The sequence below is a fragment of the Streptomyces sp. NBC_00859 genome (genome assembly GCF_045161865.1).
Lineage (GTDB): Bacteria > Actinomycetota > Actinomycetes > Streptomycetales > Streptomycetaceae > Streptomyces.
Map to the genome: position 1 here is coordinate 740,291 of NZ_CP108826.1, position 56,227 is coordinate 796,517.

51 protein-coding genes and 4 pseudogenes (2 of these 55 cut by a window edge) are annotated in these 56,227 nt (G+C 68.6%); 27 read left to right on the forward strand and 28 right to left on the reverse strand.

The genetic code is table 11. The features are described from left to right. From OG584_RS03020 to OG584_RS03035, 4 genes are all read right to left on the reverse strand, one after another. Positions 1 to 1,212, reverse strand: the 5' portion of a protein-coding gene (locus OG584_RS03020) for a DNA recombination protein RecN (RefSeq protein ID WP_405774685.1). The gene continues 795 nt to the left of window position 1, outside the view; 1,212 of the gene's 2,007 nt are visible here — the first part of the coding sequence; the start codon lies at positions 1,210 to 1,212; its stop codon lies beyond the left edge, outside the window. 5 nt (positions 1,213 to 1,217) lie between these two features. After that, positions 1,218 to 1,796 carry an ABC-three component system middle component 2 gene (locus OG584_RS03025; protein ID WP_405774687.1) on the reverse strand — a complete coding sequence of 193 codons (579 nt, stop codon included), beginning with the start codon at positions 1,794 to 1,796 and terminating at the stop codon, positions 1,218 to 1,220. Positions 1,797 to 1,836: 40 nt separating this feature from the next. Next, complete coding sequence (locus tag OG584_RS03030; protein ID WP_405774689.1) at positions 1,837 to 2,811, reverse strand: serine/threonine protein kinase; 975 nt, start codon at positions 2,809 to 2,811, stop codon at positions 1,837 to 1,839. 1,340 nt (positions 2,812 to 4,151) lie between these two features. After that, positions 4,152 to 5,213: a hypothetical protein gene (locus OG584_RS03035; RefSeq protein WP_405774691.1), complete on the reverse strand. Its 1,062-nt coding sequence runs from the start codon at positions 5,211 to 5,213 to the stop codon at positions 4,152 to 4,154. Between the two features lie 207 nt (positions 5,214 to 5,420). Between OG584_RS03035 and OG584_RS03040 the strand changes: the two genes are divergently transcribed. From OG584_RS03040 to OG584_RS03050, 3 genes are all read left to right on the forward strand, one after another. After that, positions 5,421 to 6,188, forward strand: coding sequence for a transposase (locus OG584_RS03040; protein WP_405773694.1), 768 nt, complete (start codon positions 5,421 to 5,423; stop codon positions 6,186 to 6,188). A 471-nt stretch (positions 6,189 to 6,659) separates the two neighbouring features. Continuing rightward, on the forward strand, positions 6,660 to 7,532 hold the full coding sequence (locus tag OG584_RS03045; protein ID WP_405774693.1) for a hypothetical protein: 873 nt from the start codon (positions 6,660 to 6,662) through the stop codon (positions 7,530 to 7,532). Between the two features lie 344 nt (positions 7,533 to 7,876). After that, on the forward strand, positions 7,877 to 8,923 hold the full coding sequence (locus tag OG584_RS03050; protein ID WP_405774695.1) for a hypothetical protein: 1,047 nt from the start codon (positions 7,877 to 7,879) through the stop codon (positions 8,921 to 8,923). 375 nt (positions 8,924 to 9,298) lie between these two features. Here OG584_RS03050 and OG584_RS03055 read toward each other — a convergent pair whose 3' ends face one another. Then, a complete protein-coding gene (locus tag OG584_RS03055) occupies positions 9,299 to 10,435 on the reverse strand; it encodes a tyrosine-type recombinase/integrase (protein ID WP_405774697.1) in 1,137 nt (378 codons plus the stop codon). Positions 10,436 to 11,050: 615 nt separating this feature from the next. On the opposite strand from OG584_RS03055, the pseudogene OG584_RS03060 reads away from it, so the two are divergent. Further along, positions 11,051 to 11,160: pseudogene (locus OG584_RS03060) on the forward strand (IS5/IS1182 family transposase); the annotation flags it as partial. A gap of 31 nt (positions 11,161 to 11,191) precedes the next feature. Here the strand turns inward: OG584_RS03060 and OG584_RS03065 are convergent. After that, positions 11,192 to 12,049 (reverse strand): alpha/beta fold hydrolase, encoded by an 858-nt coding sequence (locus OG584_RS03065; RefSeq protein WP_405774699.1) that lies wholly within the window; start codon positions 12,047 to 12,049, stop codon positions 11,192 to 11,194. A 104-nt stretch (positions 12,050 to 12,153) separates the two neighbouring features. Here OG584_RS03065 and OG584_RS03070 point away from each other — a divergent pair, with 104 nt between their 5' ends. Further along, on the forward strand, positions 12,154 to 12,564 hold the full coding sequence (locus OG584_RS03070) for a winged helix-turn-helix transcriptional regulator (protein ID WP_405774701.1): 411 nt from the start codon (positions 12,154 to 12,156) through the stop codon (positions 12,562 to 12,564). 193 nt (positions 12,565 to 12,757) lie between these two features. On the opposite strand, the pseudogene OG584_RS03075 reads toward OG584_RS03070, so the two are convergent. Then, positions 12,758 to 13,055, reverse strand: a pseudogene (locus tag OG584_RS03075) (helix-turn-helix domain-containing protein); the annotation flags it as partial. Positions 13,056 to 13,150: 95 nt separating this feature from the next. On the opposite strand from OG584_RS03075, the gene OG584_RS03080 reads away from it, so the two are divergent. Further along, complete coding sequence (locus OG584_RS03080) at positions 13,151 to 13,891, forward strand: class I SAM-dependent methyltransferase (protein ID WP_405774703.1); 741 nt, start codon at positions 13,151 to 13,153, stop codon at positions 13,889 to 13,891. Between the two features lie 67 nt (positions 13,892 to 13,958). Here the strand turns inward: OG584_RS03080 and OG584_RS03085 are convergent, their stop codons facing one another. Then, positions 13,959 to 14,888 carry an SDR family NAD(P)-dependent oxidoreductase gene (locus OG584_RS03085; protein WP_405774705.1) on the reverse strand — a complete coding sequence of 310 codons (930 nt, stop codon included), beginning with the start codon at positions 14,886 to 14,888 and terminating at the stop codon, positions 13,959 to 13,961. Between OG584_RS03085 and OG584_RS03090 the strand changes: the two genes are divergently transcribed. Together OG584_RS03090 and OG584_RS03095 are read left to right on the forward strand one after the other, a co-directional pair. Then, positions 14,887 to 15,012, forward strand: coding sequence for a hypothetical protein (locus OG584_RS03090; protein ID WP_405774707.1), 126 nt, complete (start codon positions 14,887 to 14,889; stop codon positions 15,010 to 15,012). The two genes, OG584_RS03085 and OG584_RS03090, sit on opposite strands and share 2 nt — an antisense overlap. A gap of 580 nt (positions 15,013 to 15,592) precedes the next feature. After that, positions 15,593 to 15,976 (forward strand): VOC family protein, encoded by a 384-nt coding sequence (locus OG584_RS03095; protein WP_405774708.1) that lies wholly within the window; start codon positions 15,593 to 15,595, stop codon positions 15,974 to 15,976. A gap of 100 nt (positions 15,977 to 16,076) precedes the next feature. On the opposite strand, the gene OG584_RS03100 is transcribed toward OG584_RS03095, so the two are convergent. Then, positions 16,077 to 16,643, reverse strand: coding sequence for a TetR family transcriptional regulator (locus OG584_RS03100; RefSeq protein ID WP_405774710.1), 567 nt, complete (start codon positions 16,641 to 16,643; stop codon positions 16,077 to 16,079). A gap of 276 nt (positions 16,644 to 16,919) precedes the next feature. On the opposite strand from OG584_RS03100, the gene OG584_RS03105 reads away from it, so the two are divergent. Continuing rightward, a complete protein-coding gene (locus OG584_RS03105) occupies positions 16,920 to 17,831 on the forward strand; it encodes an SDR family oxidoreductase (RefSeq protein ID WP_405774712.1) in 912 nt (303 codons plus the stop codon). Positions 17,832 to 18,120: 289 nt separating this feature from the next. Here OG584_RS03105 and OG584_RS03110 read toward each other — a convergent pair whose 3' ends face one another. Next, positions 18,121 to 18,351: a DUF6518 family protein gene (locus OG584_RS03110; protein ID WP_405774714.1), complete on the reverse strand. Its 231-nt coding sequence runs from the start codon at positions 18,349 to 18,351 to the stop codon at positions 18,121 to 18,123. A gap of 271 nt (positions 18,352 to 18,622) precedes the next feature. Between OG584_RS03110 and OG584_RS03115 the strand changes: the two genes are divergently transcribed. After that, on the forward strand, positions 18,623 to 20,125 hold the full coding sequence (locus OG584_RS03115; protein WP_405774716.1) for an APC family permease: 1,503 nt from the start codon (positions 18,623 to 18,625) through the stop codon (positions 20,123 to 20,125). A gap of 92 nt (positions 20,126 to 20,217) precedes the next feature. Here OG584_RS03115 and OG584_RS03120 read toward each other — a convergent pair. From OG584_RS03120 to OG584_RS03130, 3 genes and pseudogenes are all read right to left on the reverse strand, one after another. After that, positions 20,218 to 20,430: pseudogene (locus tag OG584_RS03120) on the reverse strand (aldo/keto reductase); the annotation flags it as partial. Positions 20,431 to 20,673: 243 nt separating this feature from the next. Next, complete coding sequence (locus OG584_RS03125; RefSeq protein ID WP_405774717.1) at positions 20,674 to 21,063, reverse strand: TraR/DksA family transcriptional regulator; 390 nt, start codon at positions 21,061 to 21,063, stop codon at positions 20,674 to 20,676. 91 nt (positions 21,064 to 21,154) lie between these two features. Next, positions 21,155 to 22,330: a saccharopine dehydrogenase family protein gene (locus OG584_RS03130; protein ID WP_405774719.1), complete on the reverse strand. Its 1,176-nt coding sequence runs from the start codon at positions 22,328 to 22,330 to the stop codon at positions 21,155 to 21,157. A 495-nt stretch (positions 22,331 to 22,825) separates the two neighbouring features. On the opposite strand from OG584_RS03130, the gene OG584_RS03135 reads away from it, so the two are divergent. The 4 genes and pseudogenes from OG584_RS03135 (at position 22,826) to OG584_RS03150 (ending at position 26,442) form a co-directional block, all read left to right on the forward strand. Continuing rightward, positions 22,826 to 23,446, forward strand: coding sequence for a TlpA family protein disulfide reductase (locus OG584_RS03135; RefSeq protein WP_405774721.1), 621 nt, complete (start codon positions 22,826 to 22,828; stop codon positions 23,444 to 23,446). 211 nt (positions 23,447 to 23,657) lie between these two features. Beyond that, positions 23,658 to 24,227: pseudogene (locus OG584_RS03140) on the forward strand (DUF998 domain-containing protein); the annotation flags it as partial. 18 nt (positions 24,228 to 24,245) lie between these two features. Then, the gene (locus tag OG584_RS03145; RefSeq protein WP_405783848.1) at positions 24,246 to 24,770 is read left to right on the forward strand and encodes a GNAT family N-acetyltransferase; all 525 of its coding nucleotides are present in this window, start codon (positions 24,246 to 24,248) and stop codon (positions 24,768 to 24,770) included. A gap of 229 nt (positions 24,771 to 24,999) precedes the next feature. Then, positions 25,000 to 26,442, forward strand: coding sequence for an acyl-CoA synthetase (locus OG584_RS03150; protein WP_405774723.1), 1,443 nt, complete (start codon positions 25,000 to 25,002; stop codon positions 26,440 to 26,442). A gap of 33 nt (positions 26,443 to 26,475) precedes the next feature. On the opposite strand, the gene OG584_RS03155 is transcribed toward OG584_RS03150, so the two are convergent. The 3 genes from OG584_RS03155 to OG584_RS03165 form a co-directional block, all read right to left on the reverse strand. Further along, a complete protein-coding gene (locus OG584_RS03155) occupies positions 26,476 to 27,546 on the reverse strand; it encodes a hypothetical protein (protein WP_405774725.1) in 1,071 nt (356 codons plus the stop codon). 268 nt (positions 27,547 to 27,814) lie between these two features. Beyond that, positions 27,815 to 28,006, reverse strand: coding sequence for a DUF6381 family protein (locus OG584_RS03160; RefSeq protein ID WP_405774727.1), 192 nt, complete (start codon positions 28,004 to 28,006; stop codon positions 27,815 to 27,817). Positions 28,007 to 28,105: 99 nt separating this feature from the next. Beyond that, on the reverse strand, positions 28,106 to 28,231 hold the full coding sequence (locus tag OG584_RS03165; protein ID WP_405774729.1) for a hypothetical protein: 126 nt from the start codon (positions 28,229 to 28,231) through the stop codon (positions 28,106 to 28,108). 29 nt (positions 28,232 to 28,260) lie between these two features. Between OG584_RS03165 and OG584_RS03170 the strand changes: the two genes are divergently transcribed. From OG584_RS03170 to coaD, 3 genes are all read left to right on the forward strand, one after another. After that, entirely contained in the window at positions 28,261 to 28,491 is a 231-nt protein-coding gene (locus OG584_RS03170) for a DUF6296 family protein (protein ID WP_405783850.1), read from the forward strand. A gap of 71 nt (positions 28,492 to 28,562) precedes the next feature. Then, complete coding sequence (locus OG584_RS03175) at positions 28,563 to 28,814, forward strand: type B 50S ribosomal protein L31 (protein WP_405774731.1); 252 nt, start codon at positions 28,563 to 28,565, stop codon at positions 28,812 to 28,814. A 425-nt stretch (positions 28,815 to 29,239) separates the two neighbouring features. After that, entirely contained in the window at positions 29,240 to 29,734 is a 495-nt protein-coding gene (coaD, locus tag OG584_RS03180; RefSeq protein ID WP_405774733.1) for a pantetheine-phosphate adenylyltransferase, read from the forward strand. A 303-nt stretch (positions 29,735 to 30,037) separates the two neighbouring features. On the opposite strand, the gene OG584_RS03185 is transcribed toward coaD, so the two are convergent. The 3 genes from OG584_RS03185 to OG584_RS03195 form a co-directional block, all read right to left on the reverse strand. After that, positions 30,038 to 30,616 (reverse strand): hypothetical protein, encoded by a 579-nt coding sequence (locus tag OG584_RS03185; protein ID WP_405774735.1) that lies wholly within the window; start codon positions 30,614 to 30,616, stop codon positions 30,038 to 30,040. Continuing rightward, positions 30,613 to 31,296: a hypothetical protein gene (locus tag OG584_RS03190; protein ID WP_405774736.1), complete on the reverse strand. Its 684-nt coding sequence runs from the start codon at positions 31,294 to 31,296 to the stop codon at positions 30,613 to 30,615. The genes OG584_RS03185 and OG584_RS03190 overlap by 4 nt, the downstream gene beginning before the upstream one ends. Before the next feature lie 112 nt (positions 31,297 to 31,408). Beyond that, positions 31,409 to 31,846 carry a hypothetical protein gene (locus OG584_RS03195; RefSeq protein ID WP_405774738.1) on the reverse strand — a complete coding sequence of 146 codons (438 nt, stop codon included), beginning with the start codon at positions 31,844 to 31,846 and terminating at the stop codon, positions 31,409 to 31,411. Positions 31,847 to 31,917: 71 nt separating this feature from the next. Here OG584_RS03195 and OG584_RS03200 point away from each other — a divergent pair, with 71 nt between their 5' ends. Continuing rightward, a complete protein-coding gene (locus tag OG584_RS03200) occupies positions 31,918 to 32,541 on the forward strand; it encodes a TetR/AcrR family transcriptional regulator (protein WP_405783852.1) in 624 nt (207 codons plus the stop codon). 100 nt (positions 32,542 to 32,641) lie between these two features. On the opposite strand, the gene OG584_RS03205 is transcribed toward OG584_RS03200, so the two are convergent. Then, positions 32,642 to 33,292, reverse strand: coding sequence for a DUF402 domain-containing protein (locus tag OG584_RS03205; RefSeq protein WP_405774740.1), 651 nt, complete (start codon positions 33,290 to 33,292; stop codon positions 32,642 to 32,644). A gap of 448 nt (positions 33,293 to 33,740) precedes the next feature. On the opposite strand from OG584_RS03205, the gene OG584_RS03210 reads away from it, so the two are divergent. Then, positions 33,741 to 35,291, forward strand: coding sequence for an FMN-binding glutamate synthase family protein (locus OG584_RS03210; protein ID WP_405774742.1), 1,551 nt, complete (start codon positions 33,741 to 33,743; stop codon positions 35,289 to 35,291). A gap of 118 nt (positions 35,292 to 35,409) precedes the next feature. Continuing rightward, a complete protein-coding gene (locus tag OG584_RS03215; protein WP_405774743.1) occupies positions 35,410 to 36,204 on the forward strand; it encodes an alpha/beta hydrolase family protein in 795 nt (264 codons plus the stop codon). A gap of 171 nt (positions 36,205 to 36,375) precedes the next feature. On the opposite strand, the gene OG584_RS03220 is transcribed toward OG584_RS03215, so the two are convergent. Continuing rightward, positions 36,376 to 37,548, reverse strand: coding sequence for an epoxide hydrolase (locus OG584_RS03220; protein ID WP_405774745.1), 1,173 nt, complete (start codon positions 37,546 to 37,548; stop codon positions 36,376 to 36,378). 103 nt (positions 37,549 to 37,651) lie between these two features. Here OG584_RS03220 and OG584_RS03225 point away from each other — a divergent pair, with 103 nt between their 5' ends. From OG584_RS03225 to OG584_RS03235, 3 genes are all read left to right on the forward strand, one after another. Then, on the forward strand, positions 37,652 to 38,227 hold the full coding sequence (locus tag OG584_RS03225) for a CGNR zinc finger domain-containing protein (RefSeq protein WP_405774747.1): 576 nt from the start codon (positions 37,652 to 37,654) through the stop codon (positions 38,225 to 38,227). A gap of 332 nt (positions 38,228 to 38,559) precedes the next feature. Beyond that, complete coding sequence (locus OG584_RS03230; RefSeq protein ID WP_405774749.1) at positions 38,560 to 40,053, forward strand: APC family permease; 1,494 nt, start codon at positions 38,560 to 38,562, stop codon at positions 40,051 to 40,053. Continuing rightward, on the forward strand, positions 40,053 to 41,648 hold the full coding sequence (locus OG584_RS03235) for a serine hydrolase domain-containing protein (protein WP_405774751.1): 1,596 nt from the start codon (positions 40,053 to 40,055) through the stop codon (positions 41,646 to 41,648). Before OG584_RS03230 ends, OG584_RS03235 begins: the two co-directional genes overlap by 1 nt. On the opposite strand, the gene OG584_RS03240 is transcribed toward OG584_RS03235, so the two are convergent. Next, positions 41,649 to 43,262, reverse strand: a complete 1,614-nt coding sequence (locus OG584_RS03240; RefSeq protein ID WP_405774752.1) for a helix-turn-helix domain-containing protein — start codon at positions 43,260 to 43,262, stop codon at positions 41,649 to 41,651. A 138-nt stretch (positions 43,263 to 43,400) separates the two neighbouring features. Between OG584_RS03240 and lysA the strand changes: the two genes are divergently transcribed. Together lysA and OG584_RS03250 are read left to right on the forward strand one after the other, a co-directional pair. Then, complete coding sequence (lysA, locus tag OG584_RS03245; RefSeq protein ID WP_405774754.1) at positions 43,401 to 44,687, forward strand: diaminopimelate decarboxylase; 1,287 nt, start codon at positions 43,401 to 43,403, stop codon at positions 44,685 to 44,687. A gap of 184 nt (positions 44,688 to 44,871) precedes the next feature. Then, positions 44,872 to 45,207, forward strand: a complete 336-nt coding sequence (locus OG584_RS03250; RefSeq protein WP_405783854.1) for a hypothetical protein — start codon at positions 44,872 to 44,874, stop codon at positions 45,205 to 45,207. Positions 45,208 to 45,363: 156 nt separating this feature from the next. On the opposite strand, the gene OG584_RS03255 is transcribed toward OG584_RS03250, so the two are convergent. Next, positions 45,364 to 45,843, reverse strand: a complete 480-nt coding sequence (locus OG584_RS03255; RefSeq protein ID WP_405774756.1) for a DUF6314 family protein — start codon at positions 45,841 to 45,843, stop codon at positions 45,364 to 45,366. 513 nt (positions 45,844 to 46,356) lie between these two features. Between OG584_RS03255 and OG584_RS03260 the strand changes: the two genes are divergently transcribed. Further along, positions 46,357 to 48,318 carry an acyl-CoA dehydrogenase gene (locus tag OG584_RS03260; RefSeq protein WP_405774758.1) on the forward strand — a complete coding sequence of 654 codons (1,962 nt, stop codon included), beginning with the start codon at positions 46,357 to 46,359 and terminating at the stop codon, positions 48,316 to 48,318. Positions 48,319 to 48,595: 277 nt separating this feature from the next. Here the strand turns inward: OG584_RS03260 and OG584_RS03265 are convergent, their stop codons facing one another. Further along, complete coding sequence (locus OG584_RS03265) at positions 48,596 to 50,299, reverse strand: glycosyl hydrolase family 18 protein (RefSeq protein WP_405774760.1); 1,704 nt, start codon at positions 50,297 to 50,299, stop codon at positions 48,596 to 48,598. A 595-nt stretch (positions 50,300 to 50,894) separates the two neighbouring features. Then, positions 50,895 to 51,446, reverse strand: a complete 552-nt coding sequence (locus OG584_RS03270) for a DoxX family protein (protein WP_405774762.1) — start codon at positions 51,444 to 51,446, stop codon at positions 50,895 to 50,897. 194 nt (positions 51,447 to 51,640) lie between these two features. Here OG584_RS03270 and OG584_RS03275 point away from each other — a divergent pair, with 194 nt between their 5' ends. After that, entirely contained in the window at positions 51,641 to 52,318 is a 678-nt protein-coding gene (locus tag OG584_RS03275) for an endonuclease V (protein ID WP_405774764.1), read from the forward strand. A gap of 26 nt (positions 52,319 to 52,344) precedes the next feature. On the opposite strand, the gene OG584_RS03280 is transcribed toward OG584_RS03275, so the two are convergent. The 3 genes in view from OG584_RS03280 to OG584_RS03290 are tightly spaced (at most 48 nt apart) and all read right to left on the reverse strand, a layout consistent with a single transcriptional unit that may run on beyond the window. Then, complete coding sequence (locus tag OG584_RS03280; RefSeq protein ID WP_405774766.1) at positions 52,345 to 54,366, reverse strand: dipeptide ABC transporter ATP-binding protein; 2,022 nt, start codon at positions 54,364 to 54,366, stop codon at positions 52,345 to 52,347. Between the two features lie 48 nt (positions 54,367 to 54,414). Continuing rightward, positions 54,415 to 55,314 carry an ABC transporter permease gene (locus tag OG584_RS03285; RefSeq protein ID WP_405774768.1) on the reverse strand — a complete coding sequence of 300 codons (900 nt, stop codon included), beginning with the start codon at positions 55,312 to 55,314 and terminating at the stop codon, positions 54,415 to 54,417. Further along, positions 55,311 to 56,227 carry the 3' portion of an ABC transporter permease gene (locus OG584_RS03290; protein ID WP_405774769.1) on the reverse strand. It continues 34 nt past the right edge of the window, so only the last 917 of its 951 coding nucleotides appear in the window; the start codon falls outside the window, past its right edge — the gene reads right to left on this strand; its stop codon occupies positions 55,311 to 55,313. The genes OG584_RS03285 and OG584_RS03290 overlap by 4 nt, the downstream gene beginning before the upstream one ends.

Here is a 56,227-nt window from a genome sequence, read left to right on the forward strand (position 1 = left end):
AACGTAGGCAGTGATCTCTTTCAAACGGGCCTTGGTGGCCCTGACCTCCGCCGCGACGTTCAACCGCCCTTCATCCGACGAGTGCTCGGCGGTGGCGGTGCCGAGCGTCAGGTGTCCGTCGCCGTGGGGCAGCTCATGGCTGCACAGACTGCACGAGCCGTTCTCCACCGACGGGGGAGCGGGCAGCCGATTCAGGCACACCGGGCAGGTAGTGACGCTGAGGGGGTCGAACAAGCGCTGCGCTTCGGCCAGCATATTGAGCTTGACCAGGTCGTCCGCGTACTGCGCCCGCAACGGCATCATGCGAGTGAGTTGCGTCTCGCAGTCACGTACCACGCTGGCGGCTCGCCGGGCGCGCTGGGCAGCTTGCTGGTGCTCGCGGCGCAGACGTCCGGCGAAGGTGGTGCCAGCTTGCGCTGCCTCGTCGAGGGCCCGTAGCTGCTCGGTCAGCTCACGCAGCTCGCCTTCGTATTGCTCAGCGAGCAGCGTGTCGACCGTGGGAACGTCCTGCTCGTCGACGAACGCGCGTGCTGCGGCAAGTTCGGAGCGTGCCTGGGTGAGTCGGGCGCCCAGTTCCTTGATGCGTTGCCCAAGCTCGACGGCGCGGTCGTCGTGAACGCCGAAGACGACGTCGACCACTTGCTTCAGCTTGTGCTTCTTCATGTACTCGTTCTCGAACAGGAAGTTCTTGGAGGCGATGCGCTCGTTGGGCAGGAACGCGAGGTTCATGAGGTCGCGGATGCTCAGAGGGTCGGTCCGGGACTCACGGCTAGAGGGGGCCTCCCGCAGCTGAACGCCTTCGAGCTTGCAGTGCCCCAGCAGCAGAGCGGAGAGGCTCTCGGGCGCTCCCGCCGGCTCGATGGTCCTGCTCTCAGGCTTGGAGAGCGGCAGGCTATCCAGTGTCCCCCGGCGTACGTAGGCAACCTTCGACGGCTCCCCCACGGGCCGCTCGATGACGTGCGGGTCGCCGGACAGCTCGACTTCCAGAAGGCAGGAACGGACCTTCCGCAGTACCTCAGGATGCCGTGGATGGCGCTTGGCACCAAGGCCGTAGGCGATGAACTCCAGCACCGCAGTCTTGCCCGAGCTGAATGCCCCGGCCACCACGGACAGGCCCCGCACCCGCTGGTCCTGCGTGAAATCGACGTCATAGTTCCGGCTGACGCCAGCAAGGCGCAGGCGCCGGATCCGGATGCCAGGCAGAGGCTGCATGGTAGTCACCCCTCCCAGGGCATGTCAGGTACCCGCGGTCCCGGGCCCAGGACGCTGAGAAGCGCGGCACCGGGCCCGCCCTCTCCCTCCGGCCGCAGCCACCGTGCGGTCTGTTCCCGCAGCGCCTTGTCGCTGAGCTTGCGAAGGCGACGCACAACGATGGACGCCGCAGTGGTGAACGACGCGGCGTAGGTGGCGGTGAAGCGAGCCCCAAGCTCCCGACCGCGGTTACTGATCGAATAGGCGAAGGCGCCGTTGCTGTTGTGGACCTCGCAGAACCCGTAAGCCACGAGCAGTCCGAGATCGTGCTGGATGCGCTCGCGTCGACTAGTGAAGCGCTGCGAGGAGGACGCGTACGAGAGCACCTGCGGGTCGAACCCGGCCAGCCTGAGCATATTGCCCTCCCTGTCGTCGGAATCGACGACGAGGAAGGGATTCGCCGACAGGAAGTCGTAGTAGCCGATGCGCTCTAGGCTCGCCCCCTTCGCGTCCTGTCCGGCCACAGCGTCGAGAAGAAGCAGCAGCTGCGCCAGCCGGAAGGTCACCTCGTCCTCCGGCATCATCACCGGCCGATGTGCTTCCACAGCGAACTCCTCGTAGGTCTGACAGGACAGGCGGCGGCGGTCAGCCGTCGACGTGCTCGGTGACGATCTGGCGCCAGTGTTTGACCCAACCCGCCTTGCGGTTATCCACGAGCCGGTGGACCAACCCCCAGCTGTGCACCAGCTCCAGGCGGAGCGACTTCGGTAGTTTGTCGTGCTCGTTGCGTACATCCCGCCAGACACGGGTGTGGAGAGCCCGAAGCGCGTCCTCGGCCGCACATTCGTTGAACTGCATCTCCCATAGACCGTGGAGCGTCGCATCGGCGGAACTGAGCGCCGCCACCTCCGCCGGAACGTCCTTGTGCGCGATCTCGCGAGCCACCAAGTCGGCATTGAAGAACTGCCTCTTGGCAGAGTCCAGCTCTACGTGGCCGGCCTCGGTCATCTGCCGAATGAACAATGCGGAGCCAAGGGAGGCTGCCTTGTCGTCCTCGACTTCGAGTACCAGCCGAAGCTGCTCCATGGGGGCGGGGGCGGCCTGAGCGTACGTCTCGTAGAAGCCGCGACGCACGTCGTCGCCCTCGGGGCTAAGCAGCTTTTTCCGGAGGGCGGTCTCGTCCCAGAGCTGGATGACGAGGTTGTGTTCCTTTTCCCTCGCCTTCGTCCACGTGTCCCACCATGCCGTCATAGGGCCGTCCATGCTGGAGGGGATGCACAGAATCCAACTGGCGATGGTGTGGCCGTTCTTGACGGCTGCCTTCAGCACGTTGTCGAGCGACTCTTCGACCTGCTGCACGTGCTTCTTGGTGGTGACCGGCATGAAGTACTTGGACTGCCACACTGTGATCGCTCCGCCGAGGTTTCCGGCGAAGGCGTCTATACCCCAGTCGCCCGGGTTGGCAGCGACGGACCGCACGTTTGGGGTCGTCGCAGCGGCAAGCTGAACGATCATCGTCTCGAAGTCGTCGCGGGCTCCGCCACGGCCTACCCCGCGGATTTCGTGCACGTCAAAGCTGATTGGCTGCACACCCGTCGGCACGGATATCGAGTCAGGCACAGACCACCCCCCTGCGCCGGTGGTTGCACACAGGACGTTCCCCGTGGGTCACACACCGTGTCGGTGCAGCCTATCCAACGGCCACTCGTCTGATCAAGAAGTGGAACGCGCATCTCGAATACGGTCCACCGCGCAGCACGGCAATCGCGCAAAACCTGCAGGCCACGGTCCAGGCGGTCGCCTTGGAGAGAGGGCTGCAGCCCTCTCTCGCTCGGACCGCCATCGGCGTCGCCCCGGCTGCCACTGTCCGATCAGGTCGACCTGCGGGCCGATGTCCAGGCTGGGCACCACTCGCCACATCTCACGCCATCACGACCGCCAACGACGACTTGACATGCCATCAGAACGTGCGTCAAACGTGCGTCGAATATGCGTCAAGATATCGCCCGTAACGCCCACAGCGCACATAATGCACATTCGACGAAACGGCAGGTCAGGCACCCTTTGCGGCAGGTTCAAGGATCGCGACGCACTCCACGTGATGGGCCATCGAGACCAGATCGAGCGGAGCCCAGCTGATCAATCGCCATTCTCTGCCCCAGAACCCCATAGAGACGGGGCAGGATGCTCGTCTTCCGTGACGGCCACGCTTTCGTGGCCGTCACGGAAGACGACAGTGAATGGTCGACACCGGGCTGAACTAACCCGGCAACGCCAACCACTTACACTCTGGAATCTCGTTTGCCCAGGTCAACGACGTGGTGGAGTTCACACACTGAAGCGGAACTCCTTCACCACCACCGCATCGCGGCGTCCCCACCGGGGTACGACTGCGGCCTCGGCGCAGCGTCCGATTCGCCCGAGGGCCTGGCAACATAGCCCGAGATCGCCGGTTAGCCAAACCGGCCTTCTTGCGCACCATGGATACCTCGTCGGCGCTTCGAGCAGCCAACTCGATTCCCCGTCGGCAAGAGCCCCTCAGGTCCGCATGGATCGCCCCGTTCGCCGCGTCCGGAACGCTTAAGCACCCCAGGAGTCACCGCGTGAGCCCAGTAACAGCAGATGCGTATGCCGGGAATGCCGCATACAGCCCCGCGCGGATCCGTGCCACCTGGGGTGGCACCAGCAGCGTGGCAGATGCCTCCAAAGCCTTCGGGTTCTCCCGCGCGAAAGGCTACGACCTCGTCCGCCAGGGACAGTTCCCGTGCCGCATACTCCAGGTGGGCCGTGGAACGCGCATCGTCACCGCCTCTCTGCTCCGCGTGCTCGAAAGCGGAGAGCCTGAGTACAACAGGGCCAACCCCTGATGCACTCCCGCCCACACTTATGAAGCCCCAGCCCGAGCACGGCGGACCTCCGCCCAGCGCCGGCTGGCCACCATCAGCCGGCCCATCGCCTGGTCACGCACCCTCCTTGCACCGTCCTTCGCCCATGCGCCGCAGGAACCCAACCTTGCCGTGCCGACCGTGGCACCCGGGGATACACACCACCGCAGCCCCTGGAGGACACCCGGTAACCCGGCTGATCTCCTCACTCGGGCTTCCCCCGTAGGTGAGAGCCTGGTTGTACTCAGCAATCTCGCAGCCCCCTTGCGCGGAGAGAAACTGCACATCGAGCCGTCCAGCGGCCCGGTCGGGGCCATCGAACCAGACCCGGCAGCTCCTCTCTCCGAACGCGCAGGCACAGGAACGCATGTCCTCCTTGAGAGCGATCCCGCATACCGGGTGAAGGAGATACCCAATGAGCGTGTCGTGGTCCGTCCAGTGCGATTCTGCGAAGGTCAGCCGGAATCCGTAGGTGTTCACGTGCTTGGTGAAACCGGCCATGTCCAGCCAGTCGGCGCCGGAACGGAAGATCAGCAGGCGGCGCAGCAGCGCACTGCCGAGCCCCGAGGCTTCCCTCCACGCGTCCTCGAACCAACCGTGTTCCATCACAAAGGCGTGTTCGCCGGGTGTCGGCCCTCGGTGCTGGAAGGGCACCGCTCCCCCGGACTGCAACTCCGCCTGACGCCGGCGCGCTTCGGCGTTGCGCCACGCGACTTCAGGGATGCCCTCCAGTCGAATACGGGCATCGCTCTCAAGGAGGCCGACGTCGATCCGGCCGTGTCCGGCGTCCTGGATGCGCAGACCGCGAATGCCCCGCAGATCATCCTTGCCACCGGTAGAGAACAGTCCCCATGCGATCAGGTCGGCGAGGCCGTCGGGATCGGCGTCAGCAGCGAACCGGATGACCGGCCGATTCTCGTAGGGGATGACGCGCATGATGCGCAATGGCCTGGTGGTGTAGGTGGTCGGGTGCTCCAGCAAGGCCCTCAACAGCTGCGCTTCCAGGAATGCCTGGTCGCCCTGGGCTGCGGGGATGAGCGGGCTGCCCGGCGGGAGCTGACTGAGGCGCTCCTTGGCGCCGGCCCAGGTTTCCCCAGTGTAGCGGCGGCAGAGGTCGATGGTCGGGTCGGAAAGCATGTCGAACTCCTTCGGGCGCTGCCGGATCTCAGCGCGAGGAAAGAGTTTGCTGCGGACACGACTCTGGCGAGTGGTGAAGCATGAGGCGAGGGCTTTCGACACGCTGCGCCATCGATCCGGAAGGGCGCACGACGAGGGGTCCCTCAACCCGGACCAGAGCCTAAGACCTGTCCCGTAACTGCTGGTCACAGGTGAGATGATCTTGCTGTGTCTGGTGTGATCACGGCGTCGGAGCCGTCCTGGATAGCCCCGTTCACCGGGCTGAGCCCGCGTATCTTCGGCAAGCTGGTGACCGCGCTGCGCCGCGAAGGTGCAGATCCGGTCCGCAAGGGCCGCCCGTGGTCTCTTCCGCTGGAGGACCGGGTGCTGCTGGTAGCGGCTTACTGGCGCACGAACTTGACGTTGCGCCAGATCGCCCCTCTCTTCGGTATCTCGAAGTCCGCGGCCGACCGCATCATCGACCACCTCGGCCCGTCCCTCGCGCTGCAGCCCCGCAAGCGGTTCCGCAAGGACACCGTGCTCATCGTGGACGGCACCCTGGTGCCCACCCGCGACCACACCATCGCCGAGCAGTCCAAGAACTACCGGTACTCCACGAACCACCAGGTCGTTATCGACGCCGACACTCGGCTCGTTGTGGTGGTCGGCCGGCCTCTGCCCGGCAACCGCAACGACTGCAAGGCGTGGGAGGAGTCCGGCGCGAAGGCCGCCGTCGGCAAGACGATGACAATCGCCGACGGCGGCTATCCGGGCACCGGGCTGGTGATGCCACACCGGCGCCGCAACGGCGAGGAACTGCCCGACTGGAAACACGCCCACAACAAGTCCCACAAACAGGTCCGCGCCCGCGTAGAGCACGTCTTCGCCCGCATGAAGACCTGGAAAATCCTCCGCGACTGCCGCCTCAAGGGCGACGGCGTCCACCACGCCATGCTCGGCATCGCCCGCCTGCACAACCTCAACCTCGCCGGATAGACGAGCGGTCGGGCTGGTCACCGCCCACGTCCACACCAGGCAGAGATCATTTACGGGACAGGTCTTAGACGCACCGCAGCGGACGAAGCAATCCAGGCACTCCCGTACGAGTGAATTGCCACCAGCCATCGCGAGCGGCTCGTCACAACCGACATCGTGTGCTCTAGGGTGCACTTGCGGCTTGACCACCGCTCCCTGGAGACGCTTCGGCCCATTCCTCCACGCTCGGGTGAACCGGTCACCTATCACTTAGGACGACGCACTGTCGCACGCGAGTCTCACTTCCCAGCACCCAGGGCCGAGGTGCTCAGGAGAGTCATGTGCGCCTACGACCAATCCGTCGCGCTGAACCGCGTCAGGTACACGGGTGAAAGCATCCAGCAAGCCCGACGGGCCCTGGACTTGCTGCCCTCAACCTCAACTCCACTCCCCGCTCCAGCAAGCGCGGCCCAAGTGCGCCTGGAGGCACGCGTGTTCCTTGGCCTCCTGGAGAACCGCAACGTCTGCACGCGCTTCCCCCTCGGCGTCGTCTCAGTCCAGCCCGCTTCGAATCTGATCACGCTCCAGGTAGAAAGCGTGGACCGTGCTGCCGAGATCCTCTTCGGGCTCCTCCCCACCCTCCCCTCGGAAGGGGACCTGCACGGCGTGCCCGGCCTGCGCATCGTCAGACGCTTCCGCACAGCGCTCGAACTCCGCGTACTCGACCAGCCCACGCGGCTACGACTGAGTGGTCTGCCCCACTCGCTGTGGCGCGAGGCAGAGCAGACCATGCTCAACAAGTGGATCGACCCGGACGCCATGCAGCTCTGCTGGCGCACCTCGCGGTCAACGTGGACCGCCGGCGAGCGCGAGCACTTCTCCCAGTGGGAGAACAACAACGATCCCTTCGTCCAGGTCCAGCATCGCGGAGCCTGGCTGGGCAGCGGGCTACTTCGCCGCACAGCCCTCCTGCACACCGTGGCCAACACCTATCTCGCCGACGGCTACCGCGGAACGGCGTTCGGCCACACACGGCTCGTCGTGCGGTCCTCGCATGTACACGATCAGGGACCAGGGCCGCACCACATCGCCGCAGCCCTCCTAGACCCGGTGTTCGGTCTACCGCTACGCCTCACGCGGTTTCGAGGCGACACCGACCAGAAGTACGGCAGCGACCAGCACTTCATCCTCACCGACCCCGCCAAGACGGCGCTGCTCGACCTGCGAGCCTCCGTCGAACGTCCCCCATCCCGCCTCTCACCCGAACTCTGGCAGAGCATCCTGCGACGCCTCCCCCGCGAAGGCTTCCCCAACAACCTCTCCCCCGCGATTCTCGCCGGGCTGTGCGGAGCAAACGCGTCATAGCCGCGCTCACACTTCTCGCGGGCGCCCGACGTTCCTTGGCCGATAGGACCTGCGAAGGAACCAAGCCGAACAATTCCCACCGATGGATAGGTCGCACAGTCCCGCCGATACGCGGGGAGGGCACCCACGCCAACCCGCGCGCAAATGCGGGCCTCCGTGATGCCCTTCAGCTAAGGTGTCGTCGTAGGGCACAGCGGGGCCCGAATTGCGCGGCGTTCCCCCGACGAACGTTGCCTGACAAGCCAACTCGGCTGGCATCGCAGCTTCGAATACACCTTGTGCGCAGCGGAGAATCGCCGTGTTGCCTGGGTCGGGACAGGAAACTGCGGCGGAAAGCCTCCCGCGTGAAGAGCACTCGTATCGAACGCCGAGCCCAGAAGCTACAGATCGCCACAGGTCTGCCCTGGACCACATCTCTCAGCAGGGTCAAGAGCCTCGAAGCCGCAGACCCACTCGTTCCCCCCGCGGACGAGGCTCAGGCCGAGCTGGAGTGCTACTTCCTCTACAGCATGGCCTGGCCGGGGATTGACACGCGCCACCCGTGGGGAATCCGCTCTGCCGATTCACGCCGGGGCGCACTGCTCCTCACCGTCGAGGACGAAGACGTCAACCGGGAAGTATCCGGTGAGTCCATGGCAAGCGAACTGGTCCGCGCCTGCCTACCGCGGATCTCCGAAGAAGGCGAACTACGCGGCATCCCCGGACTTCGCTTTATCGTGGAAGACGAGTCGGTCCGCCTGTACCGGATTGGCCTCGCGGGCTCCATTACTCTGGCCGGCGTCGACACCGATAAATGGTTGATGGCCGTTGATACCGTGACCCGCGATGCTGAATCCGCTGACACCATGCTCTGTCACCAGCAGGCGCCCGACCGATGGCATAGCAGCGAGAGCGCTACCCGCAACCCTGCCGCACAAGATATGCACGCTCAGCACCATCGCCGAATTGTCGCTTCGTCATGGCTGGCTAGCGGGATTCTTCGCCGTGCACCCATGCTCAGGACGATTGGTGTTCCACTCAGCACGACGGCCTGGACGAACCCATCCAGAGACGGCGGCCGGGAATGGATCATCGAGTACATCCATGAGCCACTCGCCGAGGCCCCCCTGCACCACCGGGGATTCCAGAACCTACTGACAGACCCTGAGTGCGGAATTCCTCTGATCGTAACGGATTTCGACTGCACCTGTCAGCAACCCGCCGACGCCGGCTACGCATGCAGACTCTACGCATGCAGCCCGACCGGCAGCCCTGGAGAAATCCAGGTTCGCTTCTCTCGACGCCTGGGCAGGCGGCTGGCGCACTACACGGCAGACCACAACGACTATGCGGCCCGGCGAAGCCTCTACCAACGCCTGCCTGAGAGCCTCCTGCCGGTGCCCGAACACTGACCCTCCGACGGCCGAACCCGGGGCCAACCGCACTGATGACCCCCGCCGGCAGTAGCCGACGGGGGTCATCACGTCTCACACGAGGGCACGTTACCTCTCACGAGAATCTCACAAACAGGGTCGACGCGCCTGGACAGAATCCGCTGACCTGGCCTTTTACACCTCACCTGGACCACTCTGGACCCCACAAGACACCATCTACAACCTGTGCCATGTGGGACCGGTGCCCCGTCATCGTCGGCGAGCAAGATCCGGACCAGGGGCGGACCAAAGCGGCTTTCGGTGCAGCACATCCAGCGGTTTCTGCAGCTCAGAAGCAATTGTTGCCCTGTACCACCAGTACACGAAGAAACTGCTGTCCCTCAAGACCGGAAGTCAGGCTGCTTCCCAGAGGCCGGCATCCAGGATCCGGGCAGCCTTGGTAATGCTCCCCGGCAGCAGATGCCGGTAGGTGCGGTACGTCTCCTCGATGGACTTGTGACCCATCCACTCCGCCACGTCCGTGATGGGGATCCCGCCGCCGAGAGCGTTCGAGGCGAAGTAATGCCGAAAGCCATACATCCCCACACCTCCCTCTGGCGGAAGATCCGAGAAGAGCTTCTTCACCCGGCGCCGCTCCATCCCCTCGGTGAAGTAGCCGCCCGGACCGCGCAGTAGGTAGCCGTCGTTCGTAGTGCCGTGTTTGGCCGCGTACCGCTCGATCGCCTCTCGCACCGACCGCGGCAGGGGCACCTCTCGGAACTCCCCCGTCTTGCGGTGCTTCAGCTTCGCCGGCCTCAGCGTGTTGGAATGGATCTGCTCGTGCACCCGGTAGACGTCCTGCGCTACGACGTTGTTGATGTTCACCGCCCGCGCCTCGCCGTTGCGCAGACCGCACCCCGCCATCACGACGATCTCCAGTGAGAGGTCTTCGCCGGCGACGGCCAGTGCTTTCGTCACGTAGACACGAGAGGGAATGGCAACCGTTCCCCGAACGTATGCGGGCTCCTGGACCCCCTTCACTGGGTCGTCCGCCATTGCCCCCTTCGCGTAGGCGTCCCGCAGGACGGTCTTGAGGACCCTAAATATGTTCACCTGGTTCCCGCGGCCGACCCCGTCGCTCTCCATCTCGTCCAGGAACCGCTCGACCACCATCGGTGTGACGGAGTTCAGCTTCCGTGATCCAAGACGGGGGACGATGTGCACGTTGATCGAGCTGTCGACGGCCTCACCGGTGGAGTACTCCGTCATCTTGCGCTGCCGGGGACGCCACTGCTTCGCGTACTCCTCGACCGTCAGCTGGCCAAGCTCGCGGCGGGCCGCCGCGACAGTCGGTGTCGTGGTCTTCTTCTCCGCATAGAGCTGTATGAGGCGCTCGATCGCATCATCCTGCGTGTCGTACCCGGACTCTTCGCGCTGCTTGCCGAGGGCGTCCCGGAAGCGGATCGAGTACGGGTGAGGGCAGCGGGTGGGCTTCGTGCAGCCGCAGTCCTTGAAGAAGGACCCCATCCCGCGGGCGAGCTTTCGGGCCATGTGATGCACCATCCGTTCCAGCCCAAGAACCGTGCTCAGGCACCGCGCTGTAGGTCGAGGTCAGCAAGCGGAGACACGTCCGGGACGCATGCTGACCGTTTGCTGACCTGAGGGGGGCACATGATGCCCCTGACCTGCGGCGACGCCAAATAGCTAGATCTTGGACTTGAACATGGTGCGCATCATCGAGGTACTCCCGGCTATAGGCTCCCTGCCTGCGTGTTCGCAGGTCAAGGGCTGTTTCCACATCTTACAGCCAGTCGCATGTCCGGGCAGCTCTCGTCATGTCTTCAGGACGCATGCTGATCGAATACTGACTTTCCTGATGGCACATCAGGTAGGTGCAGGAAGGCACTCACGGTCTCGCCCGTCGCTGCCCTGCGCACGGCAGAGCATGCAACGTGATCGGGGGCTTCACGAACAGCCTGAGGGCACCGCTCGGGGCAGCCGACGACAAGGCGAGGGAGGCGCTCTTCACACTGCCGAACCCGCTGCCTGAGCTGGGTTCCCTCACCCGAATGTGACAGCCCCGACGGATGGCATGGCGGATGACCAAGACCGCCCGCCCCCGCCCGAGTTCAGCGTGAGCATCCCGAGCGAACGCCACACCAGGGCCTCATTGATGCCTCCTTCGACCTCGCCGACACAATCATCACAGTGCGCAGCCTGATCCGGCGGCCCTGGACAACTCACCGATGGGAGAACGCCCGAGCCGCCGACCCTGATCCTTCGGTCCTGTTTCCGTCACTTCTTCCGTCACTTCGGCAGATCGGCGGAGAGGAAGGGCGCAAGGAGCGCGAACAACGCGTCGGGGCGTTCGAGGGGGATGATGTGGCCGCAGTCCTGGAGATGGTGTCCGACCAGGTCATCAGCGATGGGACGGAGTTGGCGTTCGAGCCCGGTGCCGACGGGGTGAGAGCCGACAGTCATGGTGGGCATGGTCAGCCGAGCCGTCGCGACGGCATCCTGGATCTGCTGCGCGCCGACGGGCAGGGCGCGGTAATAGGAGAACGCGCAACGCAGGGCCTCACTCCCGGTGTACGCGCGGACGAAGGCCGCCCGGAGGTCGTCGGGTACTCCTCGCCCGAGGGTCCCCGAGTCGAGGAACCAGTCGATGTAGGGGGCCTCGTTACCGGCGAGGACGGTCTCAGCGAGGCCGGGGACGGCATGGAAGCCGAACCACCACGGAGCACCGCCCGCGACGACGTGCTCCGCTCCGGGCAGGCGGCCGAGCAGTGCTTCCATCACGACCAGGCGCCGAACGAGGTGGGGTCGGCGCAGCGCGAGCAGAACGGCGGGGGCGGTGCCCGCGTCGATGCCGACCACCGCTGCGGAGGGCTCGCCGAGTGCGTCGAGCAGCCCTTCGGCGTCGGCGGCGAGGGTGCCTGCGTCGTAACCGTCGATGGCACGTGTACTGGCGCCGAAGCCTCGGAGGTCCGGGGCGATGACCCGGTACTGTCCGGCCAGTCGGCCCATGATGTCGCTCCAGAGTTGCCAGGTGTGCGGGAAGCCGTGCAACAGGAGAACCGCAGGTCCGTCCCCGGAGATCGCGACGTTGAGCTGGACGCCGTTCGTCGCGATGCGGCGCAGGTGGTGTGTGGTGGGGACGGGCATGACCGGCGGCTCCTCCAGCTGGTTACCATTGGTGACCTCAGAACGATAGGTAACTGTCCGGCCGCTTCCTAGACGGCACTTTCAGGGAAGGTGGTGAGCCGCAGGTGACCACCCGAGAAGCCCGGGGCGCCGGCCGCGGGGTACGCGGCGATCTGTTCGATCCCCATTGCCCGACGCGGCAGTTGCTGGACCGCATCGGCACGAAGTGGACATCCATGGCCGTCAAGACGCTCGCCGATGCCGCACCGGACGAGGTGCGCTTCGCGGAGCTGAGACGCCGCATGCCCGGCATCTCGCAGAAGATGCTGTCCGTGACGCTGCGAAATCTGACCCGCGACGGACTGGTGAGGCGCCGGGTCGAACCGACCGTGCCGCCGAGGGTCTTCTACCGACTCACCGGACTCGGGCTGTCCCTGGAAACCGCGCTTGCGGGGCTGCGGACCTGGGCGGAGGAGCACATGGCGGAGATCGGCCGTGCCAACGAAACCGCCGACCAGGAGGAAGTCGAGGGATAGGCAAGCCAGTTCCGCGCTCAGTAGGTGGCGCTGAGGCACTCGCTGTCGCCGACGGCGCCGCCCTCACGCCACCACGTCGCTGGGCTTTCAGCTGTCATCGGTAGCGACACCGGTGCATGCCGTATCTGTGGGCGAACTCGTTGATGGTGCCCTCGACTCCGGAGCGGACCGCGTAGCAGGCCGAGCAGGAGGAACGGCAGCCCGCGCACCGAGGGTCCAGGCAGGCCAGGCCGTTCTCGTTGAAGCGGTGGACAACATCGCGGACGGTGTCCTCGTCGGCCACCACGAGACGGGCGACGACCGGGACTGTTGCCGCCCGCAGAGGCCAGAAGGATCTTCGCCGACCGGTGGCGCACGCTGTTCGTGCTGCTCAGCCGGACGATCTGGTGCAGCTTCTGCCCCTCCTGGTCGGTGATCGTGCGGGCCCGAACCTGTGGCGTCACCAGGCAGCCTGACGCTGGTTCGGGTCGATCGACGCCACCCCATCGCATCGGCAGCCGGACAGAACAGCCGTGAACCGGTGAACCTCCCCGGTCGCGGAACAATCGTGTTGACCGCCCCCGGCATGCAGTGCTTGAGTCGGCGCGTGGACAGCATTTCTGCCAACCGGCGGTTCTGGAACCAGATCAGCACCGCCTACCAGCACAAGCACGACCCGCAGATCGGCGCGACGCCCCGGCTGTGGGGCACGTACGCCATCCCCGACGCGCACCTGCGCGCCCTGGGCGACGTCACCGGCAAGCGTGTCCTCGAACTCGGCTGCGGCGCCGGACAGTGGTCCAGGGCGCTCGCCGATGAGGGCGCCGCCGTGGTCGGACTCGACCTGTCCGAGGCCCAGCTCACCACGGCAGCTCGCGCGATGGGAGCCGCCCGCTACCCGCTGGTGCAAGGTGCCGCCGAACATCTCCCGTTCGCCGCCGACAGCTTCGACCTGGTGTTCTGTGACTACGGCGGACTGAGCTGGGCACCCCCGCACCTGGCCGTCCCGCAGGCCGCACGCATCCTGCGCCGCGGTGGGCGCCTGGTGTTCAACGTCGCCAGCCCATGGTTCGAAGCCTGCTACGACGAGGCCGCCGGACGCGTAACCACGACGCTGCACCAGGACTACTTCGGGCTGGACACCATCGCCGAAGACCAGGGCGCGGTCAGCTATCAGCTCACCTACGGCGACTGGATCAAGGTCCTGCGCGGCGCAGGTCTCGTCATCGACGACCTCATCGAGCCGCGGCCCGGACCCGGAACGGCCAACGGCTACAACCAGACCGACCCGCCTGACTGGGGACACCGCTGGCCGGCCGAAGTGCTCTGGGTAGCCCACAAACCGTAAGCACCCGCACCGAGACGTGACGACACCTCACGGGCTTGGCGTGCCGGCACTTGTCCGAGACGGGCAGTCAGGCGCGGAGGAGGTCGAGCGACATCTGCCACAGTCGCGCCGCGCTCTCGGGGTCGAGGGCGTAGGGAGCGACTCCTCGCCTGATGCCGGGCTGGTGCGGTCCGGCTTCGTTGCAGTCCTCGAAGTAGCGACCGCCGACGCTGTCGACCAGGGGAGAAGCAGCAAGAAGTACGGAGGTGGCGGCTCCTTGCTGCGCGTTCTTCCAGGAGACGCCGTCGCTGTCGGTGGAGGCATCGACCTGGGGGATGTGCCGCATGAGACCGGTGGAAGGGATGCGGCCCGGGTTGAGAGCGTTGACGAGGATGCCTTCGTCCGCCCAGCGGCGCGTTGCCTCGACAGCGAAGAGGATCTCGGCGGTCTTCGACTGCCCGTAGGCAACCCACTCGTTGTACGCGCGGTGCTCGAACATCGGGTCGTCGAAGTCGACGTTCGCGGCGATATGGCCCACGGAGCTGACAGCGGTGATGCGCGCGCCATGGGCTTGCGCCAGGGAGTCGTGCAGCGCGACGGCGAGTACGAAGTGGCCGAGGTGGTTCGTTGCGAACTGCATCTCCCAGCCCTCTGCCGTCCGGGTCAGGGGCATCGCCATGACTCCGGCGTTGTTCACCAGAATGTCCAGCGGGCCCTGCCATGCTTCCGCGAACCGCTGCACGGAGTCCGGCCGGGCCAGATCCAGGGGGGCGAGGTGAAGGCGAGCGCTGCCGGTGGTCGCGGCGATGTCCCTCTGCGCCCGGGTACCGGCCGCGGTGTCGCGCACAGCGAGGGTGACTTCCGCGCCGGCGGAGGCCAGGGCTCGCGCGGTCTCGACTCCCAGGCCGGAGGAGGCGCCGGTCACGATGGCTCGCTTGCCCGTGAGATCGACTCCGTCGATGACTTGCATGGCGGTCGACTCGGCGTTGAACGATGTGGTGATCAAGGCGGATGCCATGAACACTCCTTTCCTGCTGGTGCGGTGGAACATCATGGTGACGGGCTCGACGGCATTGCCTTCACGCACCGCGCCGCAGTCGTTGAAACACAGCTTCGGCTGCGGGCTGGTCGCGTGGCGGTGACGGTGGACCTCGTCAGCGCAGGCCGACATCGGCGCCGGAGGGTCGCGGGGTAGATGGGACCGTACAGCTCGCGGCAGGGTAGGTGGGGGCTGGTTGGTCGTCCTCGATGCGACGCCGCTGGGGACGTTGCCGATCCGGGCGTCCGAGGACTCGCGCAGCAGCACCAGTATCACCGAGAGGCACGCCGGAAGCAGCGGACCACTGCTCGGGACCGCGCCCGCTCACGTCTGCCGAGTAGTCGGACTGAAGCCGCGCGCCCCCGGTATTCCAGTTATCGCCGCGGACTGGCTGCTGACGCCCGGTAGCCTGCTGAAGACGTACGCGGGCAATGCGCAGGCGATGCCCATGCCAGAGACATTGCGGGCTGCGCGGCGCCGGATGCCAAGACCCTTGAGGCGGCCGGGGCTCAGGACTGTCCCGTAACTCCCGGCAGGCGCACGACTACAACCACGGCGCCTCGCCTCGGCGCCGGAACACGGATACGGCACCCCGGACCGCAGGGGAAGACGTCCGGCAACTCCCTCGATGATGAGCGCAGTTCGGTGGCGTCCGGGGGTGGAAGCCAGGAAGACTGGGGCGCATGGTCTCGGTATTGCAGAACGTGGCGATCGACTGTGCGGATGCCTACGGGCTGGCCCGGTTCTGGAGCAGTGTGACGGGCCGTCCGATGCATCCGGATGTCGGACCGGGTGACCTGGAGACTCAGGTGCTGCTGGCGGAGGGCCCCGTGCTGCACTTCAATCAGGTGCCCGAGGGCAAGACGATCAAGAATCGGATCCATCTGTGTCTGCGCCCTGAGACCTCACGCGATCAGGAGGTGGACCGGCTGCTGAACCTCGGTGCCACCTTTGTCGCCGATCACCGGAATCCCGACGGTTCAGGATGGGCAGTCCTCGCTGATCCCGAAGGCAACGAATTCTGCGTTCTGCGCAGTGAGGCCGACCGAGCCGCCACGGACTCCTGAGTTGCCGCCAACCCCGCTGAACCAGCAGGGCGTTGCGCTCAAGGCGATGCAGCCTGCGTTCACCCTCCCCCACCCGCTCGTCCGCACGGGGTTGTCCGACTCAGGGGACGGCCGAGGCGAGGGCGTGCAGATCGTCGAAGGCCTGGAGGAGATGCGCGTCCAAGCTCTGTGACGGGTCGGCGATCCAGGCTTGGGCGGCGTGGTGGAAGGCGGCCCAGCCCGTATGCGCGGCGAGCCCGGCCAGCCGGTCGGGGACATCACGTCGGCGCAGCGCCTCCGCCACGGCTTCGGTGAGGGCTGCGGCCTTGGCCAAGTCCCGTTCCCGCAGGGCCGGGGTCTTGGCGATGACCGCCAGCCGCGGCTCGGAGAACGGGCGGTTCTCCTCCAGGATTCGTCCGGCCTTCCGGAAGGCGCACAGCAGAATGCCGAGCGGCCGCAGACCGTCGGGGGCGGCGGCGACCTCCTGCATCAGCGCTTCGCGCAGGTCGGCCTCACCGCCGAAGAGCACCTCGCGCTTGTCGGGGAAGTGCCGGAAGAACGTGCGCTCGTTGACACCTGCCCGAGCGGCGATCTCAGCCGTGGTGGTCCGATCGAACCCGCGCTCCCGGTACAGCTCCAGAGCCGCCTGCTGCAGGCGGCGGCGCGCTTCAATTCCGCTTCGTGGCACCCATCGAAGATACCCCACGCGCCGGCAGCCACCCTTCCTTGACGCCAGTGACTGGCGCTACGTAAGGTCAGTGACTGGCGCTACCTGGTGCCGGTGACTGACCCCAGGCAGGAGGGGGCCGCCGGTGGCCGCGCCTCCGGCCCTTCGGTCCGAACCCCGTCGAGCGATCAAGGGACTCCGTCGGGAACCGTTCACCGAATTCCGCCGTACCGCGTGACTCACCCACGCCGGACCGTTCAGCGGCCCCGGTGCACACATCCGCAGAGAGAGCACTTCATGCATATCTTTGTCACTGGCGGTTCCGGCCAGACCGGCCCCGCCGTCGTTGCCGAGCTCATCGCGGCCGGCCATGACGTCACTGGCCTGGCGCGCTCGGACGCCGCAGCCGCCCGGCTGGAGTCGCTGGGTGCCACACCGCACCGCGGCTCCCTCGACGACCATGACAGCCTGCGCCGCGGCGCTGAAGCCGCCGACGGCGTCCTGCACATGGCGTACGGCGGTGACTTCTCCGACCTCGACGACATGATGAGGCGCGACCGGACCGCGATCGAGGCCCTCGGCCGGCCGTTGGAGAACTCGGGCAAACCGCTCACCATCACCTCGGGCACCCTGGTCATGCCGCCCGGCCGGGAGACCACCGAGAAGGACGACCCCGACGCCGCCGGAATCGCGGCCTTCCGCATCGCGGGCGAGCGGGCCTGCCTGGACTTCGCCGCTCGGGGAGTACGCGCGAGCGTGGTCCGTCTCGCTCCCACCGTCCACGGCCCCGAAGACCACGGCTTCATCCCCATGCTCATCGCCACCGCGCGGAAGACCGGCGTCTCGGCCTACGTCGGCGACGGCACCAACCGATGGCCCGCGGTGCACCGGCTCGACGCCGCGGCCCTGTTCCGCCTGGCCCTGGAGAAGGCTCCCGCGGGAAGCGTGCTGCACGGAGTGGCCGAAAGCGGCATCGCCATGAAAAGCATCGCGCAGACCATCGCCCGGGGCCTGGACATCCCGGCAGTCTCACTGAGCCCCGACCGGGCCGCCGGGCACTACGTCAGCCCGTTCATGGCCAGGGTCTACGCCTTCGACGCGCCCGTCTCCAGTGCTCATACCCAGGAGCTGCTCGGCTGGACTCCCACCCGGCCGACACTGCTCGACGACCTTGAGCACGGCGACTACCTGGCCATGCCGGTCTCCTGACGCCCCCGCAGCCATCGGAACGCACGTCGCCGGCGCCCTCGCGCCGAGCGGATCGGCGGGTCGGCCGGTATCGCCCCCGCCCTCCGTCACACCCGCCGGCTCGGGCACCGGATCCGCCTCCCCGGCCACCGCATTCGGCATCACCCTCCAGTGACCAGTCGGCCTCACCGGCCTCGCGCTGCGCTGCTGCCCTCCCCCCCCTGCCCGGCGGCTTCTTGCTTCACCGAGGGGTCGCCGGAACGGCTCGCAGGACCCGTCCGCGGGGCGTTCCAGAAGGCAGCCGACACGGTCACGCGGAAATCCGGTCGAGCGGCAGATACACCAGCCCGTACGCCACGGGCGACGCGACCGCCATCACGTCCAGGCTCCACCAGCGTTCCCGCATGTCGCGGGCCATCAGCAGCGGAACAGCCACGGCCACAGCGGCACAGGCGAGACCCTGCCCCCAGTAATGGCTGGACAGCCAGGCGTGCATCGCCTCACTGCCGAAGAGGCCGCCGAGAGCACCCAGGCCGATCACCCGCTGCCGGACCGGCCCGCGGGAGGAACGGCCCCAGCGGTTCCTGCGGCGGATCGTCGAGGCGGGGCGGCTGTAAGGAGTCCTCGCACTAGGCCCGCCCGACTCATTGACACCGGCCGCACGATTGCCTAGCGTCCCCACCCAGCCAATAGGAAGGTTTCCTAACTCAACTGGGGGGCGGGGGCCGGTACGGGGCGTCACCCACCCTCCGCGCTGCACGGCGCCCGCCGCCGAAAGCGCGTACCCGGCGACCCGAGAGAAGGCTGAACCCATGGATGACACACAGGAGCGGACCGGGCCTGCCGAACTGCAGGGCGAGCCCACGGAGTTCGTCCGCCGGATAGGCCTCTTCCAGGCCACCACCATCAACATGAGCCAGATGTGCGGGATCGGGCCGTTCGTGACGATCCCGTTGATGGTCGCCGCGTTCGGTGGTCCGCAGGCCGTCATAGGCTTCGTCGCCGGTGCGATCCTGGCTCTGGCGGACGGTTTGATCTGGGCCGAGCTGGGCGCCGGTCTGCCGGGGGCGGGCGGCAGTTACGTGTATCTGCGGCAGGCCTTCCAGTACCGCACGGGCAAGCTCATGCCGTTCCTGTTCGTATGGACGGCGATGTTGTTCATACCGCTGACCATGTCCACCGGCGTCATCGGCTTCGTGCAGTACCTCGGCTACCTCTGGCCGGGGATGAGCCAGGGGCAGGGCGACGCCGTCGGGCTCGTGGTGACCGCCCTGATCGTCCTGCTGCTGTGGCGGCGGGTGGAGAACATCGCCAAGCTCACTGTCGGACTCTGGTGCGTGATGATCACCTCCGTCGTGCTGGTCATCCTGGCGGCCTTCACCCACTTCAGTCCACACCGCGCCTTCACCTACCCCGCTCACGCCTTCGAACTGTCCAGCAACCACTTCTGGATCGGCTTCGCGGCGGGCCTCACCATCGGCATCTACGACTATCTCGGATACAACACCGCCGCCTACATGGGCGCCGAGATCAAGCAGCCCGGCCGCACCATGCCGCGCGCCATCATTTACTCGATCCTCGGCATCATGGCGATCTACCTGCTGCTGCAGATCGGCACCCTCGGCGTCGTCGACTGGAAGGACATGCTCGACCCGGCCAACCCGGCCTCCACTTCGGTGGCCTCCGCCGTCCTGGAGAAGGCCTGGGGGAAGGGCCCTGCCGACACCGTCACCGTGCTGATCCTGATCACCGCCGTGGCCTCGGTCCTGGCCGGGCTTCTGGGCGGCTCGCGGGTCCCCTACGACGCCGCCCGCGACAAGGTGTTCTTCCGCGCGTTCGGGAAACTGCACCCCCGCCACCGCTTCCCGGTCCTGGGGCTGCTGACGATGGGCGCCATCATGGCGGCCGGCTTCCTGGTCGGGCGCCACACCGATCTGGCGACCATCATCCAGCTGCTGACCACGGTGATGGTGATCGTGCAGGCACTGGCACAGGTCGCCGCGGTCACCGTGCTGCGGCGGCGCCAGCCCGGTCTGCGCCGCCCGTACCGGATGTGGCTCTACCCGGCACCGAGCGTCGTGGCGTGTGTGGGATGGCTGGTCATCTACGGCTACGCGGACAAGAACTCTCCCGGACGGCACCCCATCGAGTGGTCGCTGGCCTGGCTGGCAGCCGGATGCGTCGCCTTCGTACTGTGGGCGCGCTACGAGAAGGTATGGCCGTTCGGCCCGCGCGAGATCTCCGAGGAGTACCTGCACCCCGCCGGCCCCGGCGACGGAGACAGCACCGGAGAGACTGGCCCCGTCGCCCCCTGAAAGAGCACGCGGAACAGCCGCCGCGGTCAGCGGTCCCCCGTACGCAGGATGGAGGCGGCGACCTCGTTCGTCCGCCTCCCGCGCGGTGCGGGATCGCGGCGGCAGGTGGGGGCACACCCCCGGATGTGTTCGCTGTGTCCTGTGCCGTATGTGTGCGCGGTGTCGGAGAAGGTGACGCCGAGGTCGATGGCACGGCGTACGGCCCGCACCGACTCGGCGTCGTCGCGACACGTCCCCAGCCGAGAGGGCGGCCCACGGGATCGGCCCGCTCACCGCCGATCGCCCAGCATCCGAAGCGCCAGCACGCCGACACCGGTACCGCTGTTCCCGAGCTCCCCGGTGGTTTCCGTGCCGCGACAGACCAGGAGTTGGAGCGCGGGCGAAGTCAATGGCAGGCAACGGCGTCAATGGCAGGGGAACGGCGGATATCAATCCGCCTGGTCCCCCGGCGCCGCCCGGTGCTCCTCCGGTTCGGACGAGGCCCGGAGTCGCGCGGTCAGCGGCCGAGTGCCACCGGGACGGACACCGACCGTGCCACCTCCATCACGTCAGCGGGTGGCTTCCGCGGCGCACGCCACACACGTACTCGCCGCTGGTCGCACCTCCAGGCGCTCCGCCGGAATCGGCTCGCCGCACCGCTCGCACCGTCCGTACTCACCGCGCTCGATGCGCTCCAGCGCCCGGTCCACATCGGCGAGACGGGAGTTCGCCCGTGCGAGCAGGGCGGCGACGTGAGCGCGCTCGAAGGCCGTACTCGACCCCTCGGGATCGTGCTCGTCGTCAACCGCCACCAGGGAATTCGCCTCGACGATCTCGTCGAACTCACGGCTGAGCGCGGCGATCTGCCCGTTCACGTCAGCCCGCTCGGCCGTCAGCCGCTCGGTGGCGGCCTCATACCCAGCCGGGTCGAAAGCCGCATCATGCTGGAAATCAGTCACACAACCGACAACAGCCGGACAGCGGATCGCATTCCGCTCCCGGCAAGGGCCGCCATGGACGGTCGCCACCGGCCGGGTGGCTGGACCCCGCTCACACTTCCCGCTGCGCAACCACCCTGAACCGCAGGCCGGCCCGTAGCAGCCGCGCCCGCAGGGCCGGTCCCATGGCGACCGCGGGGGTGAGCTGGCCCGCAAGCGCGGGAAGTTCGTCGAAAGCGAGGCTGAGGGCGGACTCGCCGAGGATCTTGGCGGTCTCGTCGTAGCCCGGGTCTCCGCCCGACACTTCGGTGTAGACGCGCCTGCCGCCGCCCTCGCCGACGAACCGGACGGTGAACCAACTGCGGGCGCGCCGCCGGTCGGACGGGCCGTCGCCCGGTGCGAGACGGCCGGAGATCCAGCGCCGGGCGGCGGGAAGCTGGGCGACAGTCGCGGCACCGGCCACGCCGGCGAGCGCGCCGAGTGCGATCGGCAGCCTGCGGACCGCGGCGTAGTGGCGGTAACGGAAGTCCGGGCCGTAGGAGTCGAGGGCGGCCGCCGAGCGGGATACCACCTGGGGGTCGATGGTGGGCAGCGGGAGGGCCCAGGCTCCGACCTCCGGGGCGAACCTCGCTCCGATCGGGGTGGAGATCCGGCGGGTCGCCGGCCAGGGCTCGACGCTACGGCGCTCACGCGCCGCACGGATCGTCTGTGCCCCTCGGGAGAGCGCGGTGAGGGTCGAGGCGAGGGTGCCGCCGGAGAAAGCGGCATTGGTGCGCACGAAACCGTCGACGCGGAGCGGGACGCCCTTCGGCAAGTGCTCGACGGTGAACTGGACGCCGAGGTCGTGCGGGACGGAGTCGAAGCCGCAGGCATGTACCAACCGGGCTCCGGTCTCGCGCGCACGGGCATGGGACCGGATGTAGGCGGTGTCGACGAACTCCGGCTCCCCCGCGAGATCGACGTAGTCGGTTCCGGCGTCGGCGCAGGCCGCGACGGTACCGAGGCCGTGCTCCGTGTAGGGGCCGACCGTCGTGGCGAGGACACGGGTGGAGCGTGCGAGCTCCCGTACGGAATCGGGATCGTGCACATCGACGTGGAGCAGGGGCACGCCGGCGGCCGATGGAACGCTCTCCGCCAGTCGGCGCCGCAACTCACCCAGGCCCTCGACATTGCGCCCGGCCAGAGCCCAGCGGCATCCCTCGGGGACGTGGCGGGCCAGGTAGTCGGCGGTCAGGGCGCCGGCGAAGCCGGTCGCGCCGACGAGGACGATGTCGTATGCACGGTCCATGGTCTCGCGCTCTCCTCAGGTTGCGGTTACCCAACGGTAAGGACCACGGGGTGGTCCGACAAGCGAGGAGCTCACCGCACTGGCAGAACCGCGTGGAGCGGGGCACCCCACGTTCGGGCGCCGGGCGACGGTCCGCCATGGACCGGGGGCAGTCGCACCTCGCGTCGGTCCCGGTTTCGCGCTCCAGGTCGCCTCCTTCGCGCTCGGCGAGGTGACCGGGGCCGTCGGGACACTTCGCCTGGCTGCGCGATTCGGAAACCGGCGGGTGGTCGTGAGGGTGACTGTCGCGCCGGGGCTGTCCTTCTGCTCCCGACCGGCCTGACCGGCACGCGGACCGACGACCCACGACCCGCTCAGGCAGCAGCGGCGTCCGATACCCGCACCGCGAGGAGGCATGGCGGGCCCGCCTCCGCCACTGAAACGGATGGGCGTTGACGCGGGCGAGCCGCTGACACTGCTCGATGCGCTCCCCCACGCCCATGGGAGACTCTCCGCATGGTCCCCGAACACCCGGCTCGTCGAAGTGCTGGATTCCGCCGCTGCGCACAGGTGGGCGTCGCCGTCGCGGCCTGCGCCCTGGCCCTGTCCGCGTGTGAATCCGGACCCGGGGTGAGCGGTGCCCAGCGCTCGCACACCGGGCCGGACGCCGATGGAATCGTCATGGACTCCGGGAACAGCCGCGCGGACGCTCCTCAGCTCTCCGGCAAGACCCTGGAGGGAGCGACGTTGGACGTGGGCTCCGCCTACAAAGGGAAGATCGTCGTTGTCAACGTCTGGGCCTCGTGGTGTCCGCCCTGCCGCGACGAGGCCAGGGGCCTTGAGAAGGTCTCGAAGGAGCTTGCGCCCAAGGGCGTGGAGTTCGCCGGGGTCAATACTCGCGATGCCTCCACCGGATCCGCCAAGGCATTCCAGACGACGTACGGCATCACGTATCCCAGCCTGTACGACCCGGCTGGAAAGCTGATTCTCCGATTCCCTGCGGGCAGCCTGAGTCCGCAGGCCATCCCCTCCACGGTGGTCATCGACCGGAAGGGGAGAATCGCCGCACGCAAATTGAGCGGGGTCAACGAGGACACGCTGCACGAGATGATCGACCCGCTGATCGCGGAGAAGTGACCCCGGTCGGCACAGCCTTCCCGGCCGACCCGTCGTGAGGCGTCGGCGCGTATCGGGAGGTGACATCCCCTCAGCACCCGTGGCACATGGCTCGTCGGACCCACCTGACCCGCCGCCCCCGCCCCCATGACGTGACCGTCCACCCGGACGGTGTCGCCCGCCGAGCGTGTGTCATCGGGAAGACAGGGCGAGCGCTGTTTACGGTGGGGCGATGCGACGTACCCCCTGGTGGGTTCTGCTCCCTTCGGGAAGCGCCCCTCTGCTCCTGGTCGGCGGTTGGTCGATTGCGCAGCTGCTGCAGGGGCCCGACTACGACCCGGTGACTGACACGATCAGCGTGCTGGCGTCCCACGGCGCTCCCGGCTACTGGCTGATGACGGGCATGCTGATCGTGCTGGGGGCGTGCTACCTGGCCACGGCATACGGGCTGCCGGAGGCTGCGCCCGCCGGGCGACTGGCACTGGCTGGTGGCGGGGTGTCCGCGATGGCTCTCACCCTCGCGCCCGCGCCCGTTCGAGGCGGGGCACTGGGGCACGGGGCGGTGGCGGCTGTCGGTTTCGTACTGCTGGCCGTGTGGCCCGCTCTCGCTGCGGACCGTGGAGACAGGGTGGTGTCGTGGGGGTTGCGGCCGAAGGTCGCGGTCCTGGCGAGCGCGCTGATGTGCGCGACTGCGGTGTGGTTCACGGTCGTGCTGCAGACCGGGACGGCGCCGGGCATCGCAGAGCGGGTGGTGACCTTCGCCCAGGCCCTCTGGCCGCTGGTGGTGGCCGTCTCCTGCCAACTGGGGCCCAGCAGATCCATGGCGCGCCGCAGCCGTCGGAGTCCTGCCGGCATCGTCGCCGTATGCATCCGCATCGCGTCGGCCGAGGTGACCGACTTCCACCAGGTACTGACTGATCACGCCCGCTACTGGGGAGAACGCGACCTTCGGTCGCTGCACCTGCTGGCCCTGGTGCAGGAGTTCAGTTCGACCTGCCTGGTCGCACGCGACGAGGACGGGATCCGTGGGTACGTCTTCGGGTTCGTCACCCCCGACAGCACCGGGTACGTCCATCTGATCGCCACGCGGGACGACACCCGCGGCACCGGGCTCGGGCGCCGTCTGTACGCCGCGTTCGCCGAGGCGGCGGAACTCCACGGCGCACGGCAGTTGAAGGCGGTCACGTCAGTCGAGAACACCGGCTCGATCGCCTTCCACCGCAGTCTCGGCTTCGAAACGAAGATCGTCGACGATTACAACGGGCCTGGCCGGGCCATGGCCGTCTTCCGCCGGGATCTCCCACTCGGCCTGCAGGGGAGCCATCCGGCCCCCCGCCGTCCATAATCGTCCCGAAGCCGCCCAGTAACCACGCGATCCGCTGTCGCCGACGACGCCGACAGCCCCACCGGTGACGCGGACCCGTACGTCCCGCGAGGAGCCCGGCCGGGCTGCCCGGGGTGGAGGGAGCCGGGAGCGCCGCGGGCCGGGAGGAGGGACTGGAGCCGACCGTTGCCGGGAATAACCTGTCGCGGACACACACGCCCTCGCTCCCCAATGCCAAGGAGTCCGCCACATGCCCTCTCTCTTCCCGGCCCTGACCGCGGGCTCGGCGCGTACGGCGCTGAGATTCGGCGCCCGGTCACTCAGCCACGCCGAGCTGGCCGGTGCGGCGGGAGCGTCGGCGGCCCTGCTCGCCGGGGCCGGACGGGTCGCCGTCTGGGCCACGCCCACTCTGGAGACCGCGGTGGGCGTGGTCGCAGCACTTCTCGCCGGGGTGCCCGCCGTGCCCCTCAACCCGCGGACCGGTGAGCGCGAGCTCGCGCACATCCTTGCCGACAGCGCGCCGTCACTGGTCCTCGCGGCCCCCGGCGACGAACTGCCCCCGGCACTGGACGCGTTGAGCCGGGTGGACATCGACGTACGGGCCTCGTCCGGATCCCTTCCACTCCCCGACGAGCCCCCCGCCGAGGCGCCTGCGCTGATCGTTTACACCTCCGGCACCACGGGGCCGCCCAAGGGTGTCGTCCTGCCCCGTCGGGCGATCACCTCAACGCTGGACGCGCTGGCCGGCGCCTGGGCTTGGACCGCGGACGACGTTCTGGTCCACGCCCTTCCTCTCTTCCATGTCCACGGGCTGATCCTGGGGATCCTCGGCCCCCTGCGCCGGGGCGGCGCCGTGCACCACATCGCCCGCTTCGACACAGAGGCAGTCGCACGCGAACTGGCTGCTCACGGCACGATGTTCTTCGGTGTCCCCACGATGTACCACCGCATCGCCGAGACACTCCCCCACGACCCGGCGCTGGCCAAGGCCCTGTCCGGTACCCGCCTGCTGGTCTCGGGGTCCGCCGCGCTCCCGGTGTACGACCACCAGCGCATCGCCACCGCGACGGGCCGGCGGGTCATCGAGCGGTACGGCATGACCGAGACCCTGATGAACACGAGCGTGCGCACCGACGAGGAGCCCCGGCCCGGCACGGTCGGCGTTCCGCTGGAGGGGGTGAGGGTGCGGCTGGTCGAGGAGTCGGGCGAGGAGATCACCGCGTACGACACCGAGAGCGTCGGCGAGATCCAGGTGTGCGGACCGAATCTGTTCACCGAGTACCTGAACCGCCCGGACGCGACCGCCGCCGCGTTCGACGGCCCGTGGTTCCGCACGGGTGACATGGCGACCCGCGATCCCGACGGCGCTGTCCGCATCATCGGCCGGAAGGCCACCGACCTCATCAAAAGCGGCGGCTACAAGATCGGCGCCGGCGAGATCGAGAACGCCCTCCTCGACCACCGGGCGGTGAAGGAAGCAGCGGTCACGGGGGAGGCCGACCCCGACCTGGGCGAGCGGATCGTCGCTTGGATCGTCCCGGTGGACGCACAACACCCTCCTACGGTGGAGGAGTTGGGCAATCATGTCGCACAGCAGCTGGCGCCGCACAAGCGGCCTCGTGAGGTGCGGCTGCTCGACACGCTGCCCCGCAACGACATGGGCAAGATCATGAAGCGCGCACTGCAGAACTGACGCGCGGAGGGGCCGGCCCTGCGCCGGCCCCTTTCAGCCGCGCTGCACCGGGGCCACTGGTGCGCCCGCGCTCTCACGCCGGGCTGCGGTCCCGGAGTAGAACTCGGCGAGGGCGTAGAACGCTTCCTTCGGCTCCCACGGCGCCCCCGGGTAGACACGGTCCGGCCGCGCGTCCCGCGCTCCGCCTTCCAGCATCTTCACGATGCCGTACGAGCCGAGGTCGAGGTCGGTGCGCGGATCGGCCCGGTGGGGCAGTTCGAAGCCGGCGAAGCTGAACCAGAAGGTGGTGTCGATGCCCTCGTCCTCGAACAGCGGCAGGAGCTCGCGCATGTACCGCACCTGCTCCCCCTCGTCGCGCACAGTGCCCTCCGCGACGAGCCCGTCCGCACCGATCACGGTCCAGCCCCCGGCACCGAGGTCGGCGGCCCCCCGGTAGGCGCAGCAGCCCGCCTCCGTGACAGCCACCGGCTTTCCGTGGGCGAAGTACCTCCGCACCTGCTCACGGTAGTCGGCGGCGTTCCTGCTGTTGCGGTAGGCGTCCACGCCGACGATGTCGAACGGTGTCCAGTCGATGTGCTCGATGGGGATGGAGGCGTACGAGAGCCGGCCGCCGAACCTCGGGCGGACCGTCTCCACCACCTCGGCCAGGAAGGCGTTGACCCGGCCGGGAATCTCCTGGAGAGCGGCTGCCCGCTCCTCCGGCGCGGCGCGGAGCGTGTGCATGCGGTCGTTGAAGGTGTCTCCGGGGAGGTAGCCGACGCCGAAGAGGCTGATCTCGCAGCCGGTGACCAGCACGACCTCGGCCCCAGCACGGCGCAGCGCCTCGGCGCGGTCGGCGCAGTCGGCGAAATACGGCAGCATCTCCTCGTTCGTCATCTCGCACGGAAAGGGCGAGAACCACGCCTCGAGTCCGGCCGCTGCGGCATGCGCGGCTGCCACACTCAGCCGCTCGGGATCGCCGCCCGTGATCCGTACCGTGTTGCAGCCCAAGTCGCCCGCGATGACCTGCATGTCGCGCGCCACGGTGCCGGAATCACATGTGCTCCGCGTCGTGTCCCCGCTCGGGAACGTCCCCGTGTCGTACTGAACACCCTTGCCCCGCATGGATACTCCTCGGATCCACGACCCGACCGGTGCCGGGCCGTGGATCCGACTCTGGAGGTTCCAGCGGCTGGAGGGTCAAGGACGCAGCAGCGGGAGTCTCGGGCCGTGGGGTGGCCGCCCGAGACGGAGCCCCGGGGTCATGAAGCCCTGGGGTCATGAAGCCCTGGGGTCACGACCATCGCAGCCGGACGGGCCGACCGGGTGGTGGCAAGGTGGCGTGGTGGTGTGACGGCAGCGAGGAACCGCCCGGCCACCACGTCTCATGACGTCACTCGGGCGGGTAGATGTCTCCGGCCGCCATGTCGCTCTCCTGCTCGCTCTGCCGGTCCAGCCGGCGCGCCTTCTCGGTGAGCCGACGCTGTTCCGCCGGGTCTGCGGTCTGCTCGGCCGCCTGCTTCAGGTCCTGTGCCTTGGCACGCATCTGCTGAATCCGGTTACCGCTCTCACCCGTAGCGCTCATCACAGCTCCTGGTGTTCGGGAGGGTCCACTCAGCGAACCAGCTCCCCACGCTCACCGCATCCCCGGTGATTACACAGAGTGCATATTCAGGTCAAACCATCACACTCCGTACAGTTCGGCGTGCGGGGCGGGGACATGTCCGGCATCGTGGTGGTGCGGGATTCCGGTCGACGCGCCGGTCAGGTACTGGGGGTGCTGGGGCGTGCTCGGGAAGGCGCCGCTCAACCGGGAAGCGTGAAGCAACCATGAACACACTGGATTTTCCGGAAAGCTACGAGCTCGTGTTCGGGACACCGGGCGGGGGCAGTGACACCGTCCTCGTCACGCGCACGGCGATGAAGGGCGCGGGTGGTTCTCCGGTGTATGCCGACGGAACGGGCATCGTTCGCGCGGAGATCAGCCAGGGTGGCGAGGTACGCATGCTGGCAACAGGAGGACACCAGGCGCACGAGGCGCCACGGGAGGTACGGCCTCGGAGTACCTGAGGCCGCCCGGCACGCGCCCTGCGTACATCCCGCGGCGGGCGAAGCAGCGGATCATCGGCAAGGAGCAGCAGATGCAAGAGGACAAGCACCCTTCCTACGGGCCGGTCGTCTTCCGCGACCGTTCCGCCGGATACGCGTTTCTCACCCGGTCCACGGCGTCGAGCGACGAGACGATCGCCTGGGACGACGGGCAGACCTACCCGGTGATCGACGTGGAGATCTCCGCGGAGAGCCACCCCTTCTACACGGGCAAGGCGCGGGTCGTCGACTCGGAGGGGCAAGTAGCCAAGTTCGAGCGGCGGTTCGGCGACGGCGGGCAGTAGGCGCCCTGCACCCGCAGCGGACGGACGCGTGCCCGCCAGCTCCGGGACGGGGCACCTTGCTGGCTTCCGGTACGGCCCGGCTGGGAGCCGTCTCCTCGTTGACCGGCGGTAACCAGCAGGTGGCCTCCGCCCTTGCTCGCCGGCCCGGCCGATCTTCGAGGCACGGCCCTCGCGGGATCTGCCGGGGCCGCGGTCATCGGGCTCGGTGCTGTTGCCGCCCGGCGGCTCCTTCTGGTCCTGGCCGTCACGTCGGGCCGCGACAGCGTGCCGGTGAGCCCGACGGACCGTCGAACCGACGTTGACCTCGCGGACGGTCAGCCCGGCCGTCTCCGCCCGCGCTAACGGTCCGGTGATCGCCGGGCCCACCGAGAGCACCACGGCAGCACTCCACCACCGGGGGCGGCCACTTGTTACTCTTTCCGATCATGCGAGCCCTCTTTCCAGGATCCTTCGACCCGGTCACTCAAGGGCACCAGGACGTACTCCGGCGCGCCGCCCTCCTGTTCGACGAGGTCGTCGTGTGCGTGATGTTCAATTCGAACAAGACAGGCCGCCTCCCCATCGATGAACGGCTGGACCGGCTCCGCGCGGCAGCAGCCGGCTTGAGCAACGTCACGGTCGACTCCCACACCGGCGGCCTGCTGGTCGACTACTGCCGCCGAGCCGGAATCGGCGTAGTCATCCGCGGAGTCCGTAACGTTCCCGACCTGGAATACGAAATGCCGATGGCTCGCATGAACCACGAACTGGCCGGAGTCGAAACGTTCTTCATCGCCGCAGACCCCGCCCTGGCCCATATCTCCTCCACCCTCGTCACCGCGATGAATCAACAGGACCGTGTCCCGAACAATGATGAGGGCGAGCTCCTTCCGGCAGGTGGGAGCGGTAGCGAGGTTCCTGGGACCTGTCCTGCGCGGTGAGGCGGTCGAGCCGTTTGCAGCAGCAGCGGTCAGAGCCGAGGACGGCCAGGTAGTCACGGGGACGACGTTCATAGCGGGGCCGAGTCGACGGTAGCCCGTCGGTAAGAACACCGACCTCTCGATCACCCATCGGCGCGGTCGGGGCAGTTGCTTTACTCCGTCCAACGGAGCTCGGACCCTGTGTCCGGAACAATCCAAGTCCACGTACCCCGCCCCATACCGGTACCGACGACGCCTCCACACAGGACGCGCTCTGAAGCACGGCCCCACAGCGGAGTCGGGTACGGGAACTGTCCGAATACCTCAGCCGTTGCGGACCCATGAGGTGAACTCGTCGGCGAGTCCAGGTGGGTTGGCTCCTTCGGTCTGCCGGGCGATCGCCTCGTAGTACTCCAGCTCATGGACGATCACCGGTAAGGGCCGGCCGACAGATCTCTCGATGACGCCGGTCGCATGAAGGGTCCGGGCGATCCGGCAGCACGTGTGGTTGAAGAGGGCCTCGATCTGCCCGGCGAGTGGCCCGATGGCCGAATCCCGTTCGGCGGGGTCGGTCGGCTCGACGTACCAGAGTCCGTGTTCCGTGATCCACGCCTGGCGAGCCGTGGCTCCGGTGACGTCATGGGTCAGGTCGCCGACCACAGCGAGCCGGTTCTGGATCCAGAAGGCGTAGTTCCAACGGGCTTCTGCCCGGTCGGAAGCATCCTGGATGCTGCATCGAGCCTGGGCTTCAGTGTTGTAGCCGATCGTCAGGGTCGGCTGACGCGGGTCGTCGTCCTCATTGTCGATCAGGAAAGAGACAGCGTATATGTCGTCGGCATCGGCGGCCGGGATGGATGTGAGGGCCCTCTCGGCAAGGTGAAGAAGGTGCTCGATGAACCTCATGGTCGGCGGGAGCCTGTCGGCCGGGGCCGTGAGTCCCACTGGTCGCAGTACTCGATGTGGATCTCGCGCGCGTCGCCGAGAATGCCGGCGTTGGAATGGAACTCGGTGCAGAAGTGCGGGTAATCCGGGTGGACAGGGACGTATCCGGGACCGTTTCGGGCGACATCGAGGAAAAGCCGAGCGGTGTCCCTGAACACCTTCGCGCTACCGGTCATGAACAGGGTCTCGGCGTGGACATGCTGGTGAAACAGATCCCGGTTCTCCCGGTAGTGCCTTGCCTCATCACCGATCACGGCTTCGCCGGCCTGTCCTGGGCCGGGAAGCGTGACGGTCCGCGGACGCCCCGGGCCGAGCCGCCCGCGTATTTCCTTCCAGCGTGATGGCGCGAACTGGAGCGAATGGTGCAGCAGCACGAGATCAAGCTGCCGCGTGCCCTCTTCCGGCGTCTCGCAGAAGGGGGCCGGGTTGGCTCGCATCGGCAGGTGGACCAGTGAGCGAGGTGAAGAGGCGGCAAGCCTCCATAGACCACCGATTCGCTGGGCGGCATCCTGGTCGAGGTAGGCGTCCAGGTGCCGGTCGTGGTCGATGAGCACTGCGTGGACCAGTGGCCTGGCGGGTCTGATGACCTTGAACTCCGTTGATCCGAGACGCGCTTGGTGGATGGTGACGGGCAGCTTCATCGGTTCTCCGGGAGACGGGGGCCGGCATCGGCGACCTATGAGGCCCCTTCGTCGCCGCCCATTGGGCGGCGACGAAGGGCAAGGCAGCGGGAGTGTCCTGACCTGGAGTGTCTCAGTCCGAGCTGGACGAGGGTGGACCGGCTGTCTCACTCAATGGGAGGCAGACCACGTGGGGGGATGCCGCGAGCAACGCAACGAGCACGAGAGGGGCGGCTGCCTGATAACCGATCCACACCTCACCTCCGGCGCTGCCGCCCTGCCGAGCCACCAGGAGACCGGCCAGGGTCGTCAGCACCCAACCGCCGTCGTAGGCAATCATGAGCCGCATGTAAGTGCGCGTCGGGCGGCTGCGTATGTATGTGATCTCGATCCCGCCGCCGACCACCAGGGCCGCGCCGGAAACGACCATCAACCAGTCGGACACGCCGAGCAGACGGCCGAGCGGGACAGCGCCGCCGATGTAAACAGCGGCGAGCATCACCTTGAAGACGCCATCGGCGATGATCCCCACCGTCCGGCGTGTCACTAACGGCGCCTCGGACCGGGCCATGAGCACTCCCCCTTGAACCTTGCCCCCGACTGGATTCATAACGAGATTACAGCAATAATCAAGTTATGAGAATGACGAGAGCCGAAGCCAAGGAGCGCAACCGCAGGGCCTTGCTGGACGCTGCGTTCCGGGTCGTCTCCCGTGACGGGCACCGGGCCAGGCTCGAGGAGATCGCCGAACTGGCCGACCTGACCACCGGTGCCGTCTACTCGCTGTTCGGAAGCAAAAACGGCCTGGTCGTCGCCATGGTCGCCGACCACCTGCGGCCGCACTACGACGAGATCGAGCAGGCAGTCCCTCCGGCGCTGGACCTGCTGGACGCAGTCGACACCTTTGCCCGGCACTACTGGCGTAGCTGTGACGCCCCCGGCGCCCTGTCCCGCCTGTCCCTCCAGATCACCCTGCTGGACATGGCCCTGCATGATCCTGACCTGCGGTCTCAACTCGCCATGTCCATCCGCTCGCAGGAGGATCACCTGACCGCCCTGTTCAGGGGAAGGTCACACAACGGGAGCATCGTGGAGTCTCACCAGGCGCAACGCCTGGCCATCGCACTCAGAGCGCTGTTCGTCGGCCTCAGCCAGGGCGTCCCCCTCGGACTCGCGCAAGGTGCCGACGAGCAGTACTTCGCCGCCGCTGCCTGCGCTCTGGCATCCGGCATGTCCCTCATCGATCACGACGAGGGCGCCTCGTGACGGTCACCGCGGAACAGGCGCGCCCTTCGCGAGTGGTGACGTAGTCGGCCGCGGGCCAGGCGCTTGTGGCGGCCCGCGGCTCGCAGTCCTCGTGGAGGGTTCAGCGGGCCGGGGAGTGCCACGGCAGGCGCGGCAGCGGCCAGGCGGGGTCCCAGCGCCAGGCCGACCACCGGTCGGCGTCCGCGAACGGCCCGGCCCGTTCTTCGAGCATGGCGAGGACCTCGGCCCGCGCGAGCTCCACTGCGTGGTGCTCGGTGTCGGTGATGATGCCCAGACGCCGGGCGTGGGCGTACTCGTCCTCGTCCTTCCACGTCCACGTGCCGAGGCCGGGGTCGATGACGAGATCGACGGTCAGGTCGAAGGTGTCGAACCCGTCATCGGTGCGGCGGGCGGGTTGTTCGAAGTTGACGTACCAGTTCCTCAGTCCCGCACCCGTGAAGAAGGCGTTGATGCTGAACCACGCCGTCGGCGGCTTCCACAAAAGGAGCTCCGTCTCCTGCCACACCCCGGGCACCAGGCCCCACTCCCCCGCCGCCATCGCGTCGAACGCCTCGGTGCGCACCGAACGGTCGTCGTCGGCGCGATCCTTGGCGTACAGCGACGGCCAGAGCGTCTGAGCCCCGGGCGCGCAGGCCGTCACCAGCGCCTCGGAGGTATCGGCGATCACACGCAGCGCCTTCTCGCTCCACACCCGGCCACCGCGGTGGACATCACGCCGCACAGCCCTCTCCCCTGCCTCAAAGGTGCGCACCGTCTCCTCCTCGCGTCCGCCGGGCCACCCGGCACAGAGTGGCAGCTCGCAGCGGCTCAGGGGTACTGGGCAAGCCGTCATGTGGGAGAGCCTGCCCGGTGCACTGGATGTCGCGCACCCGTTGCCGCGCTTCGTGGCCGGATGCGGTGCACGGCATCGGCACCACAGTCACGCATGGGCATGCCCTTCACCCCCATCCACGGGCATGCCGCCTGCCGCCACGATCATCACCGTGCGTGACATGGTCCTACGTGCGTGAACCACCCGTCGTCGGGCTGGTCCGCACCCGACGACCCTGATCACATGCCGGTCCGCGCGGGCTTCTAATATCAGTTTTCGTGTTCTCCGACGGATTCTGATGCCTGCCTGGTCGTGCCCGCCGCCCAACACCGACACGACGACGTCCACCGCATGGCGATGGAGTCGAGCATCGAGGAGAGGAACGTTCATGCGTGCCCGGAGTATCGCCGCCGCCACCGCGACAGCACTGGCGCTGGTGGGCGCCCGCGACCTCGTCCAGAAGAAGCACGCTCTGCTCCGCAACTTCCCGGTGGTCGGCCACGCCCGGTATCTGCTGGAGACGATCGGGCCCGAGCTGCGGCAGTACATCGTGACCTCCAACGATGAGGAACGCCCGTTCAGTCGTGACCAGCGCACCTGGATCTACGCGTCGGCGAAGGGGGAGAACAACTACTTCGGGTTCGGAACCGACAACGACGTCGAGCACGTTCAGGGGCACGCATACGTGAAGCAGCGCACGTTCGCCGGCCCGCTGCCCGACGTCCATGACCCGATGAGTCCGCTGCCGTCCGCCAAGGTGCTGGGCGGACCGCGCGGGCGCGCCAAGGCGTTCCGGCCGGCGAGCGTGGTGAACATCTCGGCGATGAGCTTCGGATCGCTCTCGGGCGCGGCGATCACGGCGCTCAACAAGGGGGCGGCGCTGGCGGGCACGATGCAGAACACGGGTGAGGGCGGCCTCTCGCCGTACCACCGCAACGGTGGCGACCTCATTCTTCAGCTCGGCACGGCGTACTTCGGCTGCCGCAACGAGGACGGCAGCTTCAACATCGACAAGCTCAAGGGTGTGGTCGCCGGCGCCCCGGTCAAGGCGATTGAGATAAAGCTCTCGCAGGGTGCCAAGCCAGGTCTTGGCGGGTTGCTGCCGGGCGCGAAGGTGACCCCTGAGATCGCCGAGATCCGCGGTATTCCGCTCGGCGAGGACTGTTCCTCCCCTTCGCGGCACACCGCGTTCAGCGATGTCGACTCGATGCTCGACTTCGTCGAACTGCTCGCCACCGAGACCGGTCTGCCGGTCGGGATCAAGAGCGCCGTGGGCGAGATGAGCTTCTGGCAGGAGCTGGCCACACTGATGGCCCGTGGTGACCGCGGCGTCGACTTCGTGACCGTCGACGGCGGCGAAGGCGGCACCGGGGCGGCGCCGCTGATCTTCGCCGACTCGGTCTCGCTGCCGTTCCGGCTGGGCTTCTCCCGGGTCTACGGCACCTTCGCCGAGCTGGGGCTGACCGACGACCTGACCTTCATCGCCTCCGGCAAGCTCGGTCTGCCCGAGAACGCCGTGGTCGCCTTCGCTCTGGGCGCCGACATGATCAACGTGGCACGTGAGGCGATGCTGTCGATCGGCTGCATCCAGTCGCAGAAGTGTCACACCGACAAGTGCCCCACGGGCGTCGCCACCCAGAACCCCCGGCTGGCCCGCGGCCTGGACCCGACGTCGAAGGCCACCCGGGCCGCTGTCTACCTGCGCACCCTGCGCAAGGAGCTGATGAAGGTCTCGGCAGCCGTCGGCGTCGCTCACCCGGCACTCATCACGGCCGACGACATCGAGATCCTGAACGGCGACTACGACGCCCGCACGCTGTCCGGTGTCTACGGCTACAAGGACGGCTGGGGCGAGCTCGGTCCGCACCTCGCCGATGAGATCACTGCGTTGCTCACCACCCAGCCGAAACCGGCCTCCGGGCAGAAGCCGGTCGCCTGAGACACCGGCGGCGGCGAGTGCCGCGCTGATGCTCTTCCGCTCCGAGCGGGCGCGGCACCGGCCGGTGCCGCCTCGTCTCCCGCGCCCCACGAACAGTCCACATCCAGGTGATCGCGATATGACCGAAAAAGTGAGTTTCCGCAGCGCCGTCGGCCCTGAACTGTCCGGAGTGATCGACCTGCCGGACGGTGAGGTCCGAGGCTGGGGACTCTTCGTGCACGGGTTCACACTCGGCAAGGACTCTCCGGCCGCCTCCCGCGTCAGCAAGCAGCTGGCGCGCGAGGGGATCGGAATGCTGCGGTACGACAACCTCGGGATCGGAGACTCCGACGGCGACTGGGGGGACGGGTCCTTCACCATCAAGGTCCAGGACACGGTCCGTGCGGCAATGCTGATGGCGGAGCGGGGAACTCCGGTGGACCTGCTGGTGGGGCACTCGTGGGGAGGCGCCGCGGCGCTGGCCGCAGCGGCCGGGATAACCGGTGTCCGCGCGCTCGCCACGATCGGGGCGCCTGTCGACCCCAGCCACGTCGAGCGGCAGTACGACGTGGTGATGGATCGCGTTCTCAGTGAGGGGGCGCACGAGTGGTTCGTGGGCGGGAGGACCCTGGTTCTCAAACGCGCCTTCGTCGAGGATGTCCACCATGCTCATCTGCGCGACCGGATAGGCGAGTTGAACCTGCCGCTGCTGGTCCTGCATTCGCCTGCCGACCACATCGTCGACATCGACAACGCAGGGGAGATCTTCCGCGAGGCACGACACCCGCGAAGCTTCGTCGCGCTCGAAGGGGCGGACCATCTCCTGACCGCACGAGGACAGGCACAGCGAGCTGCCCACATCATCAGCGCCTGGGCCGGCCAGTACATCCACGGGGCACGGTCCGCAGGAAAGACATCGCAGGTGAGGGATTAGGGGTTGATGGCAGGCAGGGGCCGAGGACTGCCGGCCGGGCTTCTCGCCATGCTCCACACTGTCTTCGCCGCGCTCTGCCCGACCACGTTCTGCCGTGTCGGTGAACCCGGCCCGGATGCCGTCGGGCAACGCCTTGAGCCGGAGCAGGCGGCGACCGGGTGCCGGCCGCGTTCACCGGTTGGCGGACAGTACTGCCGCGAGGCCCTCCTGCAGATCTTTGACGAAGTACTCGGGAACTTCCAGCGACGGGAAATGACCCCCTTTCCCGGGCGCCCTCCATCGGACGATCTGCCGGTACCGCTCCTGTGCCCAGGGGCGTGGACACTTCTCGACGTCGCGGGGATACATGGTGAGCGCTGAGGGGACGTCGACCCGAAGTTCGGGGTCCAGCGAGTTGTGGCTTTCGTAGTAGATGCGGGCGGCTGATGCCCCGGTCCGTGTCAGCCAATAGAGGGTGACGTCGTCGAGAATGCGGTCTCTGGAGATCGTCTCGAACGGGCTGTCCTCGGTGTCCGACCACTCGGCGAACTTGTCAAGGATCCAGGCGAGAAGCCCGACCGGTGAGTCGACGAGCGAGTAGCCGATGGTCTGCGGTCGGGTCGCCTGCTGCTTCGCGTACGCCGCGCGGTGGCGCCAGAAATCGCGGGTCTCCTCGGTCCACTTGCGCTCGACCGCCGTCAGCCCGTCCGTGGTCAATCCGGGGGGTGCCTCCGCGAACGTGGTGTGGATGCCGAGAACGTGCGCCGGGAACCTGCCGCCGAGGACTGTGGTGATGTTGCCTCCCCAGTCGCCACCGTGGGCTGCGAACTTGCTGTAGCCGAGCCTTCCCATGAGTTCCACCCATGCGGCCGCGATCTTTTCGGTTCCCCACCCGGTGGTGGCCGGCTTGTCGCTGTAGCCGAAGCCCGGCAGCGACGGGACCACGACGTGGAACGCCGGCGCGTCCGCATCTTTCGGATCTGCCAGCTCGTCCACTACATCGATGAACCGAGCGATGCTGTCCGGCCAGCCGTGCGTCAAGACCAGAGGAGTGGCGTCTGCGCGCGCGGACCGGCGGTGCAGGAAGTGGATTCCCAGATCATCGATGGTCGTGCGGAACTGGCCGATGCGGTCGAGGCGCTCTTCGAACGACCGCCAGTTGTACCCGGTGCGCCAGTAGTTCACGACCTCGACGAGGTCGGCGAGGGGAACGCCCTGTTCCCATCGGCGAGGGCCGGCCGCGGCGCGATGGACCGTCTCGGGCTCCGGCAGCCGCGCCGCGGCCAGTCGTGCGCGCAGATCGTCGAGCTCGGCGTCGGTTGCGTGGGCTTCAAACGCTTGCACGTCGCTGGTCGGACGGGGCATGAGGCCTCCTGGCCATCGTGGAATCGGCTGCGCATCACTCGGAACCGGCTAAGACGGTTCTACTACGCCTTCGGGCCGGCCTGCAACCGGCTAAGGTGGTTCCATGCATGCCGGTTTCCCTGACTTCCGCCTCGGTACGGTTCTGGCGACCAGCTTCACGGGGACCCTGTCGGAGCGTCATGGCAACGCCGTGGAACGCATTCCCACACCGCACCGGCTCGTCGACTGGCTGACTCTGAACGGCCTCGCCGTGCCGTCCTGCACCACCGCCCAGCTCGACGCCGCCCGGGAACTGAGGGAGTCCATTCACGCCACCGCGACAGCGGCCGCGACCCAGGACGCTCTCCCTGCGACTGCTGTCCAAGTCATCAATGACTTCAGCGCTCAGGGGCGGGCCGCGGCTGTCCTGACGCCCGAGGGCAAACGGCGATGGCTACTCGGCTCGGCTTCCTGCGTGGAAGATGCCCTCAGCGTGATCGCCGCCGACGCGATCAGCATCGTCGCAGGCGAACGCGACGGAAAATTGGCCTTGTGCGCGTCACCGACCTGCCGAGCCGCCTTCTTCGACACCAGCCGGAGCCGCACCCGCAAATGGTGTGACATGAACACGTGTGGGAACCGTCAGAAGAAGGCGCGCTTCAATGCCAACCAGCGCAAAAACCCCGGACCGGCGGAGTGACCGTTGCCTCGGTCCAGCCACGTGGTCCCACGCCTGGTTCACCGGTTCTGGACCCAACGCCGCCTAGCCAGGGCTTGCTGAACGAACCCGTCTGCTGCTCCTCAGCGCTCAAGCCGCCGCGCGCGGCCTGACCCGGGGCCCCAGACGTCAGTCCTGTCAGAAGCTCCGGGTGACCTCGTCGCCCGGAGCTTCGCCGTGTCCGGGGTGGATCAGCCCGGCGTTGGTAGCAGCGACAACCGACGGGCCGCGGCTTTGGCGCGTACGACGAGGACGGCCCCGGTGACGCCCCCGTACGTTGTGCCGACCAGGCGCGAACGGAGAGTGGAGCCCAGATGACCGAACTGATCCCGTCGGAAAGCACGCGGCCGGCGTCCGGGGCGGGCAGACGCACACTCGGCGTGCTGCCCCTGGTCGGAATCTTCTTCTTCACGGTGTCCGGAGGTCCCTTCGGGCTCGAAGGCTCGCTCTCCAGCGCCGGTCCGGGCATGACCCTGCTGATGATCGTCCTGGTGCCGGTGGTCTTCGGCGTGCCGAACGCGCTGGTGGCAGCGGAGTTGAGTGCCGCGATACCCGTCGACGGCGGCTACTACTACTGGACGAAGATCGCGCTCGGCAGAGGTGCGGCGTTCGTGTTCGGGGCCTGGAATTCGATCGGGTCGGTGCTGAACCTCGCCCTCTACCCGATCCTGCTGGTCGACTACCTGGCCACCTGGGTCCCGGACATCGCCCGCGGGAAGGGGCTGGTGATCGTGGATCTGTTCCACGGCGGTTTCGTCGTGGACCTGCACTGGATCGTCACCGTCGCCGTCATCGTCCCGATGGCGTACCTGAACTACCGCGGTTCCAAGGCGGTGAGCGAGTACTCGGTCGGGATGATGCTGCTGATCCTCGCACCGTTCGCGGTGCTGGCGGTCCTCGGTATCTGGCATGCGGTCGGCAATGGGATCAACGTGCTCTCGCCCTTCACGGTGCCTGGCCAGAGCGTCCACTCGTCGGTGGCCGGCGCGCTCAGCGTGATCGTGTGGCTGTACCTCGGCTTCGACGGCCCGAGCACCGTGCTGGGCGAGGTCGCCGACGCGCACCGGACCTACACCCGGGCCCTGGTCATCTCGGTTCCGCTGATCATCACCGCCTACCTGCTGCCCACCATCGCCGCCATCGGCAGCGGGCTGCACCGGGGTGCGCCCGCCGACTGGGCCCAGGGCGACTTCATCGTGGTCGGCGACGCCCTGGGCGGAATCTGGCTGAAGGTGCTGATCTCCCTGGGATCGGCGCTCTCCCTGGTGGGGCTGTTCATGGCGATCCTGCTGACGAGCACCCGGGTCCCGCGGGCACTCGCCGCGGACGCGTACCTGCCGCGCTGGATGGCCCGGGACAGCAAACGGTTCCACACGCCGGTGGGAGCGCTGCTGGCGAGCACCACGGTCGTCGTCGTGCTCGCCGCCGTCGACTTCAGCTCGATCCTGCGCGCCACGGTGCTCCTCACCCTGGCCTCGATCCTGCTGGAATTCGTGGCCTTCCTGGTACTCCGCTGGAGATATCCGCAGATGGTCCGGCCGGTCCGGGTCCCCGGCGGCCGGACCGGCGCGGTCCTGGTCGTCGTGCTGCCCACGGCGATGATCGTGTACCTGGCGTGGAGCACGGCGGTCGACGAGGCCGCGACGTTCGGCACAAGTCTCGCGGTGGCGCTGCTGGCCGTGCTGCTGTACCCGCTGTGCCGACGGTTCGTCAAAGGTGCCCGGCCGGACGCGGACATCGACTTCTCCCGGGTCGAGCTGGGTCCGGACCGGTTCACGGGATTCGGTTCACGGAAGGCGGACGTCTGATGGATGCGCAACGGGTGGTCTCCGGGCTTGCGGAGCGGTTGCGGACCGGGTGGCCGGTGCCGGGAATCGCGGTCAGCGTCGTCGATGGGACCGGCGAGTCCGCGTTCGTCACCGCGGGATTCGCGAACGCGGAGTCCGGGACGCCGGTCTCCCGTCGCACACGGTTCGAGATCGGTTCCATCAGCAAGACCTTCACCGCCTTCCTGGTCGGCATACTGGCGGACGAGGGGAAGGTGGACCTCGACGCGGCGGTCGCCGACCACCTGCCCTGGTTCGCCCCGAACGGCGGCTCCCGCGCGATCACCGTCCGGCACCTCCTGCAGCACACCTCCGGCCTGGTGGCCGGGGCCGACGCGCTGCCCGATGCCGCCGCACGCGGCTACGCGCTGCGCGATGCGAGGACCTGGGCCGAACCAGGCGAGCTGTTCCACTACTCCAACGAGGGCTACAACCTGCTGGGGTTGATCGTCGAGCAGGTGACGGGGGAATCGCTGGCGGACGCCATGGACGGACGGCTGCTGCGGCCCCTGGGCATGCGCGACTCGGCGGCGCGGATCACGCACGAGGACACCGCCGACGGGGACATCGACAGACTTGCCACCGGCTACCGGTTCCTGCGCGACGACCGTCCGCCGCTGCCGTCGGCCCCGCTCGCGCCGGCCGGTTTCTTCGAGTATTCGGCAGCCGATGGGAACGTACTGGCAACCGCTTCCGACCTGGGCCTGTTCGCTCGCATGCTGCTGGGCCGGGGCACCCTGGACGGCACCAGGATCATCGGGCCGGAGCGTTTCCGGCAGATCGTCACGGTGCCTGCCGACGTGGCCGGGTCCGGCTACGCGCTGGGCGTGGACGTGGAGGTGGTCGACGGCCGCACCTGGCTGACGCACGCCGGCGGGATGGTCGGATACCGCTCGTACCTCGCGGTCGACACCGACGGCGGGCACGGTGTCGCCGTACTGACCAACGCACCCGGCGAGTGCCAGATCATCGACCGCTTCGCCCGCCACGTGCTCGCCGTCGTCCAGGGAGCCCCGGCGGACCCGGCGCTGTTCGACCCGGAGCGGGTTCCCGACGCCCGGCGCTACGTGGGGATTCACGGAACGGCGCCGCGCCGGATCCGCGTCGAGGCCACGGGGGACGACGGCCTCTCGCTCACCGCGGACGAGGTGACCGGCAGGCTGTACGACGCTGGCGACGGGCGGCTGGTGTGCGATCACCCAGGATGGTCCGCCTACCACCACTCTCTGGACGGGCGCTGGCTCCACGGACCTGAGTCACTTGGCCCCAGCCCCTCCGCGCCGCCCGCTCCCCCGCATCCCCTCGCAGGTCACTACCGGAGCTACACCCCCTGGTATCCCAGCTTCAGCATCGTGCGGCGGGCGGGACGACTGCACATGATCGCCGCGACCGGCGTGGAAGCGCCCTGCGACGAACCGGAACTCGTCCCGCTCGACGACGGGACGTTCCGCATCGGAGCCGACCCCCGGCTGCCGGAGCGCCTGACGGCCGGCCCCGCCCTGGACGGCGCGGTGCTCTGGGTCGACCTCGACGGGTGCCGCTACACGCGCTCGTTCCGGGATCAGCCGCAGGCTTGATCAGCCGGAGCCCTGGGCGCCCGTCCGCAGCTCGCGCACCCGGAGCTGGAGGTGCGCGAGCAGCATGGCGTCGGCATCGGCGAAGTCCAGCCCGGAGACCTCGCGGATACGGCGCAGCCGGTAGCGCATGGTGTTGGGGTGGATGTGCAGCGCCTCCGCAGCGGTGTCGGTGGCTCCCGCGGCGGCGAGATAGGCGGCCAGGGTCGCCGCCAGCGGCCCGTCCTGGCCCTCTGCCTGGCGCAGCCGGTGCAGCGCGCCGCCGGCGTCCGGCAGGCCGAGCGCCTCGGTCGCGTCGGCGAGATGCAGCAGCAGCACCGCCAGCGCCATGTCCTCCACGGTGCGCACGGCCCCTCCGCGGACGGCCGGGTGCCGCAGCGCCCGCAGCGCGGCGTCCGCCTGCGCCCGCACGCCGGCGATCCGGCCCGTCGATTCGGCCGGGCCGCTGACGGCGACCACGTAGTCACCGGCCAGTGGGGTCCGCGCGAGGAAGTCGCGGGCCAGGGCGACGGCCGACTCCACGGCCGTGGCGTGTTCCGGTGGCCAGGCAGCCAGTACGTACACCGCTCCGGTGCCCGCCACCACGGCTGAACGGGGGTGCACGGCAGCCAGGAAGTACTCCAGCGTGTCCGCGAACCGGCGCAGCCCGGCGGCGTCCAGCGCGTCGGAGCCCGTGCTCCCGGTCAACCGCGGGGCCGCGGCCAGGACGCAGACCGGGCCGGAGCCCAGCTGCAGCCGGCTCGCCTCCACCGGGTCGGCCGCCCCGCCGAGTACCGCGGCGGCCAGCTCACCGCGCTGGAGGCGCGCGTAGCTGGTCTCCGTGCGCAGGCCGACCAGTTGCAGCGCGACCACGGGCGCGAATTCACGCAGCCGGGCTGTGGACGCCTCGTCGGGTGGCCCGGCGACGGCGGCCCAGATGTAGCCGACGACGTCCGAACCGGCCCGGACCGCGATCGCCAGCCTTGCCAGCTGATCCGCCCCGGTCGCCTCCATGTACACCGGTTCGGCGCTGGTATGGAGTCGCTCGAACTCCTGACGCTCGCGCTGTTCGGCGAGCGTCCGCTGGTGCACGGCCCGCCCCAGGATGGTCTCGATCCGCTCGGAGTCGGTCCGGTCCTGCCCCTCCGACCAGGCGACCAGCGCCGAGAAGCGGTCCTCGATGGTGACCGGGGCACCGACGGCCTCATAGACCGCGTTCGCCAGGGCGAACAGCTCCGCGCCGCTGCCGGCCGAGCGCACGCGCGTCCTGGCGTACTCGAGCAGCTGCTCACGGACGGTCGTCGCCACGTGCATCCAGGACGCGTCCCGGTTGACCTCGATGATCGTCGGCTTGTCGTCGGCCGACGGCGGCACCGGGGCCTTCACCGCGAGCACCTCAGCGCCCGCCTGCCGCATGGCCGCGGTCAGCTCGCGCAACTCGGCCTCCGTGGTCACGCCGACCCCCAGCACCACGCACCCGGGTCCGAGCTGTGTCGGCGCACCCGGGGCATGGATGGCGATGTCGGTGAGCGGCCCGCCGCTGCCGGTCCCCTCCTGTACCAGGCGCAGCAGCGCCGGGCCGACGTTGTCCACGAGCTGACGGACGGGCAGGTGCCCCCGAGCGCCGGAATCCCGCATGGTGCACCCCCGACTCGACGGACTGTTGTCGGCGTCAAGTCTGGGAGACCCGCATTGACGATGTCAACGATGTTCCGGAGTGACCACAGCGGGAGCATGGCAGGAGAGCCGGACGGATCAGTGGCACAAGGAGCACGGATGGCAACGATGCAGACGCAGGCAGGCCGGGAACTGCTGGGGCTGTTCCCGCCAGGGACCACTCGGGCCGGGAACGGCGGACTGGCGATCGGCGGTGTAGCGGCGGCCGAACTCGCCGAGGCCTACGGCACTCCCGCGCTGATCCTCGACGAGGCATCGGTCCGCGCCCGCGCCCGCCGGTACGCCGACGGCCTGGCCGCCCGGTGGCCGAACTCCCGCGCCACCTTCGCCTCCAAGGCCTTCCCCTGCACCGCCGTCGTCCGGCTGCTCGCGGAAGAGGGCCTCGGTATCGACGTGGCCGGCGGCGGCGAACTGACCCTCGCCCTCGCCGCAGGCGCGGACCCGGCCGGCCTGGTCGTCCACGGCAACGCCAAGACCGAGGAGGAGCTGCGCCTCGCCGTCGATGCCGGCGCCGGGACGGTCGTCGTCGACAACTTCGACGACATCGACCGGCTGGAGAAGATCCTCGCCGGCACCGCGGCGGAGCAGGGAGTGCTGGTCCGGGTCACCCCCGGCATCCGTCCCGACACCCACGAGGCCGTGTCCACCGGGCAGAACGGCTCCAAGTTCGGTCTGCCCCTGCCGCAGGCCCGGAGCGCGATCGCGCGGCTGCGCGGCAGCGACCGGCTGCGGCTGGACGGTGTCCACGTGCACGTCGGGTCGCAGATCCTGGACCTCGCGCCCTTCGCGCAGGCCGTCGAGGCGGTCGCCGAACTCGGCGAATTCGCCGTCTACGACCTGGGCGGCGGCCTCGGCTCCCGCTACACCTACGCCGACCGGCCGCCCACGGTGGAGGCGTACCTCGACACCGTCACCGACGTCGCCCGGCGCCTGCTGCCCGCCGGCGCCCGCATCATCGTCGAGCCGGGCCGCTCGATGGTCGCCGAGTCCGGCGTCTCGCTGTACCGGGTCGTCTCCGTCAAGCGCGGCGGTGGCCACACCTTCGTCGCCGTCGACGGCGGCATGGGCGACAACCTCGAAGTCTCCCTGTACCAGCAGCGCTTCGAGGCCGCCGTCGCCGACCGCCCGACCGGCGGGGGCGAGCTGTGCCACCTGGTGGGCCGGCACTGCGAGTCCGGCGACACCCTCAGCACGGGCATCCCGTTGGCGGACCCGTGCGTCGGGGACCTGATCGCCGTGCCGGTCACCGGCGCCTACACCTATGCACTGAGCAACAACTACAACGGCGCGCGCCGCCCGCCGGTGGTCTTCGTCCGCGACGGCGCGCACCGCGCCGTGGTGCGCCGTGAGACCTACGCCGACCTGATGCGCCGGGATCTGCCGTAGCGTCGCGGCCGGGCTGGCCGGACTGTTCCCCGTGCCGCGCGGTGGCGGGACGGTTCCGGTGGCCGGTCAGGGCGGTGGCGTGCCGATCAGGCCGGTGTGGGTGATGGGTGGGCTTGGCAGGCGGGCGTTACCTCGCTCCGTCCTGACCGTTAAGGCGGTCGTGATCACTCGACGCTTGACCACCATGCTGGGCGCCTTCGCTGCGTCCGCCCTGTTCGCACTGTCCATGCCTACCTCTATCGCCCATGCCGCCGAGTGCGGGGTCCGCTCCGACGGCAGGCTGTACTGCGGCAACGCCGTAGGAGCCAAGGGGTACGCGGACCGCTCCTACCGTTCGGCAACCCGCGGCACGCTGACCACCGGGTTCAACTGGTTCGCGTGCTGGGGCCACGGCGACCCCCACCAGGGCGGAAACGACATCTGGTACTGGACGCAGCTCGACAACGGCGCATGGGGCAACGTCCCTGCCGTATCCGTGAAGACGGGCCAGGACCCGGCTACTGGCCTGCGCGAGTGCTGAGGCCGTAGCGCCGGGACCTGAGCGCTGCAGCCGGCCGGAGAGGCCGACTGCAGCGCTCAGGCACATTCGGGGCTCGCGGGCTGTTCGGGACGCGGCCTCTGCAGCTCGGACTCCAGGTGCAGCACGCCGTTGATCCGCACGTCCTCCACGGCGGTCTCAGATCCGGTGGTGCACGGTCGTCAGCCGCAGGTCCTTGGCCGGGCCGCGTACCGTCCACACCACCTGCCAGCTGTCCGCGGCGAGTACGCGGAATTCGCCGCGATAGACGTCCTCGGCGCACGGATGGTCGGCGACGCAGCTGCCCTCGCGCAGGTCAAGGGTGTGGAATGGGCGGCCGTCGGTGAATCGCACGAAGGCGGCCCCGTCGCCGGCCGGCTCGAAGAGGTGCTCGCGGGAGGCGGGGCGGGTCACCCCGTTCCAGGTGAATTCGCCCCGCTCGACGTGCCGTAGTCCGGCGCCGGGCTCACGGCGTGTGAAGTCGGCCGTACCGCGGAAGGTGCCATGCCGGTCCTGGGACAGGTCGTGCACGGTCCGCTCAACACTCCAGCGTCCGGTGAGATAGCCGAGCGTGTCCGCCACGTGGAGCCCGCCGGGCGGGATGGCGCCCCCGGCCGCCGCCGTGTCCTGTCGCGCCATCGTGCCGCCCCTCCGCCCTGCCGGTCTGTCCTGCGGGTCTGTCCTGCGGGTCTGTCCTCCGTGATGCTAGCCCCGGTATCGAACCGCCCGTCGCGGCCCCGGAACAGGACGCACCTCTCTGCCGCCCAGCGTGGGACGGCTGCGTAAGCGCACCGGGACGGCAGCGTGGGGAAGTGAGGGCGAAGATTCACCTGGTCGCTCCGAGCGGTCACCCCCGGCCGCCCAGCCGTCCGGGCGGTTCGGTCACCACGGTGCACGTCCTCGGCCGCAGGCCGCCGGGTGTGGCGCCCATGCCGGTCCTGGTGATCAAGCACGACGAGCCGTTCGGCCGCCGGCAGCCTCCTTGGGCCGCCCCTGTCGGATCAGCTCGGCCCTTACCTCGCGGGGCGGTAGTCACCGCCCTGATCCGGCTGTCCGCATGCGTCCAGGGGCCGCGTTCCCGCGGTGCCCCGGACGGCTCCTGCCACTGGCTCGTCCCGGGTTGATCGTCGAGCGCCGGGGTAGCGGAGTGACATGGCCCCCGAGAACGCTTCCACTTCCGCAACCGGTTATGTGCAGCCCGAGATCGACGTCCCGTCACTGACCGGGGTACTCGACGGCGAGTACGCCGAGATCCGCGACCTCGTCCGTACCAACCTGACGACATACGCCTCCGTCCTCGATGACGCAGACGAGCTCGGCATCGACGCGTTCCGCGAACGGGTGCGTGAGGTCGTCGTCAAGATGGCCGCGACGGGTCAGACCGGTATGGGCTTTCCCGCCGAGCACGGCGGGGGCGGCGATGTCGGGGCCTCGATCGCCGCGTTCGAGACGCTCGCCTTCGGTGATCTGTCGGTCCTGGTGAAGGTCGGCGTTCAGTTCGGGCTCTTCGGGGGCGCGATCCTGCATCTGGGCACCGAGCGTCATCACGACGCGTACCTCCCCGACCTGATCACCGGGGAGCTCATGGGCTGCTTCGCCATGACCGAGACGGGGCACGGCTCCAACGTCCAGGCGCTGGGCACCGTCGCGAAGTACGACACGGCGGGCCAGGAGTTCGTCATCACCACCCCTGACGACCACGCGCGCAAGGACTACATCGGCAACGCGGCCCGCCATGCCGAACTGGCCGTCGTCTTCGCCCAGCTGGAGGTGGACGGCCGGTCCCAGGGGGTGCATTCCTTCGTCGTTCCGCTGCGAGTTGACGGCAGGACGGCGCCCGGCGTCCGGATCGAGGACGACGGCCGCAAGATGGGGCTCAACGGTGTGGACAACGGCCGCATCTGGTTCGACGGTGTGCGGGTGCCGCGCGAAGCGCTGCTCAACAGGTTCGCCGACGTCACACCCGAGGGTGTCTACGAGAGTGCCATCGACAGCCCGAACCGGCGCTTTTTCACCATGCTCGGCACTCTGGTGCAGGGCCGGGTCAGCGTTGCCGGTGCCGGTATCAACGTCGCCAAGGTCGCGCTGGCGATCGCCACGAAGTACGCCGTGCGACGGCGGCAGTTCGAGGCGGCTCCGGGCTCCGGGGAGCAGGTGCTCCTCGACTACGGCCTGCATCAGCGCCGCCTGCTGCCGCTCATCGCCCGGACGTACGCGCTGCACTTCGCACAGGATGAGGTGCGTACGCAGTTGCACGAGGTCTTCTCGGGCATCGAGGATGACGCGCAGGCGCGGCGCCGGCTCGAGTCACGGGCCGCGGGCATCAAGGCTGTCGGTACGTGGCACGCCACCCGCGTCGTCCAGGAGTGCCGGGAGGCGTGCGGCGGTGCCGGCTATCTCGCCGTCAACCGGTTCGCGGCCCTCAAGAGCGACAGCGATGTCTTCACCACCTTCGAGGGCGACAATCATGTCCTGCTGCAGCTTGTGGCGAAGGGGCTCCTCACTGATCACGCGAGCGAGTTCGAGGATCTCGATCAGCTCGGCATGGTCGGCTACGTCACCAATCTCGCCGTTGAGACGGTCATCGAGCGGACGTCGGCCCACAAACTGCTCGAACGGGTCCGCGACCTGTTGCCCGGCGGCGACGAGTGGGACCGGGAAGCCGGCTTGCTCGACTCGGAGTACCAGCTCGCCATGGTCCGGTTCCGGGAGGAGCACATGCTCGCCGGACTGGCCCGGCGGATCAAACGCGGGATCGACCAGAAGCGGGATCCGGGCTCTGTCTTCTCGCAGGTGCAGGACCACGTCATCGCGCTCGCCCACGCGCACGTCGAGCGGCTCGTGACGGAGGCCTTCGTCGCCAAGGTGCGCGCGCTGCCCGAAGGAGGCGAGAAGGCGGCGCTCGCTCTGCTCTGCGATCTGTTCGCCCTGTCGACGATCGAGGCGGACCGGGCCTGGTTCATGGAACACGGGCGGCTCACCGTCCAGCGTTCCAAGGCGATCAGCCGCGAGGTGAACGATCTCTGCCGTAAGGTCCGCCCCCTCGCAGCCGGCCTTGTCGACGCGTGGGGTGTCCCGTCCGCCGTGCTGCGGGCGCCTGATCTCGTGGGCTGACCCGGCCGGGCCCGCCGTCGCGGATCACCACGAGCGGGAGCCGGCCGAAAGGGCGTGCGGCTGCCGGGTCGGCGCGGACGCGAACGCTGGGGGCCGCCACATGGCGGCCCCCAGCGTTTTCCACACCTGGCTTGGTCAGTACCGGTCGTGACGGGTCGCCGAGCGGCGCCTCAGCAGGGAGACCGCGGAGACGGTGCGCGCCTGCGGCCCGCCATGCCCGGCCGGGCCATGCGAGACGGAAAGACCCGGGCCGGGCATCGCTGGAGTCGCGGAACGGTCAGCAGGTTCCCAGGTCCTGCCAGGCTCCCCACTCACCCGTGGTGCCCGGCTCCTCGTTGGTGGTCCACCACTTGGCCTTCCAGTTGTGGCCCTTCCAGGAGATCTGCTTGCCGCCGACGTAGACCTCGGAGGCGCTCCACGACGGTGAGGTGCAGGTGCCGGACGGGGGCGGGGTGGCCGGCGGCGTGGTGGGAGGCGTCGTCGGTGGTGTGGTCGGGGGTGTGGTCGGCGGCGCCGAGCAGTCGGACGCGGACCCGTTCGTCGCGGTCACGATCTTGTTGAAGAGGGTGGCCGCCGGGTCGAGGTCGAGCAGGGAGTACATCATCGAGCCGCCCAGGCCGTTGCAGTGCGCGTAGTCGGCCTTGGCCTGGATGCTCCTGTCGCCCAGCCCGGTCCAGAACTCCGTCCCGTTGTAGAAGTAGTTGGACTGCGAGGCCGCGTCGTAGAACGTGGTGGACGGATTGGCGACGATGCCTGTCAGTTCCTTGTAGTACGCGGTTCCCGCGACCTGGCTGATGCCGCGCGCCGGGGCCGGTCCGGTGGCCGGCTGGTACAGACCGTGGTTGCTTCCCGCCGAAACACCGGTCCATCCCCGGTAGTACAGCGGGTAGCCCATGGTGATCTTGTTGGCCGGGAACCCGCCGGGTATCCCGTAGGCCGGGTCACCGGTGGTCCATGCCTTGATGGCGTTGTCGGTGGAGTACTTCTCGGTGCCGGGCGGGATCGGCGTCGACGGATCGCCGGGCGACACGTACGTCGGGTCCTGGTTGTTGGTCGGGCCGGTCGCGTCCCAGGCGCCGTGCATGTCGTACGTCATGACGTTGGCGTAGTCGAGGTACTGGCCGAGCTTGTCGGTCTCGAGGTTCGCGATCTTGTCCTGGCCGGCCGGCAGCGCCGCGGTGAGCAGCATCTTCTTGCCGCCGTTGGAGGCACCGTAGGCATCGAGTTCAGTGCGGAACTCGGCCATCAGTTTGGTGTAGTTCGCCTTGTCCGCGGTGCTGTAGTGGTTCCCCGTGTGGCCGTTGGGCGAGCCGGGGTACTCCCAGTCGATGTCGAAGCCGTCGAAGATGCCGGCTGCGGAGCCGTCTCCGCCGTAGCCGCCCTGGACCGGCAGGTTGCCCTTGATGAACATGTCGATGCAGGAGCTGACGAGCTTCTTGCGGCCGGCGTCGGTCGCGGCCGCATCGGAGAAGAATTTGGAGTACGTCCAGCCGCCGATCGACGCGACGATCTTCAGCTTCGGGTATTTCGCCTTCAGTTTCTTGAGCTGGTTGAAGTTGCCGACGATCGGCTGGTCCCACTTGTCGGCGACACCGTCCACGCTGATGTCGGCGCCGTAGGACTTCTGGTAGTCGGCAAAGGCATCGCCCGCGCCGTCCCCGGCGTTGGGGTCGCTCTCGTTCGTCGAGTCGGATGCCTTGGTCGCCTCGAAACAGGTGTGACTCGTGGGGTCGATGTTCTCGAACGAGTAGTTGAGGATGTCCAGCTTGCCCGCGATCCCCTCGGTGTCGAGGTTCTTGGGGTAGAAGGCGTTGCCGTACACGCTCCACTGGTCGTAGTACGCGATCTTGACGCCTCCGCTGCTCGCGGCGGCAACCGCGGGTCTGGTGGCGGACGCGGCGTCCGCCTGGGCGCCGGTGACGCCGGCTGCGAGTGCGGTGAGCACTCCCGCGGCCAGCGCCGCGCTCGTGGCAGCGGCCATGAGCGTTCTCTTCCTGGATTGCACGGGTACCTCCAGATGGCGGATGTGGCACACCGGCTCGCGCAGCACGGTTGGTAAGGAGATATCCGCGGGTGAAGGGCACGTCAATAGTCTGGACCAATTGAGGACTAGACCAATCCACCCCAAGGCGACGTTGTCATAGCCCTGGCGCTGGTACATCTGAACTGGACCAGGCACCGGGCAAAACTGCCGGTCCTGGGCCCGTGCGGGGCGCCGGTGCCGAACCGCACGGGACCGCCGGAGGTGGCGCGGCACGCCCAGGCCGACCGGGACAGCGCACGCAGAGCGCCGGGAACCCACTCCCTGCCGGCCTCGCCCATCTGTTGCCGGCAGAGGGACCGGCAGACGCAAACGCCGCCGGGTTCCGCGTCGGCTCAGCAGGCCCGCGTCGTGTCCGGAGCCCGGCACGGGCATCGGCAGCAGCGAACCGCTCCGGGCCGGCCGGCGTCCGGCGGCCTTCCCCCGGGCCTCGTCCCCCCGGACCTCCCCCGGACTTCGTCGTCCGGCCGGACCGCGCGGAGCGGAACCGGAGTTCGCAGCCGAGCCCCCGTTTCCGCTCCGGCCGGACGGCCCGCTACGCCCCTGCTCCCGGCACCGTATCGGCCTCGGTCTTCGCCCTCGCGGCCTGCTCACGGTTCCGCTTGCTGACGACCGCGGCGCTCGCCACGGCGCTCCCGGCGAAGGCCAGAGCCAGCATCCAGGGCCGGTCGAAGCGACGGCCGGTGGCGTGGTCGAGGGAGTAGCGCCCCGCTCCGGCGACGCCGATGGCGGCCGCCGTGAAGCCCAGGAACGCGGGGTACTCGTAGCCACCGGACTGGGCGAAGAAGCCGGCGGGTGCGTGGACCGCCACCGCTCCGGCCATGGTGCCCGCGACGGCGGCACCGGCCACGGGGGTACCGAGGCCGAGCGCCAGCATCGCACCGCCGCCCGCCTCGCCGAGGCCCGCGGCGACCGCGTTCCGGTGCCCCGGCAGGAATCCCATGTGCTCCATCCCCGCGGCGGTTCCCGAGAGCCCGCCGCCGCCGAACCAGCCGAACAGCTTCTGCGAACCGTGTGCGACGAGCACCGCCCCGGTACCGGCCCGCAGCGCGAGCAGTCCGAGGTCACGTCGGTTGAAGCAGGTCATCGGAGTCTCCAGATCTGTGGCAACGGATCAGCGGTGACGGCCGCCCGCGAGCCGCGGGAGCGCACCGGCGGCCGGACGTACGTCACCACCACTTTCCTCGCCCCGCCGGGGCCGTCCGCAACGGGGCTGGCCCATCCGGGCGAAGCCGCAGGTCACCCGCGGCACTTCCGGCGCGGGTCCGCCCTCGTAGGCTCATGCCCATGGAAACACCCGCCGATGAGACGGCAGCCCGCGCGGTCCAGGACGAACTGCGTACCCGTGTGGTGCTGGACGAGCCGGGCCCCGATCCGGGCACCGGGCTGATCACCGGCGTCGATGTGGCCTACGACGACGAGCGGGACGTGGTAGCGGCCGCAGCCGTGGTGCTCGACGCCGGGACGCTGGCCGTGGTCGAGGAGGCCACCGCCGTCGGCCGGGTGACGTTTCCGTACGTCCCCGGGCTGCTCGCGTTCCGGGAGATCCCGACCGTGCTGGCCGCCCTCGAAGCGCTCTCCGGCGACCCCGGACTTGTCGTCTGCGACGGGTACGGGCTCGCGCATCCACGGCGGTTCGGCCTCGCCAGCCACCTGGGAGTGCTGACGGGGCTGCCGGTGATCGGTGTGGCGAAGAACCCGTTCACCTTCACGTACGAGCAGCCGGGCCCACGGCGAGGTGCCCAGGCACCGCTGCTGGCCGACGGCGGCGAGGAGGTGGGCAGGGCGCTGCGCACCCAGGACGGCGTCAAGCCGGTCTTCGTTTCGGTGGGACACCGGGTCGGCATCGATAACGCCTGCGCCCACACACTGCGGCTCTCTCCCGGCTACCGGCTACCGGAGTCCACCCGGCGCGCCGACGCGCTCTGCCGGCGGGCGCTGCGCGAGGCAGTGGTCTGACTGGACCCACTGCCCCGCCGGCCGGCTCAGGCCGCGGTTTCCCGTACCAGCGGGAAGTGGCAGGCCACCTGGTGGTGCGCGCCGGCGGGCGTACTGACCGGCGGTTCGGTCTCGGCGCAGATGTCCTTCGCGAGGGGGCAGCGGGTGCGGAACCGGCAGCCGGACGGCGGGTTCGCCGCGGAGGGGGTCTCACCGCCGAGCGGCGCGCGGCCGGCGCCGGCCGTCTCGGGGTCCGGGACGTTGACGGTGTCGAGGAGGCCGCGGGTGTACGGGTGGAGGGGGTTCGCGTACACCTCATCCGCCGGGCCCGACTCGACGAGCTTGCCGAGATACATCACGCCGACCGTGTCGGCCAGGTAGCGGACCACCGCGAGGTCGTGCGAGATGAAGAGGTACGTCAGCTCGCGGTCGCGCTGCAGTTCGCGCATCAGGTTGAGAATCTGGGCCTGGACGGAGACGTCGAGCGCGGAGACCGGCTCGTCGGCGACGATCAGGTCGGGCGAGAGCGTCAGCGCGCGGGCGAGCCCGAGGCGCTGGCGCTGACCGCCGGAGAACTCGTGCGGGTAGCGGTCGACGGCGCCTCGCGGCAGCCCGACGGCGTCCAGGAGTTCACCGACGATGCGGTCCTGCTCGGCGCGGTCGCCGACGCCCTGGATGACGAGCGGTTCGCGCAGGATGGTGCCGATCCGCATGCGCGGGTCCATGGCCGCCGCGGAGTCCTGGAACATCAGCTGGATCCGGCGGCGGTGGGCACGTCGCTGTCCGCGGTCCATGGTGGCGAGGTCCTGGCCCTCGAAGACGATCGATCCCGCCGTGGGGTCCTCAAGTCCGGCGATCATGCGTCCGATGGTGGTCTTGCCGCAGCCGGACTCACCCACCATGCCGAAGGTCTCGCCCTTGCGTACGGTCAGCGAGACACCGCCCACGGCACTGACCGTGCCGCGCTTGCGTGAGAACGGGCCGCCGGTGAGCGGGAAGTCCTTGCGGAGGTCCACCACTTCCAGCAGTGTCGCCCCCTGCGGCACGACAGGTGTGTCCTGCCGCTCTTCGGCGAGTGCTTCCCCGAGACCGGGCTCGCCCTCCTCCGGTACGGGGTGGAAGCAGGCGAACCGGTGGTCGCCGTCGGTCAGCCGCGGCTCGTCGGCACGGCAGACATCGGTGGCGAAGGCGCAGCGTGCGGCGAACCGGCAGCCCTGCTGGGCGGTGGCGAGGTTCGGCGGCAGACCGGGGATGGTGCGCAGTTCCGTCTCGCCCTCGACGGCCTTCTCGGGGAGCGCGGCGAAGAGTGCCTGGGTGTAGCGGTGCCGGGGGCGGGCGAAGAGGTCCCGTACGCCGGAGGTCTCGGCGACCTTGCCCGCGTACATCACGGCGACCCGGTCGACCCGGTTGGCGATGACACCGAGGTCGTGGGTGACCAGGATCATCGCCATGCCCAGGCGCGAGCGCAGTCCGTCGATGAGCTCCAGGATCTGGTGCTGGGTGGTCACGTCGAGGGCGGTGGTGGGCTCGTCGGCGATGAGGAGCTTGGGCTCGCAGACGAGGGCCATGGCGATGGCGACGCGCTGGCGCATACCGCCCGACAGCTGGTGCGGATAGGCCTTCATCCGCTCGGAGGGCTGCGGCATTCCCACCAGGCCGAGCATCTCCTCGGCCCGCTCCCAGGCCTCGCGCTTGCTGATGGGACGGTGCAGCAGGAGGGGTTCGGCGACCTGTGCGCCGATGGTCATGGTGGGGTTGAGCGAGGTCAGCGGGTCCTGGAAGACCATGCCGATGGTGTTGCCCCGGACGTCGCGCAGTACGGGTTCACCGGCCGACGCGAGGTCGTGTCCGTCGAAGAGGACGCTCCCCGATGCGACGGTTCCGCCGGTCGGGAGCAGCCCGAGGACGCTGAGCGCGGTCATCGTCTTGCCGCAGCCGGATTCACCGACGACTCCGAGGGCCTCGCCGGGGGCGAGATCCAGGCTGACGCCGTCGAGGGCGTGGACAGTGCGGTTGCGGGACGCTATGTCGACATGGAGATCGTCGATCCGCAGCAGCGGCTCGGTCATGGGAGTGTCCTCCGGGCAGTGCAGGCAGGAAAGCAGGCGGGGGTGTGGCTACTTCTTCTGGAGCCGTACTTCGAAGGCGTCCCGGAGGCCGTCGCCCACGAAGTTGAACGCGCCGACGACGAGCACGATGGCGATGCCCGGCGGGAAGATCAGCCACCAGTAGCCGTTCTGGGTGTAGGTGATGCCCGATGAGAGCATCGAGCCCCAGTCGGTGGCGGGCGGCGGGATGCTGAGGCCGAGGAACGCCAGGTAGCTGACGTAGAGGATGGCGTCGGCGATCTGGAAGGTGCAGTTGACGATGACGGTGCCGATGGCGTTGGGCACGATGTGCCGGAACACCGCGCGGGCTCCACCGCCGCCCATCATCCGCATGGCCTGGACGTACTCGCGGTCGCGCAGGGAGAGTGCCTCGCCGCGGACCAGCCGGGCCGGTGACAGCCAGGCCACCGCCGCGATGATCACGATGAGCACACTCTTGCTGGGCGTGATGATCGCGGCGACGACCACCAGCAGGAACATCGCGGGGATGGCGAGGGCGGCGTCCGTGACACGCATCATCACGGCGTCGGTCCAGCCGCCGAAGTAACCGGAGACCGCGCCCCAGAGCGTGCCGAAGAGAGTGGCGAGCAGACCGGCGGCGAGGCCGACTTCGAGCGAGGACTGGCCTGCCAGCATCAGCCGGCCGAGCAGGTCGTAGCCGAGGTCGGTGGTACCCAGGATGTGTCCTGGGCTGCCGGGCGCCAGGTTGGCCTGCGCCAGGTCGGTGTGGACCTGGTCGGTGGAGTGGATCAGCGGGCCTATGTAGCAGAACGCGAGCAGCAGCACGAGCACGATCACGCCGGTGAGCGCGAGTTTGTTGCCGGTGAAGACCTGCAGGGTGCGGCGGGCCAGCGAAGGCGTGGCGAGGTCGGCGTCCTCGTGCCCGGGGGCTATGACTGCGGTGCTCATGAGACGCTCCGGATCCGGGGGTCGAGGACGGCGTAGACGATGTCGGTGAGCAGCGATCCGACGACGGTGGCGACGCCCACGACCAGCGTCACTCCGAGCAGTACGGGGAAGTCGGAGCCCTGTGCGGCGTTCCAGAAGAGGAGGCCCATACCGGGGTAGTTGAACATCGCCTCGACGACCAGGGCCCCGCTGAACAGCGTCGGCAGGTACAGGCCGAGGAGGGTGGCGAGCGGGATGAGCGCGTTGCGCATCACGTGCCTGGCGAGGATGCGCCGGCTGGACTGGCCCTTGGCCATCGCGGTACGGACGTACTCCTCGGTGAGGTTGTCCAGCGTCGCGGAGCGCATGTACCGGCTGAACATCGCGATGACGCCGAGCGCCATGGTGACGATGGGCAGCACCATGCCGGAGAACCCGCTGAAGATACTGGACAGCGACTCACCCTGCGGTGCCTCCGACGGGAAGACCGGAATCGTCTGGCAGAAGACGATGATCAGGATGAGACCGAGGAAGAAGACGGGTGTCGCGTAGGCGAGGAAGGCGCCCCCGGTCAGCAGGTAGTCGGTGATCTTCCCGCGGCGCACGGCCTGGAGGAGGCCGAGCGGGATCGCGATGATCACGGCGAGGAGGGTGGAGAGCGCCGTCAGCAGGAGAGTCTTGGGGAGTCGCTGGACGAGCAGGTCCGAGACCGGCTGGTTCAGCTTGTACGACACCCCCAGGTCGCCGGTGAGCAGCCGCTTCAGGTACTCGAAGTACTGGAAGGGCAGCGAACGGTCGTAGCCCTGGGCGTGGTTGAAGTGCTCGATCTGCTGGGCCGTTCCCTTGGGGCCGAGGATGGCTCGGGCCGGCCCGCCGGGCAGCATGTGCAGAAGGACGAAGACGATGACCGACACCAGGAAGAGAACGACCACCG

Coding starts and splice junctions, on each gene's coding strand:
- OG584_RS03035 (WP_405774691.1), bottom strand. CDS start 5,213: ATGCTTTCCGACCCGACCATCGACCTCTGCCGCCGCTACACTGGGGAA.
- OG584_RS03055 (WP_405774697.1), bottom strand. CDS start 10,435: ATGGCCCGAAAGCTCGCCCGCGGGATGGGGTCCTTCTTCAAGGACTGC.
- OG584_RS03065 (WP_405774699.1), bottom strand. CDS start 12,049: ATGCCCGTCCCCACCACACACCACCTGCGCCGCATCGCGACGAACGGC.
- OG584_RS03090 (WP_405774707.1), top strand. CDS start 14,887: ATGAACACTCCTTTCCTGCTGGTGCGGTGGAACATCATGGTGACGGGC.
- OG584_RS03085 (WP_405774705.1), bottom strand. CDS start 14,888: ATGGCATCCGCCTTGATCACCACATCGTTCAACGCCGAGTCGACCGCC.
- OG584_RS03095 (WP_405774708.1), top strand. CDS start 15,593: ATGGTCTCGGTATTGCAGAACGTGGCGATCGACTGTGCGGATGCCTAC.
- OG584_RS03105 (WP_405774712.1), top strand. CDS start 16,920: ATGCATATCTTTGTCACTGGCGGTTCCGGCCAGACCGGCCCCGCCGTC.
- OG584_RS03115 (WP_405774716.1), top strand. CDS start 18,623: ATGGATGACACACAGGAGCGGACCGGGCCTGCCGAACTGCAGGGCGAG.
- OG584_RS03130 (WP_405774719.1), bottom strand. CDS start 22,330: ATGGACCGTGCATACGACATCGTCCTCGTCGGCGCGACCGGCTTCGCC.
- OG584_RS03135 (WP_405774721.1), top strand. CDS start 22,826: ATGGTCCCCGAACACCCGGCTCGTCGAAGTGCTGGATTCCGCCGCTGC.
- OG584_RS03145 (WP_405783848.1), top strand. CDS start 24,246: ATGGCGCGCCGCAGCCGTCGGAGTCCTGCCGGCATCGTCGCCGTATGC.
- OG584_RS03150 (WP_405774723.1), top strand. CDS start 25,000: ATGCCCTCTCTCTTCCCGGCCCTGACCGCGGGCTCGGCGCGTACGGCG.
- OG584_RS03155 (WP_405774725.1), bottom strand. CDS start 27,546: ATGCGGGGCAAGGGTGTTCAGTACGACACGGGGACGTTCCCGAGCGGG.
- OG584_RS03160 (WP_405774727.1), bottom strand. CDS start 28,006: ATGAGCGCTACGGGTGAGAGCGGTAACCGGATTCAGCAGATGCGTGCC.
- OG584_RS03175 (WP_405774731.1), top strand. CDS start 28,563: ATGCAAGAGGACAAGCACCCTTCCTACGGGCCGGTCGTCTTCCGCGAC.
- coaD (WP_405774733.1), top strand. CDS start 29,240: ATGCGAGCCCTCTTTCCAGGATCCTTCGACCCGGTCACTCAAGGGCAC.
- OG584_RS03185 (WP_405774735.1), bottom strand. CDS start 30,616: ATGAGGTTCATCGAGCACCTTCTTCACCTTGCCGAGAGGGCCCTCACA.
- OG584_RS03190 (WP_405774736.1), bottom strand. CDS start 31,296: ATGAAGCTGCCCGTCACCATCCACCAAGCGCGTCTCGGATCAACGGAG.
- OG584_RS03195 (WP_405774738.1), bottom strand. CDS start 31,846: ATGGCCCGGTCCGAGGCGCCGTTAGTGACACGCCGGACGGTGGGGATC.
- OG584_RS03200 (WP_405783852.1), top strand. CDS start 31,918: ATGACGAGAGCCGAAGCCAAGGAGCGCAACCGCAGGGCCTTGCTGGAC.
- OG584_RS03210 (WP_405774742.1), top strand. CDS start 33,741: ATGCGTGCCCGGAGTATCGCCGCCGCCACCGCGACAGCACTGGCGCTG.
- OG584_RS03215 (WP_405774743.1), top strand. CDS start 35,410: ATGACCGAAAAAGTGAGTTTCCGCAGCGCCGTCGGCCCTGAACTGTCC.
- OG584_RS03220 (WP_405774745.1), bottom strand. CDS start 37,548: ATGCCCCGTCCGACCAGCGACGTGCAAGCGTTTGAAGCCCACGCAACC.
- OG584_RS03225 (WP_405774747.1), top strand. CDS start 37,652: ATGCATGCCGGTTTCCCTGACTTCCGCCTCGGTACGGTTCTGGCGACC.
- OG584_RS03230 (WP_405774749.1), top strand. CDS start 38,560: ATGACCGAACTGATCCCGTCGGAAAGCACGCGGCCGGCGTCCGGGGCG.
- OG584_RS03235 (WP_405774751.1), top strand. CDS start 40,053: ATGGATGCGCAACGGGTGGTCTCCGGGCTTGCGGAGCGGTTGCGGACC.
- OG584_RS03240 (WP_405774752.1), bottom strand. CDS start 43,262: ATGCGGGATTCCGGCGCTCGGGGGCACCTGCCCGTCCGTCAGCTCGTG.
- lysA (WP_405774754.1), top strand. CDS start 43,401: ATGGCAACGATGCAGACGCAGGCAGGCCGGGAACTGCTGGGGCTGTTC.
- OG584_RS03250 (WP_405783854.1), top strand. CDS start 44,872: ATGCTGGGCGCCTTCGCTGCGTCCGCCCTGTTCGCACTGTCCATGCCT.
- OG584_RS03255 (WP_405774756.1), bottom strand. CDS start 45,843: ATGGCGCGACAGGACACGGCGGCGGCCGGGGGCGCCATCCCGCCCGGC.
- OG584_RS03260 (WP_405774758.1), top strand. CDS start 46,357: ATGGCCCCCGAGAACGCTTCCACTTCCGCAACCGGTTATGTGCAGCCC.
- OG584_RS03265 (WP_405774760.1), bottom strand. CDS start 50,299: ATGGCCGCTGCCACGAGCGCGGCGCTGGCCGCGGGAGTGCTCACCGCA.
- OG584_RS03270 (WP_405774762.1), bottom strand. CDS start 51,446: ATGACCTGCTTCAACCGACGTGACCTCGGACTGCTCGCGCTGCGGGCC.
- OG584_RS03275 (WP_405774764.1), top strand. CDS start 51,641: ATGCCCATGGAAACACCCGCCGATGAGACGGCAGCCCGCGCGGTCCAG.
- OG584_RS03280 (WP_405774766.1), bottom strand. CDS start 54,366: ATGACCGAGCCGCTGCTGCGGATCGACGATCTCCATGTCGACATAGCG.
- OG584_RS03285 (WP_405774768.1), bottom strand. CDS start 55,314: ATGAGCACCGCAGTCATAGCCCCCGGGCACGAGGACGCCGACCTCGCC.